Below are 57,671 nucleotides of genomic sequence, written 5' to 3' on the forward strand. Positions count from 1 at the left end.
GCATGGTGGGAAAGTAGGGAAAAGCGATTGTCAAGCCGTGATCCTTTCGCTATCATAGAGAAGGTTAAACGCGGCGGACAAACGCCGCCAGCGGGAAGGAGGATGAAAATGACGATTGCGATCAATCAGAATGAAGAAGAACTGGAACAATGTCTGTTCGACGCGCTGATCGAGCTGATGCGGCGGATGCCGTTAGACAAACTGACCGTCAACGATCTGCTGAAACAGGCGCATGTCAGCCGTTCCAGCTTTTACCGGCGTTATCAGGACAAATATGATCTGGTCAACAAGAGCTATCAGAAAATTCTGGATAAGACGCTCTATACTTTTCTGGACGGCTGCGGCTGGCATGATTCGGTGAAGGCGCTGTATCAGGTATTTCAGGAAAATCTGTTTTTCTTCCAGAACGCGCTGCGCTCACACGATCCCAATTCGCTGCGCAACTATATCTTTCAAATCAGTCTGAATTTGTATGCGGAAACGCTGGAACGCAACGGCGAGGACATTCAGGACTGGCATACGATGGCGATGCTGCGGGTACACATTTACGGCAATCTCGAGCTGATGTGCGAATGGGTGGAAAAGGGCATGGATCGGGATATCGACGAGATGATCCAGTTGTCTTTCGACACGCTGCCGGAACAATTTAAGCCATATTTCAACGACTGATCGTGAAGCTGCGGACAAAGAGAAACAAAAATGCCGACCTGTTTCTTGAATCTTCTTTCTTTGAATTGGATAATAAAATCACAAAGCAGGAGGAAAGAAACATGGCAAAGAAATCAATCAGCCGCCGGGATTTCCTGAAAGGCGCCGCCGCTTCCACATTGGGACTGGCCGCCGTCGGGATGTTGGGCGGATGCAGCAGCGAGGATGCGCCGAAGGCCTCGGCGTCCACGATCAGCTGGACAAAGGAAACCGACGTGTTAATCGTCGGCGCCGGCGGCACCGGGGTGTGTGCAGCGGCGGCTGCGGCGGAAGCCGGGGCCAAGGTGCTGGTTCTGGAGAAGGCGGGCGTAGCCGGAGGGACAACCAATCTGTCCGGCGGCGTCATGCAGGCAGCGGGCACAACCTATCAGAAACAATTTACGCAGTATCAGGACGATACGCCGGAAAAGCATTTTGCATGCTGGATGGCGGAAGGTGAAGGACAGCTGGACGAAGCGCTGGTCAAGGATCTGGCGCTGGGCGCGCCGGCGGACATCGAATGGCTGGCCAGCACCTGCGGCTTAAAATGGACGAGCGTTTACGGTCATTGCCACGTTCCTTATTTAAAGGACGACGTTCTGGCTGATCGGATTCACGTCTATGAAGGCGGCGGTGCTTCCGGCAGCGGCGGAATCTACGTGCAGGCGGTTTTAAAGGTTGCCGAGGGCTTGGGCGCGGTCGTGGAATATGAAACCGAAGTAACCCGGCTGATCACAGACAATGGCAAGGTGATCGGCGCGGAAGCGGTTCAGAACGGTCAGACGATCACGATCAAGGCGAACAAGGGCGTCATCCTGGCAGCCGCCGGCGTCGACCAGAACGCCGAAATGGCGAAGGAACTGAATCCGCAGCAGTATTGGGATGATACGACGCAGATCTGTCTGTGTGTCGCTACCGATATGGGCGACGGTATCCGCATGGGAATGGAGCTGGGCGCGGCCTATGTCAGCGGCGGCACGATCGACTTCTGCGGCAAGACCGGCGCGGCGACGGATAACCGCAAACCGGTATTCCCGTCGTTCATCGTCAATCAGGCCGGACGCCGGTTTGTTTGCGAGGACGCAACATACGCTTATCATTACCGCGCGATCTATCAGCAGGAAATGCAGCTGCAGGGCCCGACGTACATGATTTTCGGCGCGAGCAGTCTGGAAGCGGACGGTGCGCCATGGACGCCGGAAACAGTAGCCAAGGACGTCGCCGACGGCGTGGTGATCACGGCGGATACGTTGGAGGATCTGGCGGAAAAGCTGGGTATCGACGCGGCAGGCCTGGTCCGGACGATGAAGGACTGGAACGAAGATGTTGCGGCTGGAAAGGATCCGTTTGGCCGCAAGGACGGCCTGGAGCCGATCAGCGGCCCATTCTACGCCTATAAGAATACCGCGTATAACTTGGGCGCGTTAGGCGGCTTGAAGATTACGACGGATTGCGAAGTGGTCGACGTCAACGGCAAGGTGATCGAAGGCTTGTACGCAGCCGGCTTAAATGCCGGAGGCTGGGTTGGCCCGTACTATCCCGGCAGCGGCACCGCGGTCATCGGCACCTGTCACTTCGGACGCAAAGCCGGGGCTGCGGCGGCGAAGCGCTCAGCGTAAACGGCAACCGGTGAAATTCATTACAATCTCAGAGGTACGCAGTGGAAGAAACGGGGCAAACATCTCCGGTTCTTCCGCTTTTTAATTGGTTTTTCAACGGCTTTAACCCGGGACCCGTTTGAGAAATGTTGAGCAATCGTTCGGATTCAGGCGCAGTATGAATGCCAAACAGGATCTCTTTGTCTGTCTGATTCACATCCTGCCGTCAATTCCAGCTTAAAAGATGGCGCATACGCGGTGCATCATGAAGCAATCCAAAACAAAAACGTAAAAAGTGAACGATTTAGGGTAAGAATGGCGATCCGGCGGAGAGAAACCGGAATATTCCCCAATTTCTGACAAATCAATGATATAATCCTGTTATAGAACAATACAGAAATATACAAGACCATGACCGCCGGGAAACGGGCAGCGGCCTGAACCGGACCGCTCCTCAGGAAGGAAAGAGAAAGCCGTATGAAAAAGCGCAGTCTGATTTTAATGCTTGGATTCTGCCTGGGATTGTGTTTCAGCGTCCCGCGATTGCCGCCGGCTTCCGTGAAAGCGGAAGCGCCTCTCATCCGCGTCGGCTACATTGACTACGCCGGCTTTATAGAAGAAACCGGAACGGGAAAATACACCGGCTACGGCGTCGAACTGCTCGAGCGGATCAGCCGGATTACGGGCTGGCGCTATGAATATGTTTATGGCGACTGGCAACAGATTCTCGATCAGTTAAATGAAGGCGCGATCGACCTGGTCATGACCGCGCAGTATACCGAAGAGCGCTCCGGGCGGTTTCTATTTTCACACCAGCCGATCGGCGAGGAGCTGGCGGTTGTGTACGCCCGCGAAGACGCGGCGGTGTATTATGACGATAGCGCGGCGATGAACGGCTTGCGCGTCGGGCTGCTTCAGGGCAGCTATCAAAATGAAAGCTGGCAGAGATATGCGCAGGAAAAGGGGCTGGATTGTCCGCAGACGGAATATAAGACGGAAAATCAGCTGATGGAAGCGCTGCTGTCAAACCAGGTCGACCTGATCATCAGCGGCGGGCTGGCGCTGCATAATGAAGCGAAAGCCGTGCTCAAGCTGGAACCGGCGCCGTTTTACATCATTACCAACCAGAACCGGCCAGATCTGATGGCGCAGATCGACGAAGCGCTAAAGGAAATTCAGCTGGCGGATCCTTATTTTGAAGCTCATCTGTACGACGAGTATTATGGCGACAGCCAGTATTCCGTGCAGCCGCTGTTCACCCGCGAGGAAGACGCCTATATCCGCAACGCGGGGGAAATTCCTGTCGGTCTGGATGGTTCGCAGATTCCCTTTGCCGGTATGGAAAACGGCAGGCTGAGTGGCATCTGGCCGCAGCTGCTGGCGCTGATCGAAAAGAAATCAGGGCTGCGGTTTGCGCTTACTCCGCAGCCGCCGCATGCCGATTACGTCGCGTTTCTCGAACAGAATCCCCGTCAGGCACTTTATTGCGGCATTACCCGGCGGAATCTGCGGCTGACGCACAACGCCGCTGTTCAGCTCAGCGATCCGCTGCTGCAGCTGGATCTTATGGTTGTGGTCAACGCAAAGGATTTCGGCGGGGAAAGTGCGGAAGGGTTCAGTCTGATCGTAACGGAAAATACCGCGGTCAACAGCGAATTCTTAAATCAGATGCCATCCGGTCAGATCCTCTACGCTGATTCGCTCTATGAGTGTCTGCTTGCGGTCGCCGATCATCACGCTAACGCGACGGTCTGCGATTCCTATACGCTGAATTATTACAGCTGGAAACCGGGGATCAGCGATCTGCAGGACAATTACCCGCTGGAATTCCCGGCGCTGCAGCCCTGTTTCGCCGCCAGCGTCGATCTCGATCCACTGCTGATGACAATCTTGAACAAGACGATCGCCTGTTTGTCGCAGAAAGAAATCAATCAGATCATTTATGATTCCACCCTCGGCCTGCACTATAAACCCTCATGGACGGACTGGCTGAAAGCCAACCGCTATCTTGTCGCCTCGCTGGCTCTGGCGTTGATTCTGGGCGTCACGCTGCTGCTTTACCGCAGCCGCAAGCAGACCGAGGAACAAATCCAGCGGCGGCGCACGGAAATGTTCAGACACAAGGCGGAAATGGACCGGATCAGCGGTTTGTACAACGAGGATACGTTCACGGAGAAAGCCCGGGCCCTGCTGATGCAGGATCCGCAGCCCTACTACCTGATCTACATCAACATCCGGCGCTTCAAGATCGTCAACGAACTGCTCGGGGTGGAACAGGCCGATCAGCTGTTAAGTCATATCGGCAGCCGGCTGCAGAATTATTGCCGGCGCTATCCCGGCTCGCTGGCGTGCCGGATTACGGCGGATCATTTCATGTTGATGACGTCCTGCGAAGCGTATCAGGCCAATGGCCGTGAGGAGATTCTCAGCGACTATCCCAGCGATCTGAATCTGTCTCTGGAATACGGCGTGTATCCGATCACCGATCGCTCGCTGCCGATGAAGCTGATGCAGGACCGCGCTGCCCTGGCGGCTAAAAACCGGATCGATCCGATGTTCAGCGAGGTTGGCTTCTACACGGATCAGCAGCGCCAGCGGATCATCCGCGAGCAGCAGGTTCTGGATGAAATCGAGGGGGCGATGGAGCGCGGGGAGATGATCATTTATATCCAGGCGAAATACGATATCATCGCCCGCCGCGTGATCGGCGGCGAAGCGCTGGCCCGCTGGCGGCATCCGACCCGCGGTTTGTTAGGGCCGGGGCAGTTTGTCAGCGTCCTGGAAGAAAACGGCCTGATCATGAAGCTGGACTATTATATCTGGGAAAAGACGTGCCAGTTTCTGCAGCGGCAGCGCCATCTCCATGCGCAGGTTCTGCCGATATCGGTCAACGTCTCGAAGTATAACTTCTACCGCACCAATCTGGTCGCTCTGTTTCTTGATCTGATCGCAAAATATGAATTGAAGCCCGCAGATTTGCAGCTGGAGATTACGGAGACTGCCTGCGCTGAGGATACCGAACAAATTTACGCGGTGATCCGGCAGCTTCAGCAGGCCGGCTTTACCGTGCTGATGGACGATTTCGGGGCCGGCTATTCCTCGCTGAACATGTTCAAGGATGCGCCGGTGGATATCATCAAGCTGGATATGGGCTTTATCAGCTCTGATGAAAACAATGCCCAGCGCAGCGGCGCGGTGATCGCGTCGATCGTCAATTTATCCCATTCCCTGAACATCCCGGTGATCGTCGAAGGTGTGGAAACACAGGCCCAGGTTGATTTCCTGAAATCCATTAACACGCGCTACATCCAGGGCTATTATTTCTCCCGGCCGGTGCCGGAGGAGGACTATGCCGCGCTGTGTTGTGCGAAGGATGAAGCTTGAAGCCGGCGGATTGGCACTGACAAAACATTTTCCCAAAGCAGGCGCAAACCTGCGGGAAAATGTTTTTTTCTGAGCTGTGAAAGGGAAAAACGCGCCCGGGATGAGTGAATTCTGGTACAATAAGGCCAGGAGTGATGATTCGATGATAAAACTGTTGGTCTTTGACGTCGACGGGACGTTGTATGATTTAAACCGCCATGAAATACCGCGCTCATGTCGGGAAGCGATCGCACAGGCAAAGCAGAACGGCCTGATTTTTGTGATTGCGACCGGACGGACGCATTACGGATTGGGCGCGGCGCTTAACGCCTTGAACCCCGATTACATTTTGGCGGTCAACGGCGCGGTGGTCGCCGACGGTCAGGGACGGATTCTGGCGCATCATGATTTATCGCGGGGACAGGTGGAGCGCGTCAACGCGTTCTGCCGTTCTCATCAGGCGGGGCTGGCCTGGAAGTTTCTTGACCATTGTTATATTTATCAACATCCGGAGAAGATCGACTGGCTGCAGCCGCAGAAAGAATCGGATATTGGACCGGAACCGTTTATCGACTGTCCCACGCAAGACCGGCATCTGAGCGCTTTGCCGCAAAGCGCGAGCGTGCATGCCGAGCCTGAGGCGGTGGATGAAGTCTTCCATGCCGATTCAGAGTTGGCGTTTCTGCGCTATTCCGCCGACGGCTACGACGTCGTGAGCCGCGGCATGAACAAGGCGGTCGGTTTGCGGGAGCTGATCGATCAGTTGAAAATTGCGCCTGAAGAAGTCGCGGCGTTTGGCGATAATTACAACGATGTTGAAATGTTGAAGCTGGCCGGCACGGCAGTGGCGATGGGCAACGCCGTGGATGAAGTCAAAGCGCTGGCCGACTATGTGACGACTTCGTCCGATCAGGACGGCATCGCCCGGGCGTTAGCGCATCTGGGCTGTATTTGACGCTGATTTAAGTCGGAAAACGATCCGTTTAGGTAATCAATTTGAAATTTGGCAGGAATTCCCTAAAATAGAAAAGGATACGAAAGGGGAAAGCGGAATGCCTACGATTTTGGACAACGCTCTGTTTACAGCTTTTTCCGAAGCTTCTGAACAGGTTTATATCTATGTCTGCGACGTCAAACGGGATTTGTCTCACTGGTCGAAAAATGCCGTGACCTTTTTCGGCCTGCCGGGCGAATATATGGAAAACGCCGCTGAGCTGTGGAAGGCGAAAATCCATCCGGAAGATCGCGGCCGATACCTGAAGGACATCGCAGACGTTTTTTCCGGCGTCAAGATGCACCACAGCTGTGAATACCGGGCGCTCAGCCAGAGCGGCGATTATGTGTGGCTGGAATGCCGCGGCACGATGATGAAAAACGAACAGGGCGAACCGTGGTTGTTCGCCGGAATGATGACGCGCCTGGACGCGCGCAATAAAATCGATCCGCTGACCGGTCTGCCGACGATGCGGGAGTTTGCCGAACTGGACTTTACAGATATCAAAGGCGTGGCGATGGTCGTCGGCTTCGACGGTTTCCGCGAAGTCATCAACAATTATGGATATCGCGGAGGCGATGAAATTCTTGCAGATTTCGCCGTAAAGCTGCGTCAGGTCTGCCCGATGGCGGCGACGCTGTACCGGTTTGAAGGCGATGAATTCGCCGTTTTGATTCCCGATGGCAGCCGCAATCAGGCGGGCAGCGTGTTTGAAGCGCTGAGGCAGGCGGCAAAAGAGCTGGGCAGCCGGCAGGTCAGTCTGGAAATCACCGGCGGCGCTGTCTGCGTGCCGCAGGATGGAACGACGCAGGAGGCGCTCATCAGCAAGCTGGAACATTCTCTGGCCCATGGCAAGGCACACCGGCGTTCTCAGCTGGTCTTTTTCAGCCTTGAGGTTTCGTCCGAATACCGCCGGATAAGTGGTTTGAAGCAAATGCTGGCGCGCTCTGTCAATCATGCGTGCGAGGGCTTTTCAATGGTTTATCAACCGTTAGTCGATCAGGATCACCGCGTGGTCTGCTGCGAAGCGCTGTTAAGGTGGAATGCCGATCCCGACGTCGGGGAAATGATCCGGCTGTTGGAAAACACCGGGGAAATTCTTCCGGTCGGCCGCTGGATCGTCCGTCAGGTGTTCGCCCAGGCGCGCTCCTGGCAGCGCAAAAGTCCGGATTTTATCACCGGGTTTAACGTTTCCTATTTGCAGTTTAAGGATCCAGGGTTTGCCGATTTTCTGATCGCGGAAGCCTGGCGGTTGGAAATCAACCCGCGTCAGATTGCGATTGAGCTGACGGAAAGCTGTCAGGTCGAGGACTTTGAAGGACTGGCGCAGGAATTTGCCCGCTTGCGGGCGTTCGGCTTCAATCTGTCGCTCGACGATTTCGGCATCGCGTATTCCACGCTGCTGCTGATCCGCAACCTGCCGGCCGATTCCGTGAAGATCGATCAATCGTTTATCCGGGATTTGAGCGAACAAAATCAGGTGGATCTGGCGATTATCGAAAGCGTCGTGTCGCTGTGCTGCAAGCTGGAAATCAGACTGGTGGCTGAAGGGGTGGAAAACGCCCGCATCCTGAAGCTGTTAAAAGCTTATCCGATCACGCTGTATCAGGGCTTTTATTTTGCCAGGCCGATGATGGCGAGGCAGCTGGAACCGCTTATCGGCACGATTCTGCCCTAGATCAAACCCAGACGGAATGTTTTCCGTCTTTTCTTTTGTACAAGATTATCCCGTTGTCTTTCATTTTCTGAATTTTTGAGGATTAAGGTGGCTGCGTGTGGGAAATACTGCAAGGGAAAGCAGGTGATTGGATGCGTGCAGCACAGATCCGCAGAGAAGAAATGGGACTGCATTCCCTTGGCGAAAAGAAAGATTATTTTGAAGGCTGGTATTTCCGGCTGTGCGACCCGCGTTGTTCGCTGGCGGTGATCGTCGGTTTCAGCCCGCAGCATTCAGCCGCGCCGTTTTTTATTCAGACGACGGATACGTTGACGAATCAATCACAATGGGCGGAATTTGGCTGGCAGGACGCGGTAGTGCGGCAGTCGCCGTTTCATCTGACGCTGGGAAGCAACGAATTTTCGCTGACGCGCGTGAAGCTCGATCTGCCAAAGCTGAAAGTCCGGCTTCGTTTAAGCGGCTTGACGCCGCTGCCGTTTTCCCGGTACGCCCCGACGATCATGGGACCGTTCGCGTATTTGAAAAATATGGAATGCGTGCATGGCGTGATCAGCCTGCATCACCGCATGGAAGGCGTTGTCATCGCCAACGGACGTTCGCTTCCCGTAACCGGCGTGGGTTATCTGGAAAAGGACCGCGGCACTTCGTTTCCCCAGCGCTATCTGTGGTTTCAGTCCAACCAGTGCGGCGTACCGGATTCGTGCTTCTTCCTGTCGCTGGCCAGTATTCCGTTAGGACCGCTGACATTTAATGGTTGTCTGCTTGTCGTCAAACTGCGCGATCAGCTGCATCGCTTTGCGACCTATACCGGCTGCCGCCTGGAATCGCTGCGCTGCCGTCAGTTTAAAGAGGGTTCCGGGTGGGCCAAACTGCGGTTTCATCAGGGCGGCTGGCAGATCCGGATCCGTCTGGAATGCGGTCCGGCCTGTTCGCTGGCTTCGCCGCACAACGGGCGGATGCAGGGCCGGATTCAGGAAAGTCTCAGCGGCCGGGCGCATGTGACGCTGCTGCATCATGGCGTGAAGGTTCATGAAAGCCTGTGGTCGCAGGGCGGCATGGAGCTGCAATGGGAAAAAGAGGAAGATCAGAACGCGGAATACAGTAAAAAAGGGTTGTCCTGAAACGGCAACCCTCAACATTTTTATTATAGCACGAAAAAAATTTGAATGAAAGGGCTTACTTTTTTGAAAACTCTGTTTATAATAAAGTCGAAGATAAGGAATGAGATCTTCAAACAGAGGAAGCTGATCCCTCAGACAGCCGATCAGAACGGTTGAGTCCGTTAAGGAGAGAACCTAGTTTCTCAATGAATCCATTAAGGCTGATAAAGTAAGAGGAGCGAAGCTTTCAGAATAAACGGAACGTTTATTCTAAGGAGGTTAAAGTAAATGGAACCTGGACAGAGAGGATACCGCCGCTAAACGCCGGCGTTGCGCGATGAATCGCAGATCCGTGTGATGCTTCTTACAACTTCCCATTTTGCTGAAAATTTACAAAACAGCCATCGAACAGATAAACAGCCATTTTGTGAGGATTAAGGGTAAACGCGAGGAAGAAATGAGAACGGTTTGGTTTCAGCAGTGGAATCGAATTGATGTCATAGAGAGAGTTGCGGAAATGTTGGAAAACAGCCGCTGCGGTTCATCGGTATAAATAGAATCAATAACATAGATGAAGAACCTGCAAAAAATGCGGGTTCTTTTTTCGTGCTTTGAATTCCTTGATAACGAGCATCGGGAAATAAGCCGGTTTTGTTTCTTAGGTCTCTGTTTCAGCAGAATGGCGGCAGCAGGAAGCCGGAACGAGAGTTTTGAGGAACAGCGCCGTTAAAAGGTTGTTTTTCAGCCTTGAATTTCCCAGGAAATAGTAAGTTTAACGATTGTTAAACAAGCTTACAATTATTTTGAAAGCACTTGCGGAATATGCGATAATAAAAGTAGGTTTTCAGAATTGAAAATCAGCGCTATCTATGGTAATGTGAATTTGTTAGCAATGGAGGAGAAAACAATGTCCATGTTCAATCACGAAGCACGTCAGTTCAAGTTCGACGTGCTCAAGGAAATTTCACAGCTGGCTTATGAAGGAAAATTGACGGACGACAGCGCGGCCGCGATCAGCCGCAAACTGATCCCGGGGCGCAAGGCGGAATTCCGCTGCTGCGTGTATAAGGAAAGAGAAATCCTGCGGCAGCGCACGCGCCTGGCGTGCGGGAAAATGGCGGATGAAGCTGCGGCATACAATCCGCGTCAGATCGTTCAGGTGATCGACGCGGCGTGCGACGGCTGCACGATCCGCAAGATTCAGATCACCGACAACTGCCGCAAGTGCATGGCGAAAGCCTGTCTGGCTTCGTGTAAGTTCGATGCCATCAGCATGGGGCTGCACCGCGCCCAGATCGATTATACAAAATGCAAGGAGTGCGGCGCCTGCGCCCGCAGCTGTCCATACAACGCGATCGTCGTCACCGAGCGGCCGTGTTCCCAGCACTGCCCGGTCGACGCAATCCGCTGGGATGAAAATGGGATCGCTCAGATCGACGAAACCAAATGCATCAACTGCGGCGCCTGTCAGGCCGCCTGCCCGTTTGGCGCGATTGAGGATATGTCATGGATCGTGCCGGTCGTCAGCCTGTTGAAAATGGGAACGCCGATGTTTGCGATCGTCGCTCCGGCGATTCAGGGGCAGTTTGACAACGCCACCCTGCCGCAGATCAAGAAAAGCATTGAACTGCTGGGGTTTGAAAAAGTCTACGAGGTCGCGCTGGGCGCGGACGCCGTCGCGTGGGAGGAACAGGCCGAGCTGGCGGAAAAGATGGAAGCCGGCGTGCCGATGACGACCTCCTGCTGTCCGGCTTTTGTCAACCTCGCAAAGATGCACTTCCCGCAGATTTACGAAAACAATATGTCGACCGTCGTTTCACCGATGATGGCGCTGGCCCGCAAGCTGAAAAAAGACCATCCGGATCACGGCGTGATCTTTATCGGCCCATGTCTGGCGAAAAAGCAGGAAGCGATGGAATCCTTCACCGCCGTTGATTACGTGCTGACCTTTGAGGAAATCGCGGCGATGATGATCGCCAAACACATTGATCCTTCGGAAGTAGAGGCGAAAGAGGAAGACTATCCGTCGATCTTCGGCCGCAACTTCGCTCAGGGCGGCGGTGTTGGCAAAGCGGTCGCGCAGGTCGCAAAGGAAAAAGCAATGGCCGCGCCGGTGAGCGTGTACGCCGACGGCTGCATGGAATGCAAGAAGCAGCTGACGTTAATGAAGTTCGGCAAGTTTACCGGCAACATTCTGGAAGGCATGGCCTGTCCGGGCGGCTGCATCGCCGGGCCGGCGGTCATCGAGCCGCCGATGGTGGCGAAAGGCCGGATGGCGAAAGAAAATAACGGCCAACAGAAAACGATTGAGGAATCGCTGGAAAGCTTTGATTTTACCGGCGTGCCGATGCATCGAAAATAAGCGAAAAGGAGAAGCGACATGGTCACTGTTGAAGTTTGTATTGGAAGCGCCTGTTACGTCAAGGGCAGCAATGAAGTCGTCACAATTCTGCAGGAGTTAATCAAAGAAAAAGGCTGGGAAGATCAGGTCAATGTGAAGGGGGCTTTCTGCATGCAGGTCTGCACACAGGGCCTGGGACTGCGCGTTAACGGCAAGCAGCTGCTGGGCGTCGGTCTGCATAATGTCAGAGAAGTGCTCGAGCGGGAAATTACGGCGGCCCTGGCATGAGCTACATCCAGCTGTCCGAGGCGAACTGCCGCAACTGTCTGCGCTGTGTGCGCGTCTGTCCCACCAAGGCGATGACGTATCAGAATCATCAGCCTACAATTCTTGAAGACGAGTGTATTCTGTGCGGCAAATGCTACGCGATCTGTCCGCACAGCGCAAAAAAGGTTCACAGCGACGTCGATCAGGTCCGTCAGTGGATCGCTCAGGGTCAGCCGCTGGCCTTAAGCATCGCACCGTCCTTTGCGTCGGTCTGGCCGGACTATCCGCGGCTGAAACGGCAGCTGAAAGCGATCGGGTTTCAGGTGATCGAGGAAACGGCGGTCGGCGCCCGGCTGGTTTCTCAGGCTTACATGAAGCTGATCGAGGAACATCAGATGAAAAACATTCTGTCGACGTGCTGTCCGGCCGTCGTCACCTATGTTGAGAAAAATTTTCCGGAACTTGTCGATCAGCTGGCGCCGGTTGTGTCGCCGATGATCGCGCATGGCTATGATTTGAAAGAGCGTTATCCGGGTGTGAAGACGGTGTTTTTGACGCCGTGCATCGCGAAGCAGAAGGAAGCTGCCGATCCGCGCTTTGCGGGGGCCATCGACGCGGTGTTAACGATGCCGGATCTTTCTGTCTGGCTGAAAGACGAACCTGTAAACGAGGATGAGGAACAATCGGAAGTCCGATGGGAAAGTCTGAAAGCCAGCACCGTACGAATGTATCCGACCCCCGGCGGGGTGATCCGCACCTTAAGCAGTTCGGACGAAGTGTACGAGCGGGTCAGTGCGGAAGGCATGGACCGCGTCCGGGATGCGCTGAAGTCGATCGCTCAGGGACACATGGAAGGCTATTTCTTCGAACTGTCGGCTTGCGAACAGTCCTGTCTGGGCGGTCCGCTGTTATGCCATGTCGATCACAGCGAATGGAGAGCGCGCAGCGCGATCCGGCGCAACATGGATCCGCAGGATCAGGTGCGCCTGGCCCAGCTGCCCGCCAATCTGCGCGCGAAGTGGCAGGCCGATCCAATCGAGCGGAACACGCATACCGAAGAAGAAATTAAGGACATGTTGTTTTTGATGGGCAAGACGACGCGGGAAAAGGAGCTGGACTGCGGCGCCTGCGGTTACGAAAGCTGCCGCGCCAAAGCGATCGCAGTGCTGGAGGGCAAAGCGGATCCGAAGCTCTGTCTGCCCTACGCACTCGAGCACGCCCAGTCGATTTCCAATCTGATCATCGAGAACACACCGAATGGAATTCTCGTGCTGGATGAGCATAACTGCGTGCGCGAGATCAATCCGGCGGCGCTGAATATGATGAATTTGCAGGAAATTGATCCGATCGGCATGCCGGTCGAGTCGATTCTGCCGGATCAGGGGCTGCATGAGCTGCTTCAGGATTTTGTCGGCGTCCAGTATTACCGCTGCGAATATCCGCAATATCATAAAATCTTAAACCACGCGATGATCTCGATTGAGGACCACCGCTATGTCATCCTGATTTTAATGGATTTGACGGTGGAGGAAACCAAGGAGAAAGTCATCCGCCAGATGCAGATGAAGACGGCGGAGGTTGCGCAGACCGTCATCGACGATCAGATGCGCGTCGTTCAGGAAATCGCCAGCCTGTTAGGTGAAACGACGGCGAAGTCCAAGGTTGCCTTAACGCGGCTGATGAAAGCGATGGATGAAGATGATTGAAGAAAAAATCCATGTGGAAACGTCGTTTTCTTCGCTGATCAAAAAGAATGAGGAACTGTGCGGCGATAAGGTGGCGATCCGCTATTGCGATCAGTTCTGCATTCTGGTTTTGGCCGACGGGTTGGGCAGCGGGGTGAAAGCGAACATCCTTTCCACACTGACCAGCACGATCATCTGCGAGATGATGGCAGAGGGTGCGACGCTGCAGGAAGCGGTCGATACGATCACTGCGACGCTGCCGCAATGTCAGGAGCGCGGCATCGCATACTCCACATTCACCATCGTTCAGATTTACTACGACGGGATGGCGCATCTGATCGAATTTGATAATCCGGCCGCCGTGATCATGCGCCGGGGAATGTGTATTGAATTGCCGCGGACAACGCGGGTGATCGGGCAGCGGCGAATCCGGGAAAGCAGCTTTCAGGTAGAGCCGAACGATTTCATCGTCGTGTTTTCCGACGGGATTATCCACGCCGGCGTCGGCACATTTTTGAACTTTGGCTGGGATCACGCCGATGTGGAAAAACATCTGACGGAATATTGCCGCTCGACTGATCCGGCACGCGAGGTGACGCGGATTTTACTGGCCTGCGTCAACGATCTGTATCAGGGCCAGCCAGGCGATGATTCAACCGTAGCCACGGCCAAGATCGTGCCGGCTACGGAGGCCCGCGTGATGGTCGGACCGCCGGAACATCCGGAGGATGACCGCAAGGTGGTCGGTCGTTTATTAAGCGCTACGGGGAAGAAAATCTGCTGCGGCGGGACGACGTCCAACATTGTTTCACGGATTACCGGCAAGGAAATCCAGATTGAAAACCTGTTATCCTTAACCTCCGACGTCCCGCCGATGGCCTATATCGAAGGGCTGGATTTAGTGACCGAAGGGGTGCTGACGCTGCAGAAAGCGAATGAATATCTGCACGAATGCGCTCAGTCGCCGCAGTTTTACGAGCAGTTTCTGCTGACGAAGCAGGAAGACGGCGCGATCTTGCTGACGAAAATGTTTTTGCAGGACTGCACGAAAATCGTGTTCATGGTCGGCCGTTCCGATAATCCCGCGCACCGCCAGTTAGCCTATTCGACGATCTCGCTGCGGGCAAAAATCCGGATGATTGAACGGATGGCTGAAAATCTCAAGAAGCTGGGCAAGATCGTTCAGATCGAGCTGTATTAAACAAAAGGATAATCGGGAATGAAATTGACGTGCAAAGAGCGAAGATGCGTATTGAAAAATCCATGGATTCAGATTTTTCAGGATGAAGCGGAATATCCTGACGGCCAAAAGCTGTCCTATACTGTGCTGCATTATCCGCAGCCTTCGGCTGGCATGGTGGTGGAAAACACACGCGGTCAGATCCTTCTGATTCGCAGCTGGCGTTATCCGATAGACAAAGAAGGTTGGGAAATCCCGGCCGGTTCTGTGGAGGCGGACGAAAACCCGGCATCTGCGGCAATCCGTGAGGTTGGGGAGGAAACCGGAATTCAAGTTCAAACAAAAGGACTCTTATGCCGATTTTATCCCAGCAATGGCATGTCGGATCAGCTTGTTTACGTTTACGCGGGAACCGCGGAATCGGAGGACATTGCGATCGATCCGGCCGAAGTTGAGGAAGCGGCCTGGTTTGATTCAAAAACAGTGCTGCGGATGCTGAAGAATGGGACGATCCATTGTGGAATTTCCCAGTTGGCTTTGCGGACGTGGTTTATGGAGAAGTTGATAGAGAAGTAGGAAAGCTGCCGGATCTTGCGGCAGTTTTCATTTGATCAGAAGGCAGCCGGAACCGATCGTTTCTCCTAAGGAAGAACACCGCTGCGCAATCATGCAGGCTTCAGCCAGAGAAATCGTTCAAAAGTTTAGTGTTGCTAAACTAATGATATCACTTTATTAAATTTATACTTGCGCTGACGAATTTTTTTGATATAATTTTTTCGTGATTGAAGTTAAGGAGGGATGGGAAAACAGACGATCACGCCCGTTGATTTTGAATGATGAGTACCACGTCATTGCCGGTTGAAAACGACCGGCCGCATGACCTGATGTTCCACGAAGAACAGGCCTCGGACAGCCGGGTCAAATGCCGAAATTGAAACAGGGTTACCCTTGTTGATGCCAAAGCGTAATGCTTTGAAAAAGTTCTGTGACACGCAATCACCAAGCGGCCAAAAGCCATCGTCTTGTCTTTCTATCCTGAAGCGCAGGGAGCGCACCGGAAGAAAATTGAAGAAACGAAAAGAACTGTTTTTGTTTTTCTATTTTGAAAGGGGAAGTATCATTTTATGAAAAAATTATTGACTGTGCTTTGCGCACTGCTTTTCATTGCGGGCTGTTCCGCCGCGCCTGCCGCGCCGACGCCTCTGGCTTCTGCGGACTCCGTCCCAACTCGCTCAGGCGGCAACTTTACGGATCAGATGAAACTGGCTTACCGCGATGATCTGGATCCGGAAGCCGGCGCGGATGCGGTTGAGCGGCAGGGCGATCATCCGGATTCACCTTATTTTTCCACGGTTGACTTTTACAATGCCGAAAGTACGGAAACGCTGACGATTCTGCCACATTTTCAGACGATGCAGCAGACTTCGGAGTGGTCCTGCGGGGTGGTTTCCGCGCTGTTGGTTTTCAACTATTATGATCAGCTGGGCGAACAGACCGAGCGCACACTGGCAGAACTGCGAAGCAACGGCCTGACCCCGGAAGCGACCGACATGGAATCCATGATCGCGATCTTTAATCAGGTTGGCGGCTTCGATCTGGAAAGCAGTCTGGATTATCCGGCTGATCAGCTGGAAGCGGCCTTTCCATTAGAACGGTTTGAAGCCCTGCTGAAGGAAGGCACGCCGGTGATGGTCGCCTGGAACGACTGGGGCGGACACTGGCAGGTGGTGATCGGCTATGACAACATGGGAACGGAAACGACGCAGGATGATGTTCTGATCGTCGCCGATCCTTACGACACGACAGATCACAATCAGGATGGCTATACCGTCTATGGGGCGGAACGTTTTTATTACAACTGGACGATGTATGATTTCTTCGAAGAACAGGGAATGGAGAATCAGCGGGATCTGATGTTTCTGATCGCCACGCCGTCCGCCGGCTAACTTATCCAGATCAAGATCAAAGCTTTTCATCTCCGCTGTGGAAACTGACTGCGATTTTCTGAAAGCTGAAATAGAGAAAACAAACATGGAGAATTAATTTTCAGAAAATACTGAAAAAAGAATTGACAAGTTTTTCGGTCTGCGGTAAACTAATCCCATCAGCACAAATGCATAGATCAGGAAATGAGAAACTGGAACGTCGGGTTTAAGAGAGCTGCCGGAAGGTGCGAGGCAGTACGGACACCGGGGACAACTGCCCTGTTAGCAGCGAACTGAAAGGCATGGCCGAGTAGGGGAAGCCGGGAATTCCCGTTATAGAAGAAGACATTCTCGCAAGTGCGACGATGTCCGCAGAGTGATCCTGTTTTAACAGACAGGATAATAGGAGTGGTACCACGGATTGATCATCCGTCTTCTAATTGGAAGGCGGATTTTTTGTGTTTGATTAAAGGGGGCTTGAGGGCGTGAAACTGGGGAGACAAACCGGAGTTTCCGGAGCACTGCTTTTCTGAACTGCAGGGTTAAGCGAAATTCAGAAAAGGAGAAAATTAATGATGAAAAACTGGGTAAAGAAAATTATCGTCGGCGTCTGCGCCGTCATGTTAACAGCCTGTGCTGTTCAGGGAGAGAACAGCGCCGCACCTGCCGCCACCGCGTCGGACGAACCGGTCAGCGGAGGAACCTACATCGTCCGCGGAGCGGGCGATCCGTACAGTTTCAATCCGGATTTGAAAGTCGACGACTGGGGCGTCGTCGCCTATCAGAATATCTTCAACCGGCTGGTCAAGCAGACGATTTCCAATGAAGTAGTCGGTGATCTTGCGGAAAGCTGGGAATTTTCAGAAGATGGCCTGACGCTGACGTTCCATCTTCACGAAGGTGTGAAGTGGCATGACGGCGAGCCGTTCAGCTCCGAGGACGTCAAGTGGACGTTTGATAAGATCCGTACCGAAGGATATCAGTCCAACAGCTTCAAGCAGCTGAGCGAAATTACCTGCCCGGATGCAAATACCGTCGTATTCCATCTTTCCGAGCCGAATTCCGGGATTGTCGCCACGATCGGCTGGCTGGGAACCTTCATCATGCCAAAGCATATCTACGATACGCCGGAGTACGATTGGTCGACCAATCCAGCCAACTTCCAGCCCGTCGGCACCGGTCCGTTCAAGTTTGTTTCGTATGAAAAGAGCGTTGCGATCCGCATGGAGCGCAATGAGGATTACTTCAAGGGCGCGCCGTATATCGACGAATTAATCGTTTCGATTATTCCGGATGAATCGACAGCGTTCCAGGCATGGCAGAATGGCGAAGTCGACGACATTCTCGGCAAAGCCCCGTCTTCGGAAATCGCCGCGCTGAAGCAGGATCCGAATTACAACGTTTACCAATATGTCGCCACCGGCCGCGTTTATCTCTCGTTCAATCTGAAAGAAGGTCCGTTTGCGGACGTGCGCGTTCGTCAGGCGGTTGACATGGCGTTAAATCGTCAGGAAATTCTCGATAAGGCGGCCAAGGGCATCGGCAGCGTCCCGGAAACGTACATGACGCCGGTCTTTGACTGGGCGATGAGCGACACCGCGCGGATTCCGGAGATGGATCGGGAAGCGGCAAGGAAGCTGATTGAGGAAGCCGGCTATACCCAGGACGAAAACGGCTATTATTTCACCTGCACGCTGGACACGTTTGAAAGCGGCAACTTCAAGGATACCGCGACGGTCATTCAGGCCCAGCTGAAAGAAATCGGCATCGAAGTGAAGCTGAATATTTCAGAAATCGCCAACTTCCAGACCAAGGTGCTGGATAATTACAACTTCGATATGGCGATGAACTCCGGTTCGCAGGGCCCGGACGCCAACGCGATTGAAAACCGGATCGGTTCCAACGGTTCGCTGAACATCTCCAAATATGCCAATCCGGAAATTGACGAATTGTTGAAAGCGGGCATCGCCGTGTCGGATAAAGCGGCCCGAGGGGAAGTGTATAAGCAGATTCAGGAAATCCTGAAGCGTGATCTGCCGATGGTCATCGTTACCGATGAAATCTACAGCTATCCGATCAAGGCGACAATTCATAACCATCCGTTATCCACTGAAAAGTCCACGACGCTGGGGACCAACGAGTTCTCTGAAGTCTGGATCGAGCAGTAAGCCGAAAACTATGAATCTAAACAAATCCCCGGTTGTGTCGTTCCGGGGATTTCTTTTGGTTTTCGCATCGTGCTATAATGCGGGCGAGGTGATGGGAATGATCAGAACCCGGCAATGGATCATGGATAACTTTATGGCGCTGGCGCAGGAAAAACCGCTGAACAAGATCACCGTAGCGCAGATCGTAGGACGCTGCGGATTAAATCGAAACACGTTCTATTATTATTTTGAGGATATCCCGTCTTTGGTGGAAGCAATCTTTGCCCAGCAGGCGGCGGCTTTGCTTCCCGAGCAGCGGGATACGCTTTCGCTCCTGGACAGTCTGGATCAGGCGCTGGCCTGGTGTCAGAAGTATCGGCAGGCGGCCCTGCATATTTATCATTCAGCCAGCCGCGAATTGTTTCAGCAGCATCTGACCGATCTGATCGGCAATACGCTGGACGCTTATGCCTGTCAGGCGGGACTGGATGGAAAATATGAACCGGAAGCTCTGAAGACTGTGCTGCATTTTTACCGCTGCCTGCTTTTGGGGGTAACGCTGGACTGGCTGGACCACGATATGCGCTATGATCTCAAGGAGGAAGCGCGAAGTCTGATCACGCTGGCGGAAAACGGCGCGCTGCTGCCATCTGAATATTCAGGCAAACAGCCTTGATTGTCTGATCGTTTTACACCTGGCGAAATCTGTCGCTGGGTTTCTTTTTCTGGCTTTCCTATAATGAAACCAGTGGAAAAAGGAGAAGCTAATTTATGAAAACGATCGAAAAAATGAAATCCGCTGCTTTGGAAACCGCTGTTAAAACAGCGTTGGCGTATCTGGAACGGGATCCGGAGGCCAATATTCCCAAGGTGATGAAGCTGGTGGATCAGGTTTGCCCTGAGGACTGGTACGCGTCTCAGCGCCGGGCGGTGCGCGAGGTGATCGAACAGAAGAATCATTGGTATGACCTGATGCTGAAGCTGTATGATCTGGACGCCGGCGTCCGGAAAACATTCTTCACCAATTTCATTATCAACGCCTCCCTCAGAGGCAGCGCCCGTCAGATTGAAGCCTCGGCTGAAAATCAATGCAATGTTCCGTGGGCGATTCTGCTGGATCCGACCTCGGCGTGCAATCTGCGCTGCACCGGCTGCTGGGCGGCGGAATACGGCCATCAGCTGAATCTCAGCGTGGCGGAAATTGACAACATCATCACTCAGGGCAAAGCTCTGGGGACCTTTATGTATATCTATACCGGCGGGGAACCGCTGATGCGCAAAGCGGATCTGCTTACGCTCTGCCGGAAGCATCCGGATTGCGAGTTTCTGGCGTTTACCAATGGAACACTGATCGACGAGGCGTTTTGCGAAGCGATGCTGGAAGTGAAGAACTTTGTACCGGCGATTTCACTGGAAGGCTTTGAAGAAGCCAACGACAGCCGCCGGGGCGCGGGGTGTTATGCGAAGGTCCGCGCGGCGATGGCGCTGCTGAAGCAATACAAGCTGCCCTTCGGCGTATCGACGTGTTATACCAGCGCGAATGTGCAGGATGTCAGCAGCGAGCGGTATTTCGATCAGATGATCCGGGACGGCGCGTTGTTCGCCTGGTTCTTCCACTACATGCCGGTCGGCAATGAAGCGGCGCCGGTGTTATTGCCTTCTGCGGACCAGCGGGCCTGGATGATTCAGCAGATCCGCGGCTTCCGCAAGACGAAGCCCATCTTCACGATCGACTTCCAGAACGACGCCGAATATGTCGGCGGCTGCATCGCCGGCGGCCGGCGTTATCTGCACATCAATGCCAACGGCGATGTCGATCCGTGTGTGTTCATCCATTATTCCAATGTGAATATCCGCGAGCATACGTTGCTAAAAGCTCTGCAAAGCCCTTTGTTTATGGCTTATTATCACAACCAGCCGTTTAATGAAAACATGCTGCGGCCATGTCCGATGCTGGAAAATCCGGAAATCCTGCCTCGGCTGGTCAAGCAAAGCGGCGCTGTTTCGACAGATTTGCAATCGCCGGAAAGCGCGGAACATCTGTGCGCGAAATGTCAGAACTACGCGCAGGTGTGGGCGGTTCGTTCCCAACAGATCGCAAACGAACTGCATCCGCAGGGAAACTCTGACAAGTAAGCGGTTTGCTGAGAAAACCCGGCCGGTCATGAGAATCGGCGCGGGTTTTTCTCTTTTTTCCCTGTGGCTTGGCCGAACTGTCCCGCGTTAATCTGGCCGGGGGCTCACGCTTGGAAAATCAGTCGTATAACCCCTCAATAAATAATAAAAAAGTTTTCCACCGCCGTTCTTTTTGTATTACAATAAGGAAGACCGCGGCGCCGGTTTCCTCGGGAATCCTGTAGGAAGCGGATTTTCTACGCGGTATTCTGAAACAAAAAGGGGGATTTGAAATGAAAAAAAGGACGCGGACGATGGCGTTTATCGCTATCTTTGCGGCGATCAATTACATTGTTTTCAGCTATTTGAAGATCGACATCCCATTGGCGGCCGGATCTTCAGTCGCGATCCACGTCGCAAATGCGATCGTGGTGGTGTCGGCCTTTTTGTTAGGACCAGCCGAGGGGGGCGTTGCCGGAGCGATCGGCTTGTCGATTGCCGACTTGCTGGATCCGCGCTATGTCGCATCCGCACCGAAGACATTTTTCCTGAAATTCTGCATCGGCTATCTCTCCGGAAAAGTCGGACAGAAGCTGGGACTGGCGCAGGCCGCAGATTCCAGACAGGCGGCTCAAATCGCAGCGATCAGCGCGGCGGCAGGCCTGGGCTTCAACGTGGTCTTTGATCCGATCATCGGTTATTTGTTCAAACGGTTTATTCTGGGGATCAATGCCGAAGCCGCGGCGATCATCCTGACCTGGACCGGCGGTGTTACCGCCTTCAACGCCGTGATCTGCGTCTTTGTTTCCGTATTCTTGTATATGGCGTTAAGAAAACCGTTCGCCAGTATTTACGGGCGGAAGGAGAGTTAAGGCAAAACGCGTCTGGGCGGAAAAGGAAACAAGTTCTCTCAAACAAAAAAGAAAAACCACCGCAGGAACAAGCTTCTGTCATGCGGGCAGAGAGCAGGATTCCATTCGGTGGTTTTTTTGTGGACCCGCGGGATTTCAGACTTCCGGATTCAATTCCGCCTGGATGAAGCGTTCCTTGATTTCCGGATAGACAAACAACAGAATAAACGGCAGAATCGAGATCAGGCTGGAAACGGTGCCCAGTACGCTCAGATCGACGAATTCCGCGATGAACCCGAAAGCCAGCGAGGATAACGCCTGACCACCGCTGGAGGCCATCATGATAAAGCCGGAAATCATCGCCCGCTTTTCCCGCGGGATGACCAACATGAACGCGGCATTGAGAATTGCGTTGGCCACAGCGCTGACAAAATAGGTGATCAGAAAGGTGAACGCCAGCGAGTTGAACGTCTGCATCGAATAACAGACGGCAAACAACAGGGAACTTAACGGAAAACCGAACAACATCAGTCGGATCCGCAGCTCCGGTTTGATATTCAGCGTGCCCATGAAAATCGTGCCGATCAGCGCGGAAATCGACTGCAGCGACATCAGATAGCCATACTGTACGACGTCCAGCCCCCGGCCCAGACAAAACGGCAGGAACACGGCGCCCATGCCCGAGCCGAAGAAATTGGCGGACACCGCGATGATGACGATCAGGCGGAAGCAGCGGTCGTTGAACACATACTGGGCGCCCTCTTTCAAATCGGCAAACAATGTTTTCAGGTTGATCGGCATGCCTGTCTTGGGCGCCCGCGGCACGTCGATGAAGCATTCGGTGAACGCGGAGATCAACAGGGAGACCCCGTTGAGCAGGATGACGAAGGGAACGCCGAGAAACGCGATGATCGCTCCGCTCAAGCCTTTGCCGGCCATCGCGACGAGCGAGCGCATGCCGCCGGAGAGCGACTGCGCCCGGACCAGATCCTTCGGCATCACCAGATCGGTCATGACGGTCATTGAAGCCGGTGTGAAAAACGCGTTGCACAGGGCGGCGATGAAAGCTGTAGCCAGCACCATCCAGACTTCCAAGTGCTGGCTCATCGCGATCAGGCCCAGTCCGATCATCGTTAAGCCGCGGATCAGGTCCGTGCCGACGATCATCCATTTGCGGTGGCTGCGGTCGATGATCGCACCGCAGAAGGGTCCCAGGATCATTGCAACAAACATGGAGATGCTTGTCAGCAGACCCATTAATGCGGTGGATCCGGTTTTCTCATAGACCCAATAGCCGATGCAGATGCTGTAAAGCACATCGCCGAACGTGGAGAACAGCGTACCCTGCCACAGCAGGATAAAATTTTTATTCCAGAGCTTCAGTGTTTTCGTTTCATTCATGACGTCCACCTCTTGTTAGTTCCATAATATGACAAAGCGATTAAACTGTCAATTAAAATTATGAATTATAAAATAAAAATAATTAATTTATTCTTTTAAATTTTTATTTTTAAAATAAAAATGATGAAAGAAAAGTTGCTTATTCGAATAAAGGGGTCAAGCGGGGGCCGGTTTGAGCGAAGGGTAAAGCAAACCCTGCCAATGTCTCGGCAGGGTTTGTTTGAATCCAAAGAAAATGTGAACTTTATTGCAGCGAATCCAGAATCGCTTTCATCCGCCCGGCCAGTCCCTGCACTTTCGACAGACTCAGCGAACAGAGTGCGACGCGGATTCCTTTGTTGACCTTGACGGTGTAGATATGATTGTCGATCAGCTTCTGGTGATATTGATCACGCAGCGCGTTATCCTTCATCTGCAGCGTTACAAAGAAACCTTCTTTATAAGGATAACAAAGCAGACCGCAGGCGGCGGCTTCTTCGATGAAGCACTGGCTGCGCTGTTTCAGCAGATCGACATAGCGCTGTTTTTCTGCCTCGAAGCCAGCGCGGTTTTCCGTCGTGATCCAGGTGAAGTTTTCCATCGCGGCGTTGGGGATGTTGCTCCATGTGGCGCGTGCGGTCTTTTCGAAAACGATCTCGGCTTCGCGCACGCGCCGGGCGTTTTGTCCCAGAATTAATGCCGCCCCGCAGCGCAGGCCGTAAGAGGTCAGCGTTTTGGAACAGCTGAACGCGATCACGGCCAGCACGTTTTCATTTATTTCATTAAGGCAGCTCAGATAATCGCGGCTGTGCAGGCCCTGATAGCTGTAATCAATATAAGCGATATCGTTGAGAATCACGCACGGTCCCTGTTTGCTCAGCTCGTTGAGGAAGTGGACGATTTGCCGCCATTCCGTCAGACTCATGGAATAGCCGGTCGGGTTGTGGCATGGATCATTGATCACGGCCAGCAGCCGTCCCTGCTCGCTCATCACCTGGCGGCAGACGCTTTCAAACGAAGCGAAGTTGAAGTGATCGCCGTCAAACATCGCGTAGGAAGCGGTCTTCAGCCGGGCCTGGGCGGCCATCAAGTTGTACGATCCCCAGCAGATTTCCGGCAGGACGACGGTTTGTCCCGCTTCCAGAACATTGATCATCGTCATGTTGACGGCGCCGGTGCCGCCCGGGGTAGCGATGACGGAGGCGTTTAATTTGATCGGCTGATCCTGCAGCACCCAGTTTCTGACCTGAGTCCGGTAGCCAGGATTGCCGGTGAAGCTGGCGGCGTAAGCCGCTTTGACTTCCTTGGCGATCGCGTTGTAGTGATCGAAGACATTCTGGTAGGCGACAAGTCTGCCCTGTTCATCGTAAAGGGAGCCGATCGTCGCGTCGACGACGGCCTCTGCGCCATGTTCGGCGATATCCTGCTTCGCCATTGAGACGACGGCGAAGACGGTATCTTCAATCGGCTGCAGATCGGCGGATTGTTTCATAAAAGACATCGGGATCATCTTCTTTCCTTGATTAATGTCTTGATTATAACTGAATTGCACAGAATTGAAAAGAACCTTTCATACAATGAAAAGAAAGGAGGCAATTATGCGAATTCATGAAGAAGTACGAAAAATGCCGGTCAGTCCGATCCGGACCTGGACTGCGCGGCTGCATGAGTCCGGTGCGCGGGCGCAGCTGACGCTGGGCGAGCCGGCGCAGAACACGGATTTGAGGATCGCGGAAGCCGCGTCGGAAGCGCTGCGGCAGGGCCTGACGCACTATCCCCCAGCCGCCGGACTGGCCCCGCTGCTACAACAACTGGCAGAGCGCGAACGAGCTTTGCGCGGCTGGACGTTTCATCCGGAACAGATTCTGATCACCAATGGGGCACAGGAGGCGCTGGCAGTCTGCTGCCTGGCGTTATTGAATCCCGGCGACGAGGTGCTGGTGATGGATCCCGGCTATCCCGGCACGCTCAGCGCGATCGCACTGGCGTCTGCCGTACCGGTGTTCTGTTTGACCGACGATCAATTTCAGCCGGAGTTTGCGGCGATGGAACGTGCGGTCAGCGCGCGGACCCGGGCGATTATCGCCGCCAGTCCGAATAATCCGACCGGTCAGATTTTATCTGCCGACGCGTTAGAGCATCTGGCGGCCCTGGCGGAAAAGTTTGATCTGGCGCTGATCCTGGACGCGGCTTACGAACAGTTAAGCTGGAAACCGCTGAATTTCAAGGTGTTGCGGTCTGCCCGTCACCGCGTGATCTTCGTCGGCAGCTTTTCCAAGACGTATGCGATGACCGGCTGGCGGCTGGGCTGGATCAGCGCTCCCCGGCGCTGGAATCCGGCGCTGCTGAAAACACATCAGGCGCTGGTCTCGGGCGTGGCTGGATTTGTGCAGAAGGCCGGCTGCACCGCGCTGACGCTGTCGGCAGCACCCTGGCGGCAGACTGTTGAAAAACAATGCGAACACGCCTGGCGGCGGCTGAATGAAATCGGTTTATCCTGTCTTTGTCCGGAAGGCAGCTTTTACTGCTTTCCGTCGATCGTCTCAACCGGTTTGACCAGCGAACAATTTGCGCTTGCGTTGGCGGAACAGGCCGGCGTCGCCGTCTTGCCGGGAACGCTGTTCGGCAGGCGCGGAGCAGGTCATGTGCGGATATCGGTCGGCGGCGAGTGGGAAACGCTGAACTGGGCGCTGGATCAGATCGAAAAGTTCGTCAAAGCAGCCGGCTGAAGGCCAAAAGCAGAAACAGCAGCGAAGGCAGGTATTCACTGCCTTTTTCAATTCGGCGGACAAACGGCAGCACCGGGCAGAGATTGCCGGCCATGACCAACAGGAAATTCACAAGCGCAAAACACAGCGCTGTCGAGCCCACCGGCGCTCCATCCAGAGCGAAGCTGAATCCCAGCACGGCGTTGTCCAGACTTAACGCCAACCCCAATAACAACGCTTCGCGGCTGCTCAGACGCTGGTTGTGATCCAGATCGGAGCTGGCCGGGTCGTTGATCATCGTGATCAGCGTGGGTGAACCGGATCTGCGTTTTTTTAACGCCTCTGCAAACGACAGGTAAGCCAGACAGAAAAACAACACAAAGCCTAATCCCCGGGCGGCGCCCGGGGGAATGGCGGCCGTCATTCGCCGCGCGGACAACATCACCGCACTGACGATCACCAGCGGGCAAAGCGAGATGAAAAGCAGCTGCGGCAGACAGATGCGGATTTTTTTCAGCCGGAAGGTGAATCCGCTGAAAAAACCGTCCAGACTGACCAACAGGCTTAAAAAGATCAGATGGGCCATAACACTCCTCCTCTATCGTCAGGGTATGAGCGGCCCGGCCGCGCTGTCCAGGCGAAGAACCCGGGAAGTTTTCTTTGTCAGATTCCGTCGAAGTCATGTATAATAGAGGACGTTAAGTTAGGAGTGAGTTTATGAGCTTTGCCAGAAGATATGGCATTCCCTTTCTGATCATGATCGTCAGCGGCCTGATCGTGCGGCTGTTCAATATGTATCTGCCGGTTTCGATCCGTTCGACGCTGGTGACGATCGCGATCGCAATCAGTTTGTTCGCATTCGGCCTGAGTTTGCATATCCATAAAAAAAGACGAGATGAGTCATGGTTTAAAAAACTCGTCATCTCGTTCTTTCTGATGTTTTTCGTGTTATGGGATCTGGGCTATATCGTCTTCCCGCAGCTGAAATCCATTTTCAACTTTCTGGGGATCCAGGGGTTTGTTATCTATATGGTTTATGTGTACTGCGGCTGGGCGTTTTTTGATTGATCCGCTGCCGTTGTTCCCACTAAAAACGAAAAGCGCAGCCCCGGGGATGTACGAAGGCTTAATCTTCGAACAGAATCGTCCCCAGGCGCAGCTGCGTGGAGCCTTCGCGCAGGGCGATCGGGTAATCGTGACTCATCCCCATCGAACAGATCGTAAACTGCGGGCCGCCGTAGTTCTTTTTCAGCCGATCAAATAAGGCGCGGGCCTGACGGAAGACGGCGGCAATGGCGGCTTCATCCTCCACATGCGGCCCCATCACCATGATCCCTTCGGGAATCAGATGTTCAAACTGGCTGAGTGCTTCAAAGAAAGCGTCGGCCTGGGCGGCTGCCAATCCGGTTTTGGTCGTCTCCTGGGCCAGATTGAATTCACTCAGCACGCCGATTGTCCGGCTGAGGCGGGCGGCTTCCTTGTCCAGCACGGCCGCCAGCTCCAGCGAATCCAGCGAACAGACACGGTGCAGATAAGGCAAAACGGCGCGGACCTTGTTGCGCTGCAGGTGGCCGATAAAATTCCAGCGGATATCGGATGGCAGCTGCGGCGCCTTCTGCAGCAGCTCCTGTGCCCGGTTTTCCCCGAAATCGCGCGCGCCGCAATCGTAATAAGCCTGGATCTGGGCGATGGAGCGATGCTTGGAGACGATTAAAAGCTCGCATTGGTCTTGACATTGATGAAGAATGGTTTCATAAAGCTGCAGCATACTATCCCTCTTTTCTTGGGATATTATACCACTTTCAAAGGAGGAATGAACGATGAAAGCAGATCTGCACATCCACTGTTCAGCCAGTTTTGACGCCACGGAATCCGTGGAAACGATCCTGCGCCTGGCGCGGGAAAAGCATCTGGACCTGATCGCGATCAGCGACCATAATGAGATCGACGGCGCGCTGAAGCTGGAGGCCAAGGCGCAGGAAACGGGGATCGAAACGCTGCGGGGCATTGAAATCGACTGCTTCTTCGGCCGCAATATCGTACATTTGTTAGGTTACGGCTGCGATCTGCGTGATCCCGGCTTCACGCGCTTAAAGAATCATTACATCGAAGAGCTGCGGCGCACCGGACGTCAGCGGCTGGCATTGATCGAGGAGCATTACGGCTTGAAGCTAAACGAAGCGGCGATCATCGCACGGGCGCACGGCCGGCCGTATACCAACGTTGAAATTACGCAGGAGCTGCTTGAAACTCAGGCTCATCCTGATCTGAAGCCATATCAGACAGGCGCACGCAGCGCCAATCCGATCGCCAACTTCTATTGGGATCAGCTGGCGGTGGGGTGTTGGGGCTATGCCGAAATGCGGCTGCCGGACTGGCGGCAGGTTGTGGATTATGTGCATCGCTGCGGCGGAGCGCTGATCGTCGCTCATCCGATGCAGAATCTGAAGCTGGACGCCGCGGCGGCGGAAGAACTGCGCGAAGGCGGAGCGGACGGCTTTGAAGTTTACAGTTCTTACCATGATGAGAAAGGCCGGCGGTTTTATCATGAATTCTGCCGGAAATGGGGACTGGCCGAAACTTTCGGCAGTGATTTTCATGGGGCGACCAAACCGAATATTGATTTGGGAAAGACGGGCTTTGACGGCGACTGCGCGGCGATGATCGCGCTGCTGAAAGCCCGGATCGCGTACTGGCAGGCGCGCTGAACAAGGCGCGCCCGGCTTATTTCAGGGGCTGAAAAAGGAGATATCCGGCGGCAAATTTGAACAAGTTCCGTTTACAAGCGCTTTCTGAAAACGAATGTAAAAAATAAGAAAAACGGCGCAAAATGGTAAAAAAAACGGGAAAATTCTTTTCAGGTTATTCCATTTGACGGATTTTCGTGTATAATAGAAAGCAATGAAATTATGTTTCATTGAATGTAAAATTATGAAAATTTTACATTTTTATTTTCCCGTTTGAGAGGACAGAGGAAAAAGATTTTTAGGTAAAAGGAGGAAATCTTGAAATGAAACGTTATATTGGAAAACGTGCATTGAGTGGTCTTCTCGTTGTCCTGTTGTCAGTCTGCTTCAACTTTACGTTGATCCGTCTGGCTCCGGGCGATCCGATCCGCATTATGGCGGGCACGGATAATCCAAACGAAGAGATGATCGAAGCACTGCAGCAAAAATATGGCCTGGACAAATCCATTCCGGAGCAGTTCGTCATGTTTCTTGGCAATGTAGCGAAGGGGGACTTGGGGTATTCTTACATCAGCGACGAATCCGTCATTAAACTGATCGGCGAGAAGATCGGCCCGACACTGGCGCTGTCGTTAACCGCGGTGCTGCTGTCCGTCACCATTGGTACATTGATAGGAATCTACGCTGCGCGAAAGAACGGGTCCAAGTTTGACCAGTTCGTGTGCAGTATCTCGTATGTGTTCGACGCGACGCCGGGATTCTGGCTGGGGTTAATGATGATTCTGATCTTCGCTTCGACGCTGAAATGGTTCCCGACCTCGGGCATGGTGAACCTGAGAGCCAATTATAAGGGGTTTGCGTACTTCGCCGACGTCTGCCGCCATCTGGTGCTGCCGATTACGACGATGGTGCTGACGCAGACGCCGTATTACTTCCGAATCGCGCGTTCTTCCGTCTTACAGGTGATGTCGGAAGATTTCATCACGACGTTCAAGGCGACCGGCATGAAGGAAAGCCGGATCTTCAACAAGTATGTTCTGCGCAACGCGATTCTGCCGACCGTGACGGTTTTGGGCATGTCGCTGGCGTTTTTGCTTTCGGGTTCCGTCTTAATCGAAACGGTTTTCGCATGGCCGGGCATGGGCCGACTGATGTTCAGCTCGATTTCCAAGCGTGACTATCCGGTGCTGACTGGAATTTATCTGGTCACGTCCGTCGTTATCTGTATCGCGATGATTCTGGTCGATATCCTCTACGGCTTTATCGATCCGCGGATCCGCTACGACTAGGAGGAACAGTACAATGAAAAAAGACAATGTTTTTCAGGCTGCGATGCGGGTGTTGAAAAAGAACTCCCAGCTGCGCACGGGCGTCATTCTTCTGATCGTCTTATTGTGCATCGCTTTCTTCGCGCCGATTATCGCTCCGTGCGATCCGTATAAATTATATGATGCGCTGGTTGCCGGACCGGGCACGCCGGGACATATCCTGGGTACCGACGGTCTGGGCCGCGACGTTTTAAGTGAGATTATCTATGGGACGCGGACGTCGTTAATGATCGGCGTCGTCGCCGCGAGTATTTCCGGTATTCTGGGTACCTGCATCGGCGGCATCGCGGGTTTCTTCGGCGGCAAGATCGACCGGCTCATTTCGGAATTCATGAACTTCTTCCTGATGACGCCGTCGTTCTTCCTGATTCTGATCATCGTCGCGCTGTTTGGCAGTAACATCATGTACATCATGATTGTTATCGGCCTGACTTCGTGGACCGGCAATGCGCGTTTAATGCGTGCGCAGGCGATCTCCTTAAAGGAGAGAACGTTCGTCAAGAGCGCGCAGGCGATGGGCGAAAGCCGCTTCAGCATCATGTTCAAGCACATCATTCCAAACGGGATTTTCCCGATTATCGCGCAGACCACGATGAACGTCTCCAGCGCGATCCTGTCCGAAGCCGGCCTGTCATTCTTGGGCTTAGGCGATCCAAATGTCGTCAGCTGGGGTCAGATTATCTACCATGGCAAACAGTACATGCCGAAGGGCTGGTGGATTTCCACCTTCGCCGGCGTTGCCGTTGTCTTCACCGTTCTGACATTCTTCCTCATCGGTGACGGCCTCAACCGCGTGCTCTCGCCTAAGATGGACGCCAATAACTAGGGAGGAAGGAAAAAATGGCATTATTAGAACTGAAAAACGTCAATGTACGTTATATTATGAAGGACAAGAAGGTCCATGCCTGCCAGCATGTCAGCCTGGAAATTGAGGAACAGGATTCGATCGGCATCGTCGGCGAGTCCGGTTCCGGCAAATCCACGCTGGCCAGCGCCGTTCTGCGCCTGCTGCCGCACCGCATCACGCAGGTCGACGGCGAAATTTTGTACAACGGCAAGGATCTGTTAAAGTTAACGAAGGATGAAATGGATGCGCTGCGCTGGACCGATCTGTCGATCGTATTCCAGAAGTCGATGAGCGCGCTGAGCCCGGTTCACAAGGTCGGTGCGCAGATGGAAGACGTTTACCGCGTGCATTTTCCAAACGCGGACAAGAATGAAATCAAACAGCGGGTTTACGATCTGTTCAAGGTCGTCAACCTGTCTGACCGTGTTTACGAGTTATATCCGCACGAACTGTCCGGCGGCATGATGCAGCGTGTTTCAATCGCGCTGAGCCTGCTTCACAATCCGCGCTTACTGGTTCTGGACGAAGCGACAACGGCGCTGGACGTCGTTACGCAGAGTCAGATCCTGCGCGAGATCATGAGTCTGGAACAGAATCTGAACGTAACCCGGATTATGATTACCCACGACGTTTCCGTTGTCGCCTCGACCTGCAAGAAGATCGCCGTCATGTATGCCGGCCGATTGATGGAAAGCGGCGAGACGAAGGACGTCTTAGTCAATCCGCAGCACCCATACACGCAGGGGTTGCTTAAATCGTTCCCGTCCTTTAAGGGCGCCAAGAACGATCTGCGCGGGATTCCGGGTTCGCTGCCGGATTTAAGTCAGGAAATTCCAGGCTGCGTCTTCGCGCCGCGCTGCCCGTTTGCGACTGAGAAATGCCGCACGGTTGAGCCGGAATTGAAGACGGTCAACGAGAAGGGCAACTGGAAGGTTGCCTGCCACAAGGTAGGAGGTGAATAAGCGATGTCGGATACAGTAAACTCAGATGTAGTTATTCAGGTCAAAGACCTGACCCGCTGGTATATCCAGAAAAAAGTGACCAAGCAGGATGGCAAGGTCAGCAAGAAACAGACGATCAAGGCTGTCGACGGCGTCAGCTTTGAACTGAAACGGGGCGAAACCTTAGGCGTTATCGGCGAATCCGGATGCGGTAAGTCGACGCTGGGCCGCGTTTTGATCCATTTGGAAGATCCGACGGCCGGTGAGATTTTATATCACGGTGTTTCCAGCACTCAGCTGAAAAAGAAGGATCGGCTGGCTTTCTGCCGGACCTGCCAGATGATTTTCCAGAACCCGTTTGATACATTTGATCCGCGGTACACGATCGAAAAAATCTTCATGAGCACGATGAAGCTTCACAAAATCGGCGCCAATGATGAAGAACGGCACAACATTATGATCAAAACGCTGGAAGACGCCGGAATGGCGCCGGCCACCGATTATATCTACCGTCACCCGCATGAACTGTCCGGCGGTCAGCTGCAGCGTATTTCGATTCTGCGAAGCATGCTGCTGCGCCCGACGTTCTTAGTTGCGGACGAACCGGTCAGCATGCTGGACGTTTCGATCCGTGCGGATATCATCAATATGCTTCAGACATTAAGCAAGGAAGAAAACACGGCGATGGTTTTCATCAGCCATGATATCGCGACAACCCGTTATATTTCCGACCGGGTCGCGGTCATGTACCTGGGCCGGATCGTGGAAACGGGCGTTACCGACGAGGTTCTGCACAATCCGCAGCATCCGTATACCAAGGTTCTGATTTCCAACTGCGCATCTTTGGATCCATTGGAAAAACGCGAAATCATCGAAATTGAGGGCGAACCGCCGACCCCGATCAACACTGGCCCGGGCTGCTACTTTGCCCCGCGGTGTTATCAGGCTTGCGAGAAGTGTTTTAAAGAATATCCGGAAGCCCGTGATCTGGGCAACGGACATATTGTTTCCTGTCATTTTGTCGGCAACGACGCTGAAAAATAAACAGCGGTTCAGGCTCATCTGTGATTGACGGATGAGCCTTTTTTCGAACTTTTCTTCCTTCATTCACGAGCAAGGCCGCGTGGGAAACGACCTTGAGGGTGGGGAGTTTACCGCTCCGGCAAGGAAGCTGAAATAGAAGACAAGGAGAAAGAAAGATGAAATTTGCAAGAAAAGCACTGACTGCGCTGTTGGCGCTGGCGATGCTGGCTGGCTGTTCTTCTGCACCGAAGGAACCGGCCGCCAACCCGGAAAACCCGTCCGAGGGCGAACAGACGCCCGTTCAGGGCGGAACCTACATCATCCGTCAGGCTACCGATCCAGGCAGCTTTAACCCGGATATCAAGGGTGACGATATGGCGACCTACACGGCGACCAACGTCTTTAACCGGCTGGTAAAGACGACGGCCTCGACCGAAATCATTCCGGATCTGGCGGAAAGCTGGGAATTCAGCGAGGACGGCAAGACGCTGACATTCCATCTCTATGAGAATGTGAAGTGGCATGACGGCGAACCGTTCAGCTCGGAAGACGTCAAGTGGACGCTGGATATGATCCGTACTGAAGGTTTCCAGTCCAACAGCTTCAAAATGATTGAAGAAATCACCTGTCCGGACGCCAACACGGTTGTCATTCAGATGAGCTCTCCGAGCGCCGCGATTTTAAGTTCGTTAGGCTGGCTGGGGACGTTCATTCTGCCAAAGCACATCTACGAAGGTACGGATTGGACGGCCAACGAGGCCAACATGCATCCGATCGGCACCGGCCCGTTCAAATTTGAAAGTTATGAAAAGGGTCAGGCGATCACGTTAGTCCGCAACGACGATTACTTCATGGGCGCACCGTATCTGGACAAGCTGGTCATCACGATCATCCCGGATGCCAATACGGCTTTCCAGGCGTACATGAACGGCGAAGTCGACGATCTGATGCTGAATATCCCAAGCAACGAAATCGCCGGCTTAAAAGCCAATCCGGACTACACCGTTTACGAACGGGCATCCAACAACCGTACCTATCTGACCTTTAATTTTGACGAAGAACCGTTTAACGACGTGCGCGTGCGCGAAGCGGTCAACCTCGGCATCAACCGCCAGGAAGTTCTGGATAAGGCGGCGAAGGGCATCGGCGCAGTGCCGAAATATTACATGACGCCGGTCTTTGCCTGGGCAATGAACGACGCGGTGACAATTCCGGAACGGGATGTGGAAAAAGCTCGTCAGCTGCTGGAAGAAGCCGGGTATACCGCCGACGCTAACGGCATGTACATGAGCGTAACGCTCGATCTGTTTGACAGCGGCGATTTCAAGGATACCGCGACGGTATTGCAGCAGAATCTGAAAGAAATCGGGATTGACGTGAAGCTGAACATCACGGAAATGGGTACCTGGCAGCAGAAGGTTCAGGTCGACAGCGATTACCAGATGGCGATGCTTTCCGGATCGCAGGGACCGGATGCTTCAGCGATTTCGATGCGTGTGCATTCCGCCGGCGCATTTAACCTGGCGCATTGCAAAAACGCAGAACTGGACGCGTTGTTAGACGAAGGCGCGATCACGACGGATCAGACGGCCCGGGCTGAGATCTACAAGCAGGCGCAGGTCATCCTGGCGGAAGAACTGCCGATCGTTCCGGTCAAGGAAGCGACGTTTACCGTCGCCGTCCGCAATACGATCCATGGGCATCCTTATTCTGAGGAAGGCATCCACACGGTTGCTTCCAATGAATTCTCCCGTGTCTGGGTCGAAGAATAAGCAGAAATATTCAGGAAAAAGAGTTTGTGATCAGACTCTTTTTTTTATTGGATTGAAAAACTTTCTGAAAACTTCGAAGAATGATGAAAAAGAGATTGACTTGATTTACAGGAAGGGATAAACTGAAATTAATCTCTAGGGGAGAAAGAAAGGATCATAAGTTTATGAAGAAACTGATTCAAAGCCTGGCGGTGATCTTGGCTCTGGCGCTGACACTGACCGGGTGCGGTGGGGAAGGCAAGCCAGCGGCTTCACCGGCAACGGACGACAATTCGCAGATCAGCGAACCCAAGCAGGGAGGAACGTACGTGATGCGCAGTCACGGCGAACCGAACTCGTTTAACCCGAACATGAAAACTGACGATCTGCAGCTGCCTGCAACTTACAACATCTTTAACCGGCTGGTTAAGATGACGGTTGATAGCAGCGTCGTTCCCGATCTGGCGACAGATTGGGAATTCAGCGAAGACGGAATGACGCTGACTTTCAATTTACGCGAAAATGTAAAATGGCATGATGGAGAACCATTTACATCTCACGACGTTGTCTGGACGTTTACGCAGGTGCTTAAAGACGGTTATCAATCGAATACATTGAACATGATCGATTCGGTTACGGCCGACGGAGATTATAAAGCTGTCTTCCATCTGAAACAGCCGGACGCCTCGGTTGTCAGCGCGCTGAGCTGGCTGGGAACCTGGATTATGCCGGCCCATTTATACGAAGGCACGGACTGGACGCAGAACGAACACAATATGCATCCGATCGGAACCGGTCCGTTCAAATTTGAAAAATATACGCCGGGCGTTTCGATTGAAATGGTCCGCAATGACGATTACTGGGATGGGGCGCCGTATTTGGACAAGCTGATCATTTCGATCATTCCGGATGCTTCCACCGCCTATCAATCTTATCTCAATGGCGAAGTCGACGATATGCAGAGCGGCGTTCCGACTTCCAATCTGCAGGAGCTGATCGACGATCCTGAACATTATTCTGTTTATCAGTATGTTTCCAGTTCCAGAACCTATCTGTCGTTCAATCTTGGCGAAGATAAACCGTTCAGCGACGTTCGTGTCCGTCAGGCGATCGACATGGCGGTCGACCGTCAGGCAGTCCTGGACAAAGCGGCCAAAGGCTTCGGTGCGGTTTCTGAATACTACATCTCGCCGATGTACCCGTGGGCGCTCAACGAGGACGCCCGAATTCCGGCCCGGGATGTGGAGGTGGCCCGCAAACTGATTGAGGAAGCCGGCTACACTGCGGACGCCAACGGAATGTATTTCAGCTGTGAGCTGACAACCTTTGATTCCGGCGACTTCAAGGATTCCGCGATCGTTATTCAGGACAGCCTGAAACAGGTCGGCATCGACGTGAAGCTGAATATTCTGGAAATGGGCGCGTGGATGACGAAAGTGATCGACGATTACAACTTCGATATCGCCTTATGCTCAGGCGGACAGGGACCGGACGTTTCCGCGATCCGCAACCGCGTGCATTCGGAAGGCTCGCTGAATCTTGACAAGTATGTCAATCCGGAGCTGGATGAAGCGCTCAATCAGGGCGTACAGGTCTTCACGCAGGAAGAACGTGCTCCTTATTACAAGAAAGTCCAGCAGATCATGCACGACGATGTTCCAATCGTCATTCTGAAAGATTTCACCGCAGTTTATCCTGTCAAGAGCTACATTCATAACAGTCCGTTTGAGCCGGAAATGGCCAGCTTGTACGGTACGTATGAAATGGCCAAGGTCTGGATGGATCCCCAATAATCGAAAATCATAAAGAGAACAGGCAAATCCAGTCGATTTGCCTGTTTCCCGAGTTATCGGAAAATAAAAAACAAAAAAAGGAGAATTGAAATGGCTGATTTTATTCAAAAATTGATCGACAACATTCCGGATTATCAACAATTTCTGACTGTGGATGAGATGGATGAAAATTCCAGGCGGCTGGCAGCAGAATTTCCGGGGATCGTAGAAATTTTTGAGGCCGGGAAATCACGCAAGGGACATCCGATTTACTGCCTGAAGATTGGCAAAGGCAGCCGCAACGCTTTAATGTTCGGCTGTCCGCATCCCAACGAACCGATGGGCGCAATGCTGCTGGAGTATTTCTCACGGGCGCTGGCTGAAAATGAAGATCTGCGCAAAGAACTGGATTATACCTGGTATCTGATCAAAAGCATCGACCTCGACGGTACGCAGCTCAACGAAGGCTGGTTCAAGGGACCGATCACGCTGACCAACTTTACCCGTCATTACTTCCGCCCGGCCGGGTATGAACAGGTTGAATGGAATTTCCCGTTCCACTATAAAAACTATACCTACGACAAGCCGATTCCGGAGACCGTCTGCCTGATGAATTTGATCGACAAGATTCAGCCGCAGTTTATGTATTCGCTGCATAACGCCGGCTTCGGTGGCACGTACTGGTATCTGACCCGGGAGATTCCGGAATTGTGGGATAAGTTCTATGCCGCGACCGCGAAGCAGAATATTCCGCTGCACTTGGGCGAACCGGAAGTCAACTACATCACGCCGTTCTCTCAGGCGATCTATCCGATGATCAGTTCCAGAGATACCTACGATTACAATGAGAAATACGGCACGGTCGCGCCGGAAAAGCTGATGTCCACGGGCACCAGCAGCGCTGACTATGCCAGCCAGCAGGGCTACGATGCGACGACGTTGGTTACCGAGCTGCCTTATTTCTATGAGCCGCGCATTCAGAGCGATAAGCTGATGGATTTCACCCGCCGGGAAGCCGCGCTGAAAGGCCGCGAAGTCCTGCATGAAAACCGCAAGGCGGTCAAAGCTCGTTATGATCAGATTGCGGATCTGATCAGCGCCGACAACAGCTTCGCCAAGATGGTCAGCAACGGTTATGAACATTTTGAGGAAGACTATCGTCAGGAATGTGATTTTATCCGTCAGGACCCGAATTACGACGAATTGTGCAAGGAGTCCGAAGCGTTTGACAACCTGGAGATTCCGAAGTACCGCGTACTGCTTCAATGGACGCTTTTAATCCGCGCCTGCGAGCATGAGCTGGCGAAGAACCCAAGTCCGGAAGTCGCAGAACGGCTGCAGCTCATTCATGACGAGGGCGAAAAAGAATTTGCGAAACGGGCGGAAATCGCGGAGAAAGAACTGCATTATCAGGTCATTCCGATCCGTAAGCTGATCGCCGTGCAGCTGGAAAGCGGCATGCTGGTGGCGGATTATCTGCAAAAGCATCGTTAACCGTCGAAGCAAGGAAGTTGATCTTCCTTGTTTTCATTTCTTACATTTTTCTATGAATATTTTCAAAGATTGTAAAGAAAACGCTTAAATTTCACATACCAGTCGTACACATAGACTTCACATTTTTGAGAAAATCGTTTATTATTAAACTAACGGTTGCTTTAAAACAATCGATAGAGGAGGAAAGAATACATGAAAAAACTGCTTAAAGTTTTAGTCGTGTGTCTGGCCATGGCGATGATGCTTGCTGGATGTGGATCCAACAATGGCGGCACTGCCAATGAAGGCGGACAGACAGACGGCGAAACCAGCGGAATTCCTACGGATCAGACTCTGATCATGGTCACGCAGCAGGATCCGCAGAGCTTCAACCCGGACTTCAAGTCCGATGACGGCGCCTGGCCGATCAACCAGAATATTTTCAACCGTCTGGTAAAACTGGGCAACAACACAAAAATCAACCTGGATTTAGCTGAATCCTATGAATTCAGCGAAGATGGCATGCAGCTGACATTCCATCTTCATGATGGCGTTAAGTGGCATGACGGCGAGCCGTTTACCTCGGCTGACGTCAAGTGGACTTACGATACTGCGATCGCTGAAAAGTGGTCAAAAGCTGACAACCTGTCGAATATCGAAAGCATTGAATGCCCGGATGACAACACGGTTGTTATGAATCTGAAAACGCCGGACGTTTCGATTATTGCGAAGCTGGCCTGGTATGGCACATTCATTATGCCGAAGCATTTGTATGAAGGCACCGATACGGCGACTAACCCATACAACCAGAATCCAGTCGGAACGGGTCCGTTTAAATTTGTTGAATACAAAGCAGGCCAGTATGTAACGTTGGAACGCAATGAAGATTACTGGGGCGATAAGGCGATTGCCAAAACGCTGAAGTTTGCGATCATTTCTGATGATAATACTCTGTGGGAAGCTTTCATGAACGGTGAAGTTGATGATCTGTGCCAGATGATCCCAGCTGCTCATGCGAATGATCTGGATGGTAATGATAACTATACATTCTATTCTGAAATGGGCATCAACCGGACTTATATCACATTTAATCTGAAGGATGAACGTTTCCAGGATCAGCGTGTCCGCGAAGCCTTTGCTTTAGCGATCGACAACCAGGGCTGCTGGGATAGAACCGCTGGCGGCAATGGCGAACCTTCCAAGTATATGATTTCGCATGCCTTTACTAAGTACTTAGATGAAGATTCCAAATTACCTGAACGGAATGTAGAACAGGCCATGAAGCTGTTGGAAGAAGCTGGTTATACGAAAGATGCTGACGGCTATTACCTGCATGTAACATTAGATGCGTTCGAAAGCGGCAACTGGAAAGATCTGGCTGCGATTATCCAGCAGAATGTCAAAGAAGCCGGCATCGATCTGAAGATCAACATGATGGAAATGGCTGCTTGGCAGGATAAGGTTCAGGTTAACCGTAACTTTGAAATCACAATGTTAGCGGGCTATCAGGGACCGGATATTTCCGGTGTATCCGGACGTGTTCAGACTGGAACATCCATGAACATGGCTGGCTATTCCAATCCGGAACTGGACGCTTTATTAGACAAGGGCGTTACGCTGTCGAATGAAGAAGAAAGAATCGAATGCTACAAGGAAATTCAGAAGATCATGCGTGCTGATCTGCCGATCATCCCAATCATCGACAACGGCTACAAATATGCAATCAAGAAGGAAATGAAGGGTATGCCAATGGAACTGGACGATAAGACAGCTTCTTCGGAATACACCTACACTTACCGCGCTGAATAATTCATATTAGATTCTTAAAGACATGCTCATAAGGAGCGTGTCTTTTTCTCATGGTCATTTTTTTACTTCTGTCCGTCCAATGAAAAACACTTTTCATAAATGATGAAATTATTTACATAAAAGTATTGAATAATTTTTCATCGTCCTGTATCATACACTTATGTGAATGGGAGGGATTCTATTGGAAAGTGATAATGCACCATAGTTTTTCATTTAGATAGGGAGGGAGTTTAGAAATGAAAAAATGTTTTAAGATTTTGGCAGCTTTACTCAGCGCCGCACTCTTGCTGACGGGATGTCAGGGCGGCGGCGAAAAACCGGCGCAGACGACAGATTCGAAAACCGAAAATACAGAAACCATCGGCACATTTATCACGGCGGTACAGGGAGATCCATCGAGCTTTAATCCGGATATGAAATCGGATGATTATCTGTGGCCGATGGCTCAGAACTTGTTTAACCGCTTGTATAAGCTGGCGCCGGGCGATGTTCCAATTCCAGATTTAGCGACTTCCTACGAATGGAGCGACGACAATATGACGCTGACTTTCCATTTGCGTGACGGCGTAAAATGGCATGACGGCGAACCATTAACATCCAAAGACGTAAAATGGACCTACGATACAATCATTGAAAATAAATGGTCGAAGTCTGATACTTTTGTCAATGTCGATACGATTGAAGCGCCGGATGACCTGACAGTCGTCTTCAATATGAAAAATCCGGACGCCGGGCTTGTTCCTCTGTTAGCCTGGTATGCAACATTCATTCTGCCGGAGCACATCTGGAATGATCCTGCTTATCCGGATTTCGCAAAGAATCCGGCAATGCAGAAGCCAATCGGTTCCGGTCCGTTTAAGTTTGTTGAGTATAAGAGCGGACAGAGCGTTACTTTGGAACGCAATGAAGATTTCTTTGGCGGAGCTCCGGAAATCGAACGTCTGATCTATCAAATCATGCCGGATTTGAATACGACGTTAGAAGCGTTTAAAAATGGTGAAATCGACTACATTACGAGCTTGCCGACGGCGAATCTGCACGATTTCGACAATGACCCGAATTATGAAGTCTTCTCCTTCTTAAGCATTAACAGAACGTATCTGACCTTCAATATGGAGAAGGAACCGTTTAACAATCCAAAGCTGCGTCAGGCTGTCGCGTATGCGGTTGACCGTCAGGCGATCGTTGACCGGATGGGCAACGGCGTCAGCGCTTTGCCGGAATATTTCATTTCTCCGCTGTTTAAAGATTATCTGAATGATGATTACAAACTGCCGGAACGGGATATTGCGAAAGCGCAGGCATTGATGGAAGAATGCGGATTAAAGAAGAATTCCGACGGCTATTATATGACAGTCACTTTAGACGCTTTCGAAAGCGGCAACTTCAAGGATGTCGCGGCGATTGTTCAGTCCAGCTTAAAGGAAGCTGGTATTAAGGTTGATCTGAATTTAATGGAATATGCCGCCTGGGGTGATCAGGTTAAAGAAGGGCGTAAGTTTAATATGACGATGCTTGCGGGCTATCAGGGACCGGATATTTCCGGAATCTATATGCGTGTCGGCATTAATGGTTCGAACAACTTTACCGGTTATGCCAGCGATGCGATGGAAGCAGCGCTGAATAAAGGCGCGCAGAACTCGGATCCGGCAATTCGTAAGGAAGCCTATGATGAAGTTCAGCGCTTGATGAGCGAGGATATGCCAATGGTGCTTCTGCTCGACAACGGCCAGGTTATTCCTGTTAAATCCAAATTTGACGGTACGCCATATCAGGTTCCGGATAAGGCGGCGGCGAGCGAATTTACGTATGTAACATTAAAAAAATAGGAAATGTTCAAAACGGAGCGTTTTTTACAGAAATGCTCCGTTTTCACTGTTTTTTCTCGCCGCTATTCCTGATATAATGAAATTAAGAAAGAAGAGGAAAATTTATGAAAAAATTTCTCAAACTGCTTGCGGTAGGCTTGGTTGCGGCGATGGCGCTGACGGCTTGCGGCGGGCAGAATAGCGACAATGCCGGCGAGCCGACCTCAGAATTATCCAACGATACGCTTGTTGCCATTGTAGCGAATGATCCGTCAAGTTTTCATCCAGACTTTAAGTCTGATGATAATGCCTGGGGACCAAACCAGAACATTTTTAACCGTTTGGTTAAATTGAATGCCTATGATCAGGTGATTCCGGATCTGGCGGAAACCTGGGAATGGAACGACGACAGCACTCAGGTTACATTCCATTTGCATGAAGGCGTGAAATGGCATGATGGCGAAGCATTTACTTCGGCGGACGTGAAATGGACTTACGATACGTTGATCGCGGAAAAATGGAATAAAAGCGACAGCTTTGCTTCCGTTGAATCGATCGAATGTCCAGATGACAACACCGTTGTGATGAATCTAAAATATCCGGATGTTTCTCTGATCGCAAAATTATCCTGGTATGGCACATTCATTATGCCAAAGCATCTGTACGAAGGTACCGATACAGCGACCAATGAATATAACATGAAACCAGTTGGCACAGGTCCATTCAAGTTTGTTGAATTCCAGAAAGGCGTTCAGATTGTATTGGAACGAAATGAAGATTATTGGGGCGATAAGGCTAGAGTTGCAAAGGTGATTTATTCAATCATTCCAGATGCGACAACAGCTTTGCAGGCGTTTATCTCTGGTGAGGTTGATTACTACACATCAATTCCGACGCAGAATGCCAATGATTTTGATAATGATCCGAACTATGAGGTTTATCCAGTGGTCGGAATGAATCGATCCTATGTTACGGTAAATATGACAAATGATAAATTCAAGGACCCACGAGTTCGTCAGGCAATCGCTTATGGAATTGACCGGCAGATGATCTGGGATCGCTGTGCTGGTGGAACAGGCGCCGTGGCTTCGACATTTATCGCGCCAAATACCGGTTTTGCGGATGAAAAATACCAGATGCCGGAACGTGACGTAGCGAAGGCTCAACAGCTTTTAGAAGAAGCAGGATTGAAGAAAGACGCAAATGGAATTTATTTTTCTACAGAAATGAAATTCTTTGACAGTAGTTATTTTAAAGATGCGGCGACAATTATTCAGTCGAATCTGAAAGAAGTCGGAATTGACGTTAAGTTAACAATGCTGGAATATGCGGCCTGGGGTGATACTGTAAAATTGAATCATGATTTTGAGATGACAATGGCTGCAGGTTATCAGGGACCCGATGTTTCTGGAGTTTCCGGACGTGTTGGCACAGGGACGTCGATGAACTTCATGGGTTATTCCAATCCTGAATTGGACGCATTACTTGAAAAAGGTGTTCAGGTATCTGATGAAACAGAAAGAAAAGCCGTATACAGTGAAGTTCAGCGCATTATGAGTGAAGAGATGCCGATCATTCTGTTTATGGATAATGGCGCCAAAGTCCCGGTTAAAAAGACACTGAAGGGCACGCCTTATCAGGAACCGACAAAAGCCGCTTCCAATGAATTAACTTACGTTGAATTTGTAAAAGAATAGAACAAAGAACTGCAGTAAGCTCAATGAAAATCATGAAGAGCACTGCAGTTTTTCTATGTTTGCTTATGTAAAATTTACATTGTGAATAATGAAACTTTCTCATAATGATGAAACATGGCGTGAAATGGATTGACGATGTTTTCCAATAAGCGTAAACTTAAAATTATCATTCATTCTTCACAAGTAAGGAGGGAAAATTATGAAGAAACTGACAAAGCTCTTAGCCGCCATGATGGTGGCCTGCCTCATGATGGCCGGATGCGCCGGCGGGGGCGGCACTGATCAGAAAGACCAGGCTGTACCACAGGATGTTCTGATCGTCAATGTTACAGGCGATCCGCAAAGCTTTAACCCGGATATGAAATCAGATGACTACGCATGGCCGATCAATCAGAATATTTACAGCCGGCTGGTAAAACTCAACAGCGACGATCAGGTGATTCCAGATCTGGCTGAAAGTTGGGAATTCAGCGACGATGGAATGAAATTGACATTCCATTTGAAGAAAGATGTGAAGTGGCATGACGGCGAAGCACTCACTTCAGAGGACGTGAAATGGACGTTCGATACGATGATCGCCAATAAATGGTCGAAATCTGACAGTCTGGCTTCGGTTGAATCAATCGAATGTCCGGATGATCTGACTGTTGTCTTAAATATGAAAGTAAAAGATGTTTCTATCGTTTCCAAGCTGGGCTGGTATGCAACGTTTATCATGCCGGAACATATCTGGAATGATCCGCAATATAAGGATTTTACATCCAATCCGGCAAACTGGCAGCCAGTAGGAAGCGGACCATACAAGTTTGATAATTATAAGAGCGGAGTCGCGACGACGTTAGTCAAGAATAGCGACTATTTCGACGGTGAGCCGATTGTTGAAAAATTAATCTTTACAATCGTTCCGGATTCGACAACCGCATTCCAGTCGTTTGTCAACGGTGAAATTGATTACTTTAACATTATTGTTCCTACGGCGAATAAGCATGATCTGGATAATAATCCGGATTATCGTTTCTTCGATTACATTTCAATCAACCGGACTTATCTGACGTTTAATATGAAAGAAGGCCGCTTTACAGATCCGCGTCTGCGGCAGGCGGTGGCGAAAGGGGTCGACCGTCAGGGGATTTTCGACCGGGTTTCCAATGGCGCTGGCGCTTTGGCAGAATACTTTATTTCGCCTCTGTGGGAAGGCAAATACCTTGATAAGCAGTATAGAATGCCGGAACGCGATATCGAAGGTGCAAAGAAGTTAATTGAAGAAGCCGGTTACACGATGGATGAAGACGGGTATTATTTCTCAATGACACTGGACAGCTTCGATGACGGAAACTTTAAAGATATTGCCCAGATTGTCAAAGAAAATCTGAAAGAAATCGGGATTAACGTTAATCTGAATATCATGGAAATGGCTGCCTGGCAGGATAAAGTAATGGGAGAAAACCCGGACTTTGAAATGACAATGCTGGCAGGCTATCAGGGTCCGGACGTATCCGGCGTGGCCGGACGCGTGGCCTCCAACGGCGGGACCAATGTCGGTATGTATAACAATCCTGAAATGGATGCGGCGCTGCAGGCGGCCGTCGAAATAGACGACGTGCAGGAACGGGCCAAGTATTACAGTGAAGTTCAGCGTATGATGTACGAAGATATGCCGATGGTTTTCTTATTTGAAAACGGCGATCATCAGCCGGTCAAGATCTCTCTGGACGGTACGCCTCGAGATGTGCCGGATAAAGCGGCTTCCAATGAATTTACATACACGATGTTTAAGTAAATAACGCAGGTTTCTTTATGAATTATGCGCAAAAGCGCAGGTTTGAGATAAACCTGCGCTTTGCTTTGCTCAATAAGAATTGAAAAATGTTTCAAAAGAAAATGATAGAAATATACATTTACTGAAATAAATGTAAAATATCATCTTGACGTTCGCTTTTCCTCCGTGTAAACTCAAACTATATTCTTCTAAAATGAAGGAAGACGCAAGGAGGGAAAGGGTATGAAAAAATTACCGAAACTGCTGACAGCCTTATTGATTGCGTGTTTAATGCTGGCGGGCTGCGGCACCGATGAAAAGAAAACCGACAAGGATGGGACAACAGGGGAAACACCGGCACAGGATGTTTTAATCTATGCCGTTAACGGGGATCCGCAAAGTTTTAATCCCGATATGAAGTCTGATGACTATGCTTATCAAATCAATCAGAACGTTTACAGCCGGTTGATCAAGCTGAATGCAAACGACCAGATTTTACCGGATCTGGCAAAGAGCTGGGAGTTTTCCGAAGATGGTCTGACGCTAACCTTCCATTTACAGGAAGGTGTGAAATGGCATGATGGCGAACCGTTTACTTCGGAAGACGTCAAATGGACGTTTGATACGATGAAACAGAATTCCTGGACAAAATCGGATTCGCTGGCAGCAGTGACTTCGATTGAATGCCCGGATGACAATACCGTCGTTTTGAATCTCAGCCAGCGCGACGTCGGCATCGTTCCTAAATTAGGCTGGTATGCGACGTTCATCATGCCGGAACATATCTGGAATGATCCGGCTTATTCTGACTTTGTATCCAACCCGGCGACATGGAATCCAGTCGGAACGGGTCCTTACAAGTTTGAAAAGTATGACGCAGGGATTGGGACAACGTTGGTTAAAAATGAAGATTACTTTGGAACGGAAGCGACAATCGAAAGATTGATCTTCCAGGTCATTCCGGATCAGACGACGGCTTATCAGTCTTTCCTGAACGGCGAAGTTGACTATCTGGGCGTAAGCGTTCCGACGGCGAATAAGCATGAACTGGACAACGATCCGAATTATAAGCATTTCCACTATCTGTCGATCAACAGAACGTATATTACCTTCAACATGGAAACCAGCATCTTCAAGGACGTTCGTCTGCGCCAGGCTGTCGCGATGGGCGTTGACCGTCAGGGCATTTACGATCGGGTTGCCAACGGAACCGGGGCGTTAGCTGAATACTTCATCTCGCCGTTATGGGAAGGCAAGTATCTGGATAAACAGTACACGATGCCGGCCCGCGATGTAGAAGCGGCGAAGAAGCTGATTGAAGAAGCCGGTTATACATTGCGCGACGACGGGTTCTATTTCGATATGACGATGGATATCTTTGAAAGCGGAAACTTTAAGGATATCGCGCAGATCGTGAAAGAAAACCTGAAGGAAATCGGCATCAACGTCACGTTGAATATCATGGAAATGGCGGCATGGCAGGATAAAGTCATTACCAATTCCAACTTTGATATGACGATGCTGGCAGGCTATCAGGGACCGGATGTCTCCGGTGTTGCCGGACGCGTCGCTTCCAATGGCGGAACCAACGTCGGATTGTATAACAATCCGGAAATGGATGCCGCGCTGCAGGCTGGCGTTGAAACTGACGACGATGCAGAACGGGCCAAGGCTTACAGCGAGGTTCAGCGGCTGATGAGCGAAGATATGCCGATGGTCTTCCTGTTTGAAAACGGCGACTGTCTGCCGGTTGCGGTCAATCTTGACGGTACGCCGAGAGACGTTCCGGAATTGACGAGCGCCGCGGAATTCACGTACGCGAATTACAAATAAGTCTGAATTCAGAAAGCCGTTGGTTGACGGCTTTCTTTTGAAAGGAGCGGGAATCAGCGAATGGAAATGGAAACCGACAGAATCAGGTTACGACCTTGGGATAGGAAGGATCTGGAGGATCTTTACGCTTTCGCAAAGAATCCAGCCGTGGGGCCGCAGGCCGGTTGGCGGCCGCATCAAAGTAAAGAAGAAAGCAGTCAGATCTTAAGCCGGATGATGACCACTCCCGACGCGTTTGCGGTTGTGCTGAAATCCACGATGCGAGTCGTCGGCATGATCAGCGCGGGCGTCGATACTTCGCGGCGCAACCTGGCGGCGAAGACGATCGGCTGCGCACTGGATGAAGCATATTGGAATTAGGGTATCATGACGGAAGCGGTCGGTCTGATGATCCGGCATCTATTTGACGATCCGGGAACGGAATTGATCGCGATGGATCATTTCGTAGAGAACTGGGGTTCGCGGCGAGTGATCGAAAAGAACGGCTTTCATTATGAGGGAACAATCCGGCAGAAAGTGCGGTTGTATACCGGCGAGGTTAAGGATTGCCGATGTTATTCCATAACGCGGGCTGAATTTGAGGCCCTGCAAAATCAAGCTCCAATAACGGGAAATGCGTGAAAATAAAAAATGAATCCGGTTTATTCGGATTCATTTTCAGTCTGGATTGACAGTCTAATTTTTTTGGCTGCGCTTTCTTTACGATATTTGTGAAACTGAGTCAGGAAAATAACGGGGAAGACGACAGCCGAAGCGGCGACCACAGACATTAAGCCGATCATCATCGACTGATAAACCGTTTCCATCGGGGATTGCTTCATGATATTCACACTCCTTATACTTCCTATTATAGCCTGATCGACGGTCAAATAGAAGACGACAAAACAGGTGAAATGGATAAAGGGAGAGCTTTGCGTTCTCCCTTTCGGTTTATTTACAATGTTTGTCGAACCATTCGACCATCGCGGTTAAGCGCTGGATGCGGTGCGACGGCTTACCAAAGATCGGCAGGCCATGGTGCTCGCCATGGAACAACAGGAACCGGGTTTCCACGCCATGCAGCTTCAGGGCGTAGAACATCTGAATCGGTTCGGCGATCCAGCAGCGGTAATCCTGATCGGAATGAATGAACATCGTCGGTGTTTTGACGCGGTCGGCATATTTCAGCGGCGACTGTTCCCATACCAGCGCGACATCGGACCATGGGGTTGCGGCCTGATTGTCCATGTTGTAGGTGAAGCCGATATCGGTGCATAAGAACTTCGTGACGTAGTTGGAAATGGAAGCTTCCGGGATCGCCGCCTTAAACCGGTCGGTCTGCGTGATGATCCAGTTGCTCATATATCCGCCATAGCTGCTGCCGGTCACGCCTAAACGTTCGCCGTCCAGCTGCGGATACTGCGCCAGCACCGCGTCGGTAAAGGCCATCAGATCGCTGTAATCCTCTTTCCCGAAACGCCCGCGGATATCGGCGAAGGCATTGCCGCGGGAATCAGAACCGCGCGGGTTGCAATAGAAGACAAAATAGCCGTTGGCGGCGAAGACCTGCATTTCATGATTGATAACCGGACCAAAGGTTCCTTTCGGACCGCCATGAATCTCCAGAATGCCCGGATATTTCTTGTTGATATCGAAATCGGCCGGTTTGATCACGAAGCCTTCGTGCCGGATACCGTCGTTGTAGAACTCGATTTTTTCGATTGGGGAAACCGCGGTGGCCGCATGATACTCGCTGTTGAAATGCGTCAGCTGCGTTTCCGCTTCATTCTGCAGGAAGTAGATCTCCTGCAGCTTCTGATCGCGCAGACCGATGAAGACGATCCCCTCGTCCGTGACCTCGAAGTCCTCGATTCCGCCATGATAACCGGATAAGCGCTGCAGCTGGCCGTGTTCATCGAAGCATTTCAGACAGCCGTCGTTTTCATCGGTGCAGCTGAAATAGATCTTGTCGTTATACGCTTTGACCGCCGTGCCGAACTGCTGAATGCAGTCGGAGCCGAGCGAGGCGCCGTAGGAATTGTCATAATGCACTAACCGCGTACGCTGCTGATCTTCCTCGACGACAAACAGCGTGGCATGCTGATGCAGACCATATTCCTTGAAATCCGAGATCGCGGCGATGATCTTGTGATTGATATAGAAAGCCCAGCTGACGTTGACCTCATGATCCGGAATCAGCGTCAGATCTTTTTTTGTCGTGCAGTCGAACTGATGCAGCGAGCTTGGAATTTCCCGGACGGAGTTCATCGGATTGCTGATATAAAGCAGCTTGTTGTCCTGAATGTGCGCGATCGAGGCGTTGGCGGACGGTTCGGAGATCGCTGTTGCCGCCCGGGTATCCAGATCCAGCAGATAGAGGCGCGTGCGCTTCATGTTGGTGAGACCCTGACCGTTGGCCCAGAACGGAATTTCATCGAACCATTCGTAATCCTTGTGCGATTCACGTTCTTTTTTCCATTTCTTTTTCTCGTCGTCGGTTTGGCATTCAAAATCATTCATGCCGTCCGCGCGGTAGGCAACCGACAGGATCAGCTGGTTGTCGTTGACTTTCTGGAAGCTGCCGACCGGCATCGCCAGACGGAACCATTCCACAGCTTCCCCACCGTGAATGTTCAGCTTATAGAAGACCGTCATGCTTTCGCCATCTGCGGTTTTCTCCTTCAGTTTCGGATCGCGGCAGCCGGTGAATACGATTGTTTCGTCATCCCACCAGATCGCTTTCTTTTCTTCGCCGCCGGAGGTTAACTGGCGTGTTTTTTGAGTGGCCAGATCGAGCAGCCACAAATTGCCAGGATAGTTGTCGGCATCTTGATCGCCGGTGATGACGGTGAATACCGCGTGCTGCTGATCGGGGCTGACCTGCAGGCTGCCCAGATAGCGATAATCCATAAAATCTTGAATCTGTACTTTTTTCATGCTTTCTCTCCCATCTATCGTCTATTCTATCACAAGCCGCCGGGGAATGAAGGATAAATGACAGGAAGAGGGATGAAATTTTGAATCGGGGAAAAGGGAGGACAGAAAAAAGAACAGGTTGTCAGAACAGGCTGTTTTCTGGATTTCATCTCGTGGTATAATATGTCCAATCACATTCAGCGAGGGGGAATCACGATGGATTTTTACTCCAATAATTACGATCTGCTGACAGGCAGCGAGCGGACGCTGCTGCACTATATTCTGGACCATCCCGAGACAATTTCAAAAATGACGTGTCAGAAGCTGGCGGATCAATGCGGTGTGTCCAAAACCGTTGTGATCAACATGTCGCAGAAGCTGGGCTTTGAAGGGTATAACGATTTGCGTTTTTTCCTGAAAAACCGGGCGAAAGAGACGCTGCCGGCTGCGAGCGTGGAATCCGTGGAAGCCGAGATCACCGGCAACGTGACGAAAACGATGCAGCTTAACAAACCGGAAACCATGCGGCAGGCGGCGCAGTCCATCGTGAATTCGCAATGTGTCTATGTGATTTCCCGCGGGACGTCCAAAGCAGTCGGCAGCTATCTGGAGCATCTGCTGCTGACGCTCAACGTCAAGTGCATCAACATTCCGGATTACAACCTGCTGAATATCATTGCCCGGCAGATGACGCATGAAGAAGTATTGATCGCCATCTCACTGTCCGGGAAGACGCCGATTATCGTGGAAACAGCGAAGGTTGTCAAGGCGTATGGCAACGCTTTGATCACGCTGACCGCTTTTGTCAACGGTCCGCTGGTCCAGTACAGCGATCTGGCTTTGTATTGTTCCTCGAGCACGACCGATACCAAAATCGACGATATCGTAACGCGGATCGGCATGTTCGCGGTCGTGGATTTGTTAGTCCATTATGTTCAGGTCGAGCAGCTGCGTCAGCATAAAACAGGACTTTAAATTATTCGAAGGTAAATTGAAAAAGAACTTTAACCGCGGGACTGTCCGTGGTTATTTTTTTGTGCTCTTCGATCAGGTAAGCTTTTTGCCTGGATTTGTGACCGTGGTCATTTTCAGTGACCAGAGTAAAAAAGACTGTCGGAAATAACCGGTTGTTTTATTGAAATCGCTTTCAATCTCCGGTAATTTAGTAGGCAGGGAGGAACTGCTATGAAAAAGTATAGTGAGCAGATTCAACGTTTCGGTCGATCACTGCTGCTGCCGATCGGGGTTATGGCGCCGGTGGGCTTACTGCTGGGCTTGTCCGCGGCATTCACCCAGTCGTACATGATCGATCTGCTGCCCTTTCTGGGCAATCCAACCGTCAAGCTGATCTTTACCAGCATCCGTCAGATTTCCGATCTGATCTTCGGCAACATTCCGATTATGTTTGCGATGGGCGTCGCCTATGGGATGGCGAAACGTGATAAGGGAATCGCGGTCTTCTCGTCCGTGATGGCGTATCTGATTCTTTTGATCACGATGAAAATCTGGCTGTCAGCTTCAGGACAGCTGATTACCGAAGGCAATATCGCCGTCGGGGGTCAGGCGATGGTCTTAGGTATGCAGACGTTAAACGTCAACGTTTTAGGCGGCATCATCGCCGGTCTGGTCGCCGCCTGGGCTTCCGACAAGTTCTATAATCTGGAACTGCCGATTGCATTTGCCTTCTTCTCCGGCAAGAAATCCGTCCCGTTAATCTCGATGGGCGTGACGGTGGTGATCGGTTTGATTCTGCCGTTCTTCTGGCAATATTTCATTGCCTTCTGCAGCAGCTTGTCCGGCCTGCTTCTGCATAAGATTCTCGGACCGGTGCTGTCAGGCTTTGTCAACCGGATGATGATTCCGTTTGGTCTGCATCACGTCTGGAACGCGATGCTGCGCTTCACGGAAGCCGGCGGCACGTATGTGATCAATGGCCAAACTTACATTGGTTATCTTGATGCGATGAATGAAATTTTGTTTAATCTTGGACCGGAAAGCGAATACTGGGCGCTGATGCCGGAGCTGACCCGCTTTGGCGCGCAGAATCAGATGGTCAGAACGATGTTCGTCTTCCCGGCAATCGGCTTGGCGATGTACAAGACCGCGTATCCGGAGAACAAAGCGTTGGCGAAGTCTCTGATTCTGACCTCGGTGCTGACGGCGGCGCTGGGCAATGTGACCGAACCGCTGGAATTTACGTTCCTGTTCATCGCGCCGGCACTGTATGTGATTTACGCGCTGATCGGAACGCTTGGCTCGCTGGCTCTCTATTTCATGGGAACGGCCGTCGGCTATATCCGCGGCACGGTGTTTGACTTTGTCATCTTCGGCGTCATGATGAAGAATTCCCATTGGATCAATATCGTGATCGTCGGCGTGATCAGCTTCGTCGTTTATTACTTCCTGTTCAAGTGGTGGATCGTCAAATTTGACGTCAAGACGCCGGGACGGGAAGACGAGCCGTCCGCGGATAACGTGCTGATCCGGGAAAAGCGGTATGACGAAATCGCGAAGATTGTGATCGAAGCGCTGGGCGGGCCATCCAACATCGGCACGGTCGACAACTGTATTACCCGCTTGCGGATTGATATCAACGACAACAAGAAGATTGACAAAGATCTTTTGAAAAAATCCGGGTGCGCCGGAATCTTCTTCCCGACGACCAAGCATATTCACATTGTTTTCGGACCGTTAGTCGAATTTGTCCGCAATGCGGTTGACGATGAACTGGGGCGGCACGCATGAGGAGAACACCGTACACGATAACTATTTCCGGAGCCGGCAGCTGCCGGACGCCGGCCTTGATCGGGACGCTGATGCAGATGAAAGACCGGTTCCCGGTAAAGAAAGTCATCTTTTTTGATAAGGACCTGAATCGCTTCGGCAAAATTGAAGATTACTGCCGCCTGCTGCTGCATACCTTTTCCCCGGAAACTGAGGTCGTGGTGACCGGCGATATGGATGAAGCCTACTGCGCCTGCGACTTTGTTTTCTGTCAGATGCGGGTGGGTCAGAACACGATGCGTTCGTATGATGAAAAGATCCCGCTGAAATATGGACTGGTCGGACAGGAAACCTGCGGCCCGGGTGGTTTCGCCTATGGCATGCGTTCAATCGGCGGGATGAAGGAAATGGTCGACTGCGTCCGCAAATATTCCAAAGAAACGTGGATCCTCAATTACACCAATCCGGCGGCGATCGTCGGTCTGGCGCTGGATCGGTTATATCCTGACGATCACCGTCTGATCAATATGTGTGACCAGCCGTATTCGATGATGGTCAGCTTTGCCAAGATCCTCAACGTCGACGTTAAAACGCTGCGGGCCCGGTATTTCGGATTGAATCATTTCGGCTGGTTCACCGCGCTCTACGATACGGAAGGTCATGACTATTTTAATACGCTGCGTGATTACCTGATGAATCATGATTTTAAGCCTTACAATGCGGAACAGCGCACAAAGTCCTGGCTGGATACCTATCTGCGCGTTAACAAGATGATGAACTGTGTTTCAGAATATATCCCGACGACATATCTGCAATATTATTTCTACGCGGACGAGATCGTGAAAGAAAGCGATCCGCATTTCACCCGCGCTGATGAGACGATCCAGACCCGGGAAAAAGAGGTCTGGGACGTCTGCGCGCTGGCTCGAGGAAAAACCGAGCTGGGCGGGATTCCGGTATTGACCTCACCGGTGTTTGGTTCAATGATGGTTGAGGTGGCGGAATCCATCGCCTATGACTTAAATCAGGAATTCATCGTGATGACGCGCAACACGGGACTGATTGACAACTTCCCGGCGGAAGCCGTTGTGGAAGTCGCCGGAACATTGGGGAAAGATGGTGTGCGGGGAATTCCGTACGGCCCGGTGAAAACATTCTATAAAGGATTGATGGAAAATCAATATGCCTATGAAGAACTGACTTGCGAGGCCTGGATGGAAAACGACTATACCAAGGCGCTGCAGGCGCTGACGCTGAATCGGACCGTCAACGATTTTGACAAGGCGAAGGCGGTGCTGGACGATCTCATGGAGGTCAACAAGGATTACTGGACATTGGAAAAGAGGGATTAAGCGATGTTTTTGAAATCGACAAGAATTTATTTTCCCCATCAGATCTGCCGCAGCGGTTATCTGGAAGTGGAGGGTGAGGTCATCCGGGGATTCTCTACGGAAGTGCCCGTCGGCGCCGAGGTTATTGATTATGGCGATCATCTGCTTCTTCCGGGTTTTATCGATCAGCATATTCATGGCTGGGGCACCGGCAGCTTCAACAACGATAAATCTGTCCATTCGATACAGGAAATGAAGAAAAACCTGCCGTATGAGGGGGTGACGAGTTTTTTGGCGACCTCCGGGGCGGAACCGGTCGAGGATCTGGTTGAGGGCATCAAAAATGCCAGCTGGGTTGTCGATCATCAGAAAGAGGACGGCGCGACGCTGCTGGGCGTTCATCTGGAAGGCCCGTTTATCAATAAGGAGTACAAGGGCATGCAGCGGGAAGATTGCTGCATCGACCCGGACATGACGATCATGCGGCGGTTCATGGACGCTCAGTCCCACCCGCAGATCATCCGTCTGATGACGCTGGCGCCGGAGCTTCCGGGGGCGAAAGAATTGATTCAGTTCTGCCATGCGCATCACATTCAGATCAATATCGGCCACAGCGCGGCGACCTTCGACTGCATCCGGGATCTGAAGGAATATGGCTTAGGCGGCGTAACCCACATGTTCAGCGGCATGCGCGGGCTGCATCACCGGGAGCCGGGGGTGGCTGGCGCAGCGCTGTATTTCGACGATTTGAACTGCGAATTCGCGAAGCAGACCGGCATGACCGTACGGCCGGAAGTGTTCGCCCTGACCTGGCGTTTAAAAAGCAAGGATAAAATTATCATGACGACGGACTGCGGCGGGATTGCGCTGACAAAAAAAGAAAAGTATCATTATATCCGGAAGCAGACGTTTATTCCCAACGGCGACGAGCTGATTCTGCGCAATGACGACGGCAGCGAGGAACACGTTGATATTCATGATTACAAGGCGGTGCGGAATCTGGAACTGAGCTATATCAAATCAATCCGCAACCTGATCGCCAACGTCCATCCGTCCATTCATGAGATCATGAAGATCACGGCGGAAAATCCGGCGCGATATATCGGCGTGGAGGACCGCAAGGGGAGTCTGGAAGCAGGAAAGGACGCCGATATTCTTGTCGTCAACGATGCTTTTGAAATTCAGGCAACCTACTGCATGGGGAAATTGTACAAAAGTGAGGAGTGATGGTCATGTTTAAAAATCTGTTCAAGCCCAAACCGACAGATTTCGCCGCCCCGTTCAAGGGCCGGCTGATGACGCTGGAAGAAGTTCCCGATCCGGTGTTCTCAAGTAAGTCGATGGGGGATGGATTTGCGTTGGAAATGTTGGAGGGCAAGGTGTTGTCGCCAGTGGCGGGCAAGATCGTCGCGGTCTTTCCGACCGGCCACGCAATCGGCATCAAGGCGGATGATCGCAACGAATATCTGATCCATCTGGGATTAGATACCGTGAATTTCAAAGGTGAAGGTTTTACGGCGCATGTCGTTTTGGATCAGCGGGTGAATCCGGGCGATCCGCTAGTCGACGTCGATTTGGAATTCTTTAAAAATCATAAGGTTTCCATGATTTGTCCGATTCTGGTCGTCAATGCCAACAGCCGTAAAATCCGCCTGCTGAAAGAGGGCGTCGTCCAGTCACAGGAAAAAGACTTCCTTGCGATCACGGCATGAATCACAGCGAGATGAACGTAATTTTGGAATCTGCCCGCGCTGCGATCGTCCGGCATCGGCTGCCCTTAATGAAATACTGTCTGGCCGTGGCTTGCCTGTGCTCGCTGATCTCGCTGGCTGCGCAGCAGTTTAACAATAATCTGATCCCGCTGGCCGCAACGCTGGCGATCAATCTGATTTTTCTGTTCGGATTGGATTTACTGATGCTGAAAGCACTGCATGACGAACCGTATTCTCTCCATGATTTCAGCCAGTTCACAGGTTATCTCAAGTCCCTGCTTCCGTTATTTGGAATCTACGGCCTGATTCTGGCCGGCGGCGTCTTTGCCCTCCAGGCAATGATCCATCTGGGGGCAGTCCTTCTTGTATTGCCCGCGCTGCTGGGGGTGGGCGTGATCTTTCTTAACTGCATCAATCATCTGACGCTGTTTTCAATGATTGAAACGCATCAAAGCGCATGGAGAGCCTTGAAAGGCGGGACAAAGCTGTTTTTTCAATCCGGAAAACTGATCATGCACATTGTTTTGAAAACGATTGTGCTGATCTTGTTGGGAAGTCTGGCGGTGTATGTGCTCAATGTGTTTGTTTACGCTCCGCAGATCGACGCTGTGCTGAAAAGCACGCCGGAAATCACGGAAGCCCTGATCGATCCTTATTTCTCAACGAATCTCAGTTATATGATTCAAAGCGTTGGCATGCAGCTGGTTGTCAGTTATATCGCAATCGTGTCAGGCATGACCTGTGGCGTCTATTATTTAAAGCAAAGGAAAGCAATAACGAGATAAAGGAATTTATTCGAAGAGTCTCATGTTCAGCTAATGGGGAAGATCAAGATTTCTGAAAAAGAGATTGAGATCTTCTTTTTTTATTTTCCGCAGGCGGGAAGTTGTTGGAAAAACTTCATCGCAGGCTAGGAAAGTGCGGAAGAAATCATTATAATGGAAACAGACAGAAAAAGAATGGGGGTAATGATTTGATCTTAATACGAAATGGCCAAGTCCACGATGGTTCAGGTCAGGTATTAGCGAATACGGATCTTTTGATCGACGCGGGCAAGATTGTTCAGATCGGACAGAATCTGAAGGCGCCGGGGGCGCAGGTGATCGACGCGGAAGGAAAGTGCGTCATGCCGGGCTGGATCGATCCGTTAAGCGGCTGGGGCACGGCGGCCGGGCGCGGGCAGGCGCGCGACAACGATGAAACGAGCGATCCGCTGACGCCGCAGCTGGACGTCGTTTACGCGTTTGATCCGGATAGTATGATGTATCAGGAGCTGTGGGGTTATGGAATTACGGCGGCGGGCGTCGCTGCGAGCAATAACAATGTTCTCGGCGGCAGCGCGGCGGTGTTCAAGGCGTATGGCAGAACGACGGAGACGATGTGCGTCAAGGCAAACGCCGCGATGAAGGGCTCGGTTGATGAGAAGGTCAAGCAGACCTATGGTCCGCGCAACAGCGCTCCGATGACAAAAATGGGGATCTTTTCCGCGCTGCGTGAATTGATCGCGAAGTGCGGCTCTGAGAAAGACGAAGACCAGAAGGATCCGAAGGTTCAGGCGTTTAAGCCGGTGCTGGAAGGCAAGCTGCCGCTGATCTTAAGCTGCAACACGAAAGCGGAAGCCGACGCAGTCCTGAAACTGTTTGAAAACATGCCGGTTAAGCTGGTGCTGGCGAATCTGTATCAGCTGAATGAAAGTTTGTTGGACAAGGACTGTGGTTTCATTCTGGGCGATCTGACCGATGGGTTTAACAAGTACAATGCGGCGGTGAACTATGCCGCGCTGTTTTCCCTGATCAAAGCGGGCAAGCCGGTGGCGCTAAGCGCCTTTGGCGATGCGGTTTCACCGGGCCGGGAGATCCTGATGTGGAACGCGCACGGCCTGATGGCGCAGGCGCGGCGTTTAGGTGCCGATCTGTCCAGTGAGGATGTGCTGAAAATGCTGACAAGCATTCCGGCGCAGCTGTTGGGCGTGGCGGATCGGATCGGGAGTCTGGCTGAGGGCAAGGATGCCGACATCGTGGTCTGGTCGGGAAATCCGCTGGAAACCTTCCGCGCATTGCCGGAAATTGTCGTTATTTCCGGGGAAATAGTAAAGGGGGAAAAAGCGTGATGAAACGATTGATCCGCGGCGCCAAGATTCTGACGATGGGGCCGCAGGGCACGCTGGAAAAAGGCGATATTTTAATAGAAAATGGCAAGATCGCGGCGATCGGCGAACAGCTGGACTGCGAAGACGCTGAAGTCATCGACGCTGCGGGACTG

General features: G+C 51.7%; 45 protein-coding genes and 1 pseudogene (1 of these 46 cut by a window edge). 40 read left to right on the plus strand and 6 right to left on the minus strand.

Going from position 1 to position 57,671, the window contains the following annotated elements; genetic code table 11:
• Nucleotides 1-108: 108 nt before the first annotated feature.
• From I2G61_RS03295 to I2G61_RS03370, 16 genes are all read left to right on the plus strand, one after another.
• Nucleotides 109-669 (plus strand): TetR/AcrR family transcriptional regulator, encoded by a 561-nt coding sequence (locus tag I2G61_RS03295; protein WP_072685806.1) that lies wholly within the window; start codon nucleotides 109-111, stop codon nucleotides 667-669.
• Between the two features lie 101 nt (nucleotides 670-770).
• The gene (locus tag I2G61_RS03300) at nucleotides 771-2,306 is read left to right on the plus strand and encodes an FAD-dependent oxidoreductase (protein WP_195547905.1); all 1,536 of its coding nucleotides are present in this window, start codon (nucleotides 771-773) and stop codon (nucleotides 2,304-2,306) included.
• A gap of 456 nt (nucleotides 2,307-2,762) precedes the next feature.
• Nucleotides 2,763-5,669: an EAL domain-containing protein gene (locus I2G61_RS03305; protein WP_195547906.1), complete on the plus strand. Its 2,907-nt coding sequence runs from the start codon at nucleotides 2,763-2,765 to the stop codon at nucleotides 5,667-5,669.
• A gap of 142 nt (nucleotides 5,670-5,811) precedes the next feature.
• Complete coding sequence (locus I2G61_RS03310) at nucleotides 5,812-6,603, plus strand: HAD family hydrolase (RefSeq protein ID WP_195547907.1); 792 nt, start codon at nucleotides 5,812-5,814, stop codon at nucleotides 6,601-6,603.
• 97 nt (nucleotides 6,604-6,700) lie between these two features.
• Nucleotides 6,701-8,320: a GGDEF and EAL domain-containing protein gene (locus tag I2G61_RS03315; protein ID WP_195547908.1), complete on the plus strand. Its 1,620-nt coding sequence runs from the start codon at nucleotides 6,701-6,703 to the stop codon at nucleotides 8,318-8,320.
• Nucleotides 8,321-8,451: 131 nt separating this feature from the next.
• Complete coding sequence (locus I2G61_RS03320) at nucleotides 8,452-9,441, plus strand: hypothetical protein (RefSeq protein ID WP_072685816.1); 990 nt, start codon at nucleotides 8,452-8,454, stop codon at nucleotides 9,439-9,441.
• A gap of 886 nt (nucleotides 9,442-10,327) precedes the next feature.
• A complete protein-coding gene (locus tag I2G61_RS03325; protein WP_195547909.1) occupies nucleotides 10,328-11,782 on the plus strand; it encodes a 4Fe-4S dicluster domain-containing protein in 1,455 nt (484 codons plus the stop codon).
• Between the two features lie 18 nt (nucleotides 11,783-11,800).
• Nucleotides 11,801-12,049, plus strand: coding sequence for a (2Fe-2S) ferredoxin domain-containing protein (locus tag I2G61_RS03330; RefSeq protein ID WP_072685820.1), 249 nt, complete (start codon nucleotides 11,801-11,803; stop codon nucleotides 12,047-12,049).
• Nucleotides 12,046-13,734 carry a [Fe-Fe] hydrogenase large subunit C-terminal domain-containing protein gene (locus tag I2G61_RS03335; protein ID WP_195547910.1) on the plus strand — a complete coding sequence of 563 codons (1,689 nt, stop codon included), beginning with the start codon at nucleotides 12,046-12,048 and terminating at the stop codon, nucleotides 13,732-13,734. Before I2G61_RS03330 ends, I2G61_RS03335 begins: the two co-directional genes overlap by 4 nt.
• The gene (locus I2G61_RS03340) at nucleotides 13,721-14,914 is read left to right on the plus strand and encodes a SpoIIE family protein phosphatase (protein ID WP_229100659.1); all 1,194 of its coding nucleotides are present in this window, start codon (nucleotides 13,721-13,723) and stop codon (nucleotides 14,912-14,914) included. Before I2G61_RS03335 ends, I2G61_RS03340 begins: the two co-directional genes overlap by 14 nt.
• Before the next feature lie 18 nt (nucleotides 14,915-14,932).
• Nucleotides 14,933-15,469: an NUDIX hydrolase gene (locus I2G61_RS03345; RefSeq protein WP_195547912.1), complete on the plus strand. Its 537-nt coding sequence runs from the start codon at nucleotides 14,933-14,935 to the stop codon at nucleotides 15,467-15,469.
• A gap of 548 nt (nucleotides 15,470-16,017) precedes the next feature.
• Complete coding sequence (locus tag I2G61_RS03350) at nucleotides 16,018-16,839, plus strand: papain-like cysteine protease family protein (RefSeq protein WP_195395945.1); 822 nt, start codon at nucleotides 16,018-16,020, stop codon at nucleotides 16,837-16,839.
• 554 nt (nucleotides 16,840-17,393) lie between these two features.
• Entirely contained in the window at nucleotides 17,394-18,986 is a 1,593-nt protein-coding gene (locus I2G61_RS03355) for an ABC transporter substrate-binding protein (protein ID WP_195396014.1), read from the plus strand.
• Between the two features lie 97 nt (nucleotides 18,987-19,083).
• Complete coding sequence (locus I2G61_RS03360; RefSeq protein ID WP_229100660.1) at nucleotides 19,084-19,641, plus strand: TetR/AcrR family transcriptional regulator; 558 nt, start codon at nucleotides 19,084-19,086, stop codon at nucleotides 19,639-19,641.
• A 95-nt stretch (nucleotides 19,642-19,736) separates the two neighbouring features.
• Nucleotides 19,737-21,101 carry a radical SAM protein gene (locus I2G61_RS03365; protein WP_072685830.1) on the plus strand — a complete coding sequence of 455 codons (1,365 nt, stop codon included), beginning with the start codon at nucleotides 19,737-19,739 and terminating at the stop codon, nucleotides 21,099-21,101.
• Nucleotides 21,102-21,373: 272 nt separating this feature from the next.
• On the plus strand, nucleotides 21,374-21,952 hold the full coding sequence (locus tag I2G61_RS03370; RefSeq protein WP_072685832.1) for an ECF transporter S component: 579 nt from the start codon (nucleotides 21,374-21,376) through the stop codon (nucleotides 21,950-21,952).
• Between the two features lie 135 nt (nucleotides 21,953-22,087).
• Here I2G61_RS03370 and I2G61_RS03375 read toward each other — a convergent pair whose 3' ends face one another.
• Together I2G61_RS03375 and I2G61_RS03380 are read right to left on the minus strand one after the other, a co-directional pair.
• Nucleotides 22,088-23,332 (minus strand): MFS transporter, encoded by a 1,245-nt coding sequence (locus I2G61_RS03375; protein ID WP_072685834.1) that lies wholly within the window; start codon nucleotides 23,330-23,332, stop codon nucleotides 22,088-22,090.
• Nucleotides 23,333-23,576: 244 nt separating this feature from the next.
• Nucleotides 23,577-24,812, minus strand: a complete 1,236-nt coding sequence (locus I2G61_RS03380) for a pyridoxal phosphate-dependent aminotransferase (RefSeq protein WP_072686148.1) — start codon at nucleotides 24,810-24,812, stop codon at nucleotides 23,577-23,579.
• 97 nt (nucleotides 24,813-24,909) lie between these two features.
• Here I2G61_RS03380 and I2G61_RS03385 point away from each other — a divergent pair, with 97 nt between their 5' ends.
• The gene (locus tag I2G61_RS03385) at nucleotides 24,910-26,040 is read left to right on the plus strand and encodes a pyridoxal phosphate-dependent aminotransferase (RefSeq protein ID WP_159432838.1); all 1,131 of its coding nucleotides are present in this window, start codon (nucleotides 24,910-24,912) and stop codon (nucleotides 26,038-26,040) included.
• On the opposite strand, the gene I2G61_RS03390 is transcribed toward I2G61_RS03385, so the two are convergent.
• On the minus strand, nucleotides 26,024-26,605 hold the full coding sequence (locus I2G61_RS03390; RefSeq protein ID WP_072685836.1) for a manganese efflux pump: 582 nt from the start codon (nucleotides 26,603-26,605) through the stop codon (nucleotides 26,024-26,026). The two genes, I2G61_RS03385 and I2G61_RS03390, sit on opposite strands and share 17 nt — an antisense overlap.
• A gap of 131 nt (nucleotides 26,606-26,736) precedes the next feature.
• On the opposite strand from I2G61_RS03390, the gene I2G61_RS03395 reads away from it, so the two are divergent.
• Entirely contained in the window at nucleotides 26,737-27,087 is a 351-nt protein-coding gene (locus tag I2G61_RS03395) for a hypothetical protein (RefSeq protein WP_072685838.1), read from the plus strand.
• A 58-nt stretch (nucleotides 27,088-27,145) separates the two neighbouring features.
• Here I2G61_RS03395 and I2G61_RS03400 read toward each other — a convergent pair whose 3' ends face one another.
• A complete protein-coding gene (locus tag I2G61_RS03400) occupies nucleotides 27,146-27,787 on the minus strand; it encodes a YggS family pyridoxal phosphate-dependent enzyme (RefSeq protein ID WP_195547913.1) in 642 nt (213 codons plus the stop codon).
• Nucleotides 27,788-27,839: 52 nt separating this feature from the next.
• Here I2G61_RS03400 and I2G61_RS03405 point away from each other — a divergent pair, with 52 nt between their 5' ends.
• The 14 genes and pseudogenes from I2G61_RS03405 (at nucleotide 27,840) to I2G61_RS16335 (ending at nucleotide 47,368) form a co-directional block, all read left to right on the plus strand.
• Nucleotides 27,840-28,727, plus strand: coding sequence for a PHP domain-containing protein (locus I2G61_RS03405; RefSeq protein ID WP_072685842.1), 888 nt, complete (start codon nucleotides 27,840-27,842; stop codon nucleotides 28,725-28,727).
• 302 nt (nucleotides 28,728-29,029) lie between these two features.
• Complete coding sequence (locus tag I2G61_RS03410) at nucleotides 29,030-29,995, plus strand: ABC transporter permease (RefSeq protein ID WP_006059835.1); 966 nt, start codon at nucleotides 29,030-29,032, stop codon at nucleotides 29,993-29,995.
• Nucleotides 29,996-30,008: 13 nt separating this feature from the next.
• Entirely contained in the window at nucleotides 30,009-30,860 is an 852-nt protein-coding gene (locus I2G61_RS03415) for an ABC transporter permease (RefSeq protein WP_195395953.1), read from the plus strand.
• 14 nt (nucleotides 30,861-30,874) lie between these two features.
• On the plus strand, nucleotides 30,875-31,843 hold the full coding sequence (locus tag I2G61_RS03420) for an ABC transporter ATP-binding protein (protein WP_072685846.1): 969 nt from the start codon (nucleotides 30,875-30,877) through the stop codon (nucleotides 31,841-31,843).
• Between the two features lie 3 nt (nucleotides 31,844-31,846).
• Nucleotides 31,847-32,866, plus strand: coding sequence for an ABC transporter ATP-binding protein (locus tag I2G61_RS03425; RefSeq protein WP_195395954.1), 1,020 nt, complete (start codon nucleotides 31,847-31,849; stop codon nucleotides 32,864-32,866).
• A gap of 155 nt (nucleotides 32,867-33,021) precedes the next feature.
• Complete coding sequence (locus I2G61_RS03430; protein WP_195547914.1) at nucleotides 33,022-34,617, plus strand: ABC transporter substrate-binding protein; 1,596 nt, start codon at nucleotides 33,022-33,024, stop codon at nucleotides 34,615-34,617.
• A gap of 164 nt (nucleotides 34,618-34,781) precedes the next feature.
• Complete coding sequence (locus I2G61_RS03435; protein ID WP_195547915.1) at nucleotides 34,782-36,389, plus strand: ABC transporter substrate-binding protein; 1,608 nt, start codon at nucleotides 34,782-34,784, stop codon at nucleotides 36,387-36,389.
• A gap of 90 nt (nucleotides 36,390-36,479) precedes the next feature.
• Nucleotides 36,480-37,862, plus strand: a complete 1,383-nt coding sequence (locus tag I2G61_RS03440) for a M14 family zinc carboxypeptidase (RefSeq protein WP_195547916.1) — start codon at nucleotides 36,480-36,482, stop codon at nucleotides 37,860-37,862.
• Between the two features lie 192 nt (nucleotides 37,863-38,054).
• Nucleotides 38,055-39,650, plus strand: a complete 1,596-nt coding sequence (locus I2G61_RS03445; protein WP_072685855.1) for an ABC transporter substrate-binding protein — start codon at nucleotides 38,055-38,057, stop codon at nucleotides 39,648-39,650.
• A gap of 236 nt (nucleotides 39,651-39,886) precedes the next feature.
• Nucleotides 39,887-41,479, plus strand: a complete 1,593-nt coding sequence (locus tag I2G61_RS03450; protein WP_195547917.1) for an ABC transporter substrate-binding protein — start codon at nucleotides 39,887-39,889, stop codon at nucleotides 41,477-41,479.
• A gap of 104 nt (nucleotides 41,480-41,583) precedes the next feature.
• Nucleotides 41,584-43,155, plus strand: a complete 1,572-nt coding sequence (locus tag I2G61_RS03455) for an ABC transporter substrate-binding protein (RefSeq protein ID WP_195547918.1) — start codon at nucleotides 41,584-41,586, stop codon at nucleotides 43,153-43,155.
• Between the two features lie 199 nt (nucleotides 43,156-43,354).
• The gene (locus I2G61_RS03460; RefSeq protein ID WP_072685861.1) at nucleotides 43,355-44,935 is read left to right on the plus strand and encodes an ABC transporter substrate-binding protein; all 1,581 of its coding nucleotides are present in this window, start codon (nucleotides 43,355-43,357) and stop codon (nucleotides 44,933-44,935) included.
• 222 nt (nucleotides 44,936-45,157) lie between these two features.
• Complete coding sequence (locus I2G61_RS03465) at nucleotides 45,158-46,747, plus strand: ABC transporter substrate-binding protein (protein WP_072685863.1); 1,590 nt, start codon at nucleotides 45,158-45,160, stop codon at nucleotides 46,745-46,747.
• A 66-nt stretch (nucleotides 46,748-46,813) separates the two neighbouring features.
• Nucleotides 46,814-47,368 (plus strand): annotated as a pseudogene (locus tag I2G61_RS16335) (GNAT family N-acetyltransferase).
• Nucleotides 47,369-47,388: 20 nt separating this feature from the next.
• On the opposite strand, the gene I2G61_RS03480 reads toward I2G61_RS16335, so the two are convergent.
• Both I2G61_RS03480 and I2G61_RS03485 read right to left on the minus strand, forming a co-directional pair.
• Nucleotides 47,389-47,568, minus strand: coding sequence for a hypothetical protein (locus tag I2G61_RS03480; protein ID WP_072685869.1), 180 nt, complete (start codon nucleotides 47,566-47,568; stop codon nucleotides 47,389-47,391).
• Nucleotides 47,569-47,677: 109 nt separating this feature from the next.
• A complete protein-coding gene (locus I2G61_RS03485) occupies nucleotides 47,678-49,663 on the minus strand; it encodes a S9 family peptidase (protein WP_072685871.1) in 1,986 nt (661 codons plus the stop codon).
• A 195-nt stretch (nucleotides 49,664-49,858) separates the two neighbouring features.
• On the opposite strand from I2G61_RS03485, the gene I2G61_RS03490 reads away from it, so the two are divergent.
• From I2G61_RS03490 to I2G61_RS03525, 8 genes are all read left to right on the plus strand, one after another.
• On the plus strand, nucleotides 49,859-50,617 hold the full coding sequence (locus I2G61_RS03490) for a MurR/RpiR family transcriptional regulator (RefSeq protein WP_072685873.1): 759 nt from the start codon (nucleotides 49,859-49,861) through the stop codon (nucleotides 50,615-50,617).
• Between the two features lie 210 nt (nucleotides 50,618-50,827).
• Nucleotides 50,828-52,387, plus strand: coding sequence for a PTS transporter subunit EIIC (locus I2G61_RS03495; RefSeq protein ID WP_072685875.1), 1,560 nt, complete (start codon nucleotides 50,828-50,830; stop codon nucleotides 52,385-52,387).
• On the plus strand, nucleotides 52,384-53,718 hold the full coding sequence (locus I2G61_RS03500; RefSeq protein WP_072685877.1) for a 6-phospho-alpha-glucosidase: 1,335 nt from the start codon (nucleotides 52,384-52,386) through the stop codon (nucleotides 53,716-53,718). Before I2G61_RS03495 ends, I2G61_RS03500 begins: the two co-directional genes overlap by 4 nt.
• A gap of 3 nt (nucleotides 53,719-53,721) precedes the next feature.
• Complete coding sequence (gene nagA / locus I2G61_RS03505; RefSeq protein WP_195547919.1) at nucleotides 53,722-54,924, plus strand: N-acetylglucosamine-6-phosphate deacetylase; 1,203 nt, start codon at nucleotides 53,722-53,724, stop codon at nucleotides 54,922-54,924.
• A 5-nt stretch (nucleotides 54,925-54,929) separates the two neighbouring features.
• Nucleotides 54,930-55,409, plus strand: a complete 480-nt coding sequence (locus I2G61_RS03510; RefSeq protein ID WP_229100661.1) for a PTS glucose transporter subunit IIA — start codon at nucleotides 54,930-54,932, stop codon at nucleotides 55,407-55,409.
• 11 nt (nucleotides 55,410-55,420) lie between these two features.
• A complete protein-coding gene (locus tag I2G61_RS03515; protein WP_139248673.1) occupies nucleotides 55,421-56,194 on the plus strand; it encodes a hypothetical protein in 774 nt (257 codons plus the stop codon).
• 188 nt (nucleotides 56,195-56,382) lie between these two features.
• The gene (locus I2G61_RS03520) at nucleotides 56,383-57,519 is read left to right on the plus strand and encodes an amidohydrolase family protein (protein WP_072685885.1); all 1,137 of its coding nucleotides are present in this window, start codon (nucleotides 56,383-56,385) and stop codon (nucleotides 57,517-57,519) included.
• A protein-coding gene (locus I2G61_RS03525; RefSeq protein ID WP_195547930.1) for an amidohydrolase family protein crosses the window boundary here: on the plus strand, nucleotides 57,519-57,671 show its 5' end (the start). Its footprint extends 1,014 nt past the window's final position; only the first 153 of its 1,167 coding nucleotides appear in the window; the start codon lies at nucleotides 57,519-57,521; the stop codon falls past the right edge of the window. Before I2G61_RS03520 ends, I2G61_RS03525 begins: the two co-directional genes overlap by 1 nt.

This window comes from Holdemania sp. 1001095H_141210_F2, from assembly GCF_015558105.1.
GTDB lineage: Bacteria > Bacillota_I > Bacilli_A > Erysipelotrichales > Erysipelotrichaceae > Holdemania.

Excerpts from the sequence above, each read along its gene's own strand:
- I2G61_RS03295 (WP_072685806.1), top strand. The coding sequence starts at position 109 with ATGACGATTGCGATCAATCAGAATGAAGAAGAACTGGAACAATGTCTG.
- I2G61_RS03300 (WP_195547905.1), top strand. The coding sequence starts at position 771 with ATGGCAAAGAAATCAATCAGCCGCCGGGATTTCCTGAAAGGCGCCGCC.
- I2G61_RS03305 (WP_195547906.1), top strand. The coding sequence starts at position 2,763 with ATGAAAAAGCGCAGTCTGATTTTAATGCTTGGATTCTGCCTGGGATTG.
- I2G61_RS03310 (WP_195547907.1), top strand. The coding sequence starts at position 5,812 with ATGATAAAACTGTTGGTCTTTGACGTCGACGGGACGTTGTATGATTTA.
- I2G61_RS03315 (WP_195547908.1), top strand. The coding sequence starts at position 6,701 with ATGCCTACGATTTTGGACAACGCTCTGTTTACAGCTTTTTCCGAAGCT.
- I2G61_RS03320 (WP_072685816.1), top strand. The coding sequence starts at position 8,452 with ATGCGTGCAGCACAGATCCGCAGAGAAGAAATGGGACTGCATTCCCTT.
- I2G61_RS03325 (WP_195547909.1), top strand. The coding sequence starts at position 10,328 with ATGTCCATGTTCAATCACGAAGCACGTCAGTTCAAGTTCGACGTGCTC.
- I2G61_RS03330 (WP_072685820.1), top strand. The coding sequence starts at position 11,801 with ATGGTCACTGTTGAAGTTTGTATTGGAAGCGCCTGTTACGTCAAGGGC.
- I2G61_RS03335 (WP_195547910.1), top strand. The coding sequence starts at position 12,046 with ATGAGCTACATCCAGCTGTCCGAGGCGAACTGCCGCAACTGTCTGCGC.
- I2G61_RS03340 (WP_229100659.1), top strand. The coding sequence starts at position 13,721 with ATGAAGATGATTGAAGAAAAAATCCATGTGGAAACGTCGTTTTCTTCG.
- I2G61_RS03345 (WP_195547912.1), top strand. The coding sequence starts at position 14,933 with ATGAAATTGACGTGCAAAGAGCGAAGATGCGTATTGAAAAATCCATGG.
- I2G61_RS03350 (WP_195395945.1), top strand. The coding sequence starts at position 16,018 with ATGAAAAAATTATTGACTGTGCTTTGCGCACTGCTTTTCATTGCGGGC.
- I2G61_RS03355 (WP_195396014.1), top strand. The coding sequence starts at position 17,394 with ATGAAAAACTGGGTAAAGAAAATTATCGTCGGCGTCTGCGCCGTCATG.
- I2G61_RS03360 (WP_229100660.1), top strand. The coding sequence starts at position 19,084 with ATGATCAGAACCCGGCAATGGATCATGGATAACTTTATGGCGCTGGCG.
- I2G61_RS03365 (WP_072685830.1), top strand. The coding sequence starts at position 19,737 with ATGAAAACGATCGAAAAAATGAAATCCGCTGCTTTGGAAACCGCTGTT.
- I2G61_RS03370 (WP_072685832.1), top strand. The coding sequence starts at position 21,374 with ATGAAAAAAAGGACGCGGACGATGGCGTTTATCGCTATCTTTGCGGCG.
- I2G61_RS03375 (WP_072685834.1), bottom strand. The coding sequence starts at position 23,332 with ATGAATGAAACGAAAACACTGAAGCTCTGGAATAAAAATTTTATCCTG.
- I2G61_RS03380 (WP_072686148.1), bottom strand. The coding sequence starts at position 24,812 with ATGTCTTTTATGAAACAATCCGCCGATCTGCAGCCGATTGAAGATACC.
- I2G61_RS03385 (WP_159432838.1), top strand. The coding sequence starts at position 24,910 with ATGCGAATTCATGAAGAAGTACGAAAAATGCCGGTCAGTCCGATCCGG.
- I2G61_RS03390 (WP_072685836.1), bottom strand. The coding sequence starts at position 26,605 with ATGGCCCATCTGATCTTTTTAAGCCTGTTGGTCAGTCTGGACGGTTTT.
- I2G61_RS03395 (WP_072685838.1), top strand. The coding sequence starts at position 26,737 with ATGAGCTTTGCCAGAAGATATGGCATTCCCTTTCTGATCATGATCGTC.
- I2G61_RS03400 (WP_195547913.1), bottom strand. The coding sequence starts at position 27,787 with ATGCTGCAGCTTTATGAAACCATTCTTCATCAATGTCAAGACCAATGC.
- I2G61_RS03405 (WP_072685842.1), top strand. The coding sequence starts at position 27,840 with ATGAAAGCAGATCTGCACATCCACTGTTCAGCCAGTTTTGACGCCACG.
- I2G61_RS03410 (WP_006059835.1), top strand. The coding sequence starts at position 29,030 with ATGAAACGTTATATTGGAAAACGTGCATTGAGTGGTCTTCTCGTTGTC.
- I2G61_RS03415 (WP_195395953.1), top strand. The coding sequence starts at position 30,009 with ATGAAAAAAGACAATGTTTTTCAGGCTGCGATGCGGGTGTTGAAAAAG.
- I2G61_RS03420 (WP_072685846.1), top strand. The coding sequence starts at position 30,875 with ATGGCATTATTAGAACTGAAAAACGTCAATGTACGTTATATTATGAAG.
- I2G61_RS03425 (WP_195395954.1), top strand. The coding sequence starts at position 31,847 with ATGTCGGATACAGTAAACTCAGATGTAGTTATTCAGGTCAAAGACCTG.
- I2G61_RS03430 (WP_195547914.1), top strand. The coding sequence starts at position 33,022 with ATGAAATTTGCAAGAAAAGCACTGACTGCGCTGTTGGCGCTGGCGATG.
- I2G61_RS03435 (WP_195547915.1), top strand. The coding sequence starts at position 34,782 with ATGAAGAAACTGATTCAAAGCCTGGCGGTGATCTTGGCTCTGGCGCTG.
- I2G61_RS03440 (WP_195547916.1), top strand. The coding sequence starts at position 36,480 with ATGGCTGATTTTATTCAAAAATTGATCGACAACATTCCGGATTATCAA.
- I2G61_RS03445 (WP_072685855.1), top strand. The coding sequence starts at position 38,055 with ATGAAAAAACTGCTTAAAGTTTTAGTCGTGTGTCTGGCCATGGCGATG.
- I2G61_RS03450 (WP_195547917.1), top strand. The coding sequence starts at position 39,887 with ATGAAAAAATGTTTTAAGATTTTGGCAGCTTTACTCAGCGCCGCACTC.
- I2G61_RS03455 (WP_195547918.1), top strand. The coding sequence starts at position 41,584 with ATGAAAAAATTTCTCAAACTGCTTGCGGTAGGCTTGGTTGCGGCGATG.
- I2G61_RS03460 (WP_072685861.1), top strand. The coding sequence starts at position 43,355 with ATGAAGAAACTGACAAAGCTCTTAGCCGCCATGATGGTGGCCTGCCTC.
- I2G61_RS03465 (WP_072685863.1), top strand. The coding sequence starts at position 45,158 with ATGAAAAAATTACCGAAACTGCTGACAGCCTTATTGATTGCGTGTTTA.
- I2G61_RS03480 (WP_072685869.1), bottom strand. The coding sequence starts at position 47,568 with ATGAAGCAATCCCCGATGGAAACGGTTTATCAGTCGATGATGATCGGC.
- I2G61_RS03485 (WP_072685871.1), bottom strand. The coding sequence starts at position 49,663 with ATGAAAAAAGTACAGATTCAAGATTTTATGGATTATCGCTATCTGGGC.
- I2G61_RS03490 (WP_072685873.1), top strand. The coding sequence starts at position 49,859 with ATGGATTTTTACTCCAATAATTACGATCTGCTGACAGGCAGCGAGCGG.
- I2G61_RS03495 (WP_072685875.1), top strand. The coding sequence starts at position 50,828 with ATGAAAAAGTATAGTGAGCAGATTCAACGTTTCGGTCGATCACTGCTG.
- I2G61_RS03500 (WP_072685877.1), top strand. The coding sequence starts at position 52,384 with ATGAGGAGAACACCGTACACGATAACTATTTCCGGAGCCGGCAGCTGC.
- nagA (WP_195547919.1), top strand. The coding sequence starts at position 53,722 with ATGTTTTTGAAATCGACAAGAATTTATTTTCCCCATCAGATCTGCCGC.
- I2G61_RS03510 (WP_229100661.1), top strand. The coding sequence starts at position 54,930 with ATGTTTAAAAATCTGTTCAAGCCCAAACCGACAGATTTCGCCGCCCCG.
- I2G61_RS03515 (WP_139248673.1), top strand. The coding sequence starts at position 55,421 with ATGAACGTAATTTTGGAATCTGCCCGCGCTGCGATCGTCCGGCATCGG.